45 protein-coding genes, 1 tRNA gene and 1 pseudogene (1 of these 47 running past the window's edge) are annotated in these 57,671 nt (G+C 65.0%); 26 read left to right on the top strand and 21 right to left on the bottom strand.

Annotated features, from left to right (window positions below):
* The 4 genes in view from FG95_RS05020 to FG95_RS05005 are tightly spaced (at most 3 nt apart) and all read left to right on the top strand, a layout consistent with a single transcriptional unit that may run on beyond the window.
* Positions 1 to 67: the end of a vWA domain-containing protein gene (locus tag FG95_RS05020; RefSeq protein ID WP_037554356.1), read on the top strand. Its footprint begins 1,112 nt before the window's first position; the window shows 67 of its 1,179 coding nt (coding positions 1,113–1,179); its start codon lies beyond the left edge, outside the window; the stop codon is at positions 65 to 67.
* A 3-nt stretch (positions 68 to 70) separates the two neighbouring features.
* Positions 71 to 1,570 (top strand): amidohydrolase family protein, encoded by a 1,500-nt coding sequence (locus FG95_RS05015; protein ID WP_037554355.1) that lies wholly within the window; start codon positions 71 to 73, stop codon positions 1,568 to 1,570.
* 2 nt (positions 1,571 to 1,572) lie between these two features.
* Positions 1,573 to 2,379: a lipid II flippase Amj family protein gene (locus tag FG95_RS05010; protein ID WP_037554354.1), complete on the top strand. Its 807-nt coding sequence runs from the start codon at positions 1,573 to 1,575 to the stop codon at positions 2,377 to 2,379.
* Positions 2,372 to 3,238, top strand: a complete 867-nt coding sequence (locus FG95_RS05005) for a DUF817 domain-containing protein (RefSeq protein WP_037554353.1) — start codon at positions 2,372 to 2,374, stop codon at positions 3,236 to 3,238. The genes FG95_RS05010 and FG95_RS05005 overlap by 8 nt, the downstream gene beginning before the upstream one ends.
* A gap of 94 nt (positions 3,239 to 3,332) precedes the next feature.
* Here FG95_RS05005 and FG95_RS05000 read toward each other — a convergent pair whose 3' ends face one another.
* From FG95_RS05000 to FG95_RS04990, 3 genes are read right to left on the bottom strand one after another with little or no spacing between them, the layout of a single operon-like run.
* Positions 3,333 to 4,577: a M24 family metallopeptidase gene (locus tag FG95_RS05000; RefSeq protein WP_081933021.1), complete on the bottom strand. Its 1,245-nt coding sequence runs from the start codon at positions 4,575 to 4,577 to the stop codon at positions 3,333 to 3,335.
* 11 nt (positions 4,578 to 4,588) lie between these two features.
* On the bottom strand, positions 4,589 to 5,797 hold the full coding sequence (locus FG95_RS04995; protein ID WP_037554349.1) for an exo-beta-N-acetylmuramidase NamZ family protein: 1,209 nt from the start codon (positions 5,795 to 5,797) through the stop codon (positions 4,589 to 4,591).
* Positions 5,794 to 6,342 carry a DOMON-like domain-containing protein gene (locus FG95_RS04990; RefSeq protein WP_037554347.1) on the bottom strand — a complete coding sequence of 183 codons (549 nt, stop codon included), beginning with the start codon at positions 6,340 to 6,342 and terminating at the stop codon, positions 5,794 to 5,796. Before FG95_RS04990 ends, FG95_RS04995 begins: the two co-directional genes overlap by 4 nt.
* A gap of 41 nt (positions 6,343 to 6,383) precedes the next feature.
* Here FG95_RS04990 and tyrS point away from each other — a divergent pair, with 41 nt between their 5' ends.
* Positions 6,384 to 7,610: a tyrosine--tRNA ligase gene (gene tyrS / locus FG95_RS04985; protein WP_037554346.1), complete on the top strand. Its 1,227-nt coding sequence runs from the start codon at positions 6,384 to 6,386 to the stop codon at positions 7,608 to 7,610.
* A 75-nt stretch (positions 7,611 to 7,685) separates the two neighbouring features.
* The gene (locus FG95_RS04980; protein ID WP_037554343.1) at positions 7,686 to 8,027 is read left to right on the top strand and encodes a PilZ domain-containing protein; all 342 of its coding nucleotides are present in this window, start codon (positions 7,686 to 7,688) and stop codon (positions 8,025 to 8,027) included.
* Here FG95_RS04980 and recG read toward each other — a convergent pair.
* A complete protein-coding gene (gene recG / locus FG95_RS04975) occupies positions 8,024 to 10,090 on the bottom strand; it encodes an ATP-dependent DNA helicase RecG (protein WP_037554341.1) in 2,067 nt (688 codons plus the stop codon). The two genes, FG95_RS04980 and recG, sit on opposite strands and share 4 nt — an antisense overlap.
* Before the next feature lie 231 nt (positions 10,091 to 10,321).
* On the opposite strand from recG, the gene FG95_RS04970 reads away from it, so the two are divergent.
* Positions 10,322 to 10,582 carry a succinate dehydrogenase assembly factor 2 gene (locus tag FG95_RS04970; protein ID WP_037554340.1) on the top strand — a complete coding sequence of 87 codons (261 nt, stop codon included), beginning with the start codon at positions 10,322 to 10,324 and terminating at the stop codon, positions 10,580 to 10,582.
* Positions 10,579 to 14,073 carry a transcription-repair coupling factor gene (gene mfd / locus FG95_RS04965; protein WP_052182108.1) on the top strand — a complete coding sequence of 1,165 codons (3,495 nt, stop codon included), beginning with the start codon at positions 10,579 to 10,581 and terminating at the stop codon, positions 14,071 to 14,073. The genes FG95_RS04970 and mfd overlap by 4 nt, the downstream gene beginning before the upstream one ends.
* 23 nt (positions 14,074 to 14,096) lie before the next feature.
* Here the strand turns inward: mfd and FG95_RS04960 are convergent, their stop codons facing one another.
* Positions 14,097 to 15,293, bottom strand: a complete 1,197-nt coding sequence (locus FG95_RS04960) for a GGDEF domain-containing phosphodiesterase (protein WP_037554339.1) — start codon at positions 15,291 to 15,293, stop codon at positions 14,097 to 14,099.
* Between the two features lie 53 nt (positions 15,294 to 15,346).
* Between FG95_RS04960 and moaA the strand changes: the two genes are divergently transcribed.
* The 5 genes from moaA to FG95_RS04935 all read left to right on the top strand — a co-directional run bounded on the left by moaA (position 15,347) and on the right by FG95_RS04935 (position 19,028).
* Entirely contained in the window at positions 15,347 to 16,369 is a 1,023-nt protein-coding gene (moaA, locus tag FG95_RS04955) for a GTP 3',8-cyclase MoaA (RefSeq protein WP_052182107.1), read from the top strand.
* A gap of 43 nt (positions 16,370 to 16,412) precedes the next feature.
* Positions 16,413 to 17,183, top strand: coding sequence for an NAD kinase (locus FG95_RS04950; protein ID WP_037554338.1), 771 nt, complete (start codon positions 16,413 to 16,415; stop codon positions 17,181 to 17,183).
* Between the two features lie 82 nt (positions 17,184 to 17,265).
* Positions 17,266 to 17,340, top strand: a tRNA-Asn gene (locus FG95_RS04945).
* 38 nt (positions 17,341 to 17,378) lie between these two features.
* A complete protein-coding gene (locus tag FG95_RS04940; RefSeq protein ID WP_052182106.1) occupies positions 17,379 to 18,155 on the top strand; it encodes a hypothetical protein in 777 nt (258 codons plus the stop codon).
* A 90-nt stretch (positions 18,156 to 18,245) separates the two neighbouring features.
* Complete coding sequence (locus FG95_RS04935) at positions 18,246 to 19,028, top strand: hypothetical protein (protein WP_200880150.1); 783 nt, start codon at positions 18,246 to 18,248, stop codon at positions 19,026 to 19,028.
* A gap of 63 nt (positions 19,029 to 19,091) precedes the next feature.
* Here FG95_RS04935 and FG95_RS04930 read toward each other — a convergent pair whose 3' ends face one another.
* Positions 19,092 to 21,182, bottom strand: coding sequence for a TonB-dependent receptor domain-containing protein (locus FG95_RS04930; RefSeq protein ID WP_235211466.1), 2,091 nt, complete (start codon positions 21,180 to 21,182; stop codon positions 19,092 to 19,094).
* A 114-nt stretch (positions 21,183 to 21,296) separates the two neighbouring features.
* Between FG95_RS04930 and FG95_RS04925 the strand changes: the two genes are divergently transcribed.
* From FG95_RS04925 to FG95_RS04905, 5 genes are all read left to right on the top strand, one after another.
* Entirely contained in the window at positions 21,297 to 21,665 is a 369-nt protein-coding gene (locus tag FG95_RS04925) for a MerC domain-containing protein (protein ID WP_052182105.1), read from the top strand.
* Between the two features lie 100 nt (positions 21,666 to 21,765).
* Positions 21,766 to 22,098 carry a hypothetical protein gene (locus tag FG95_RS04920; protein ID WP_052182104.1) on the top strand — a complete coding sequence of 111 codons (333 nt, stop codon included), beginning with the start codon at positions 21,766 to 21,768 and terminating at the stop codon, positions 22,096 to 22,098.
* 127 nt (positions 22,099 to 22,225) lie between these two features.
* Positions 22,226 to 22,894 carry a trehalose-phosphatase gene (gene otsB / locus FG95_RS04915; protein ID WP_161786532.1) on the top strand — a complete coding sequence of 223 codons (669 nt, stop codon included), beginning with the start codon at positions 22,226 to 22,228 and terminating at the stop codon, positions 22,892 to 22,894.
* Entirely contained in the window at positions 22,891 to 24,672 is a 1,782-nt protein-coding gene (locus FG95_RS04910) for a glycoside hydrolase family 15 protein (RefSeq protein WP_037554334.1), read from the top strand. Before otsB ends, FG95_RS04910 begins: the two co-directional genes overlap by 4 nt.
* Complete coding sequence (locus tag FG95_RS04905) at positions 24,669 to 26,066, top strand: alpha,alpha-trehalose-phosphate synthase (UDP-forming) (protein ID WP_037554386.1); 1,398 nt, start codon at positions 24,669 to 24,671, stop codon at positions 26,064 to 26,066. Before FG95_RS04910 ends, FG95_RS04905 begins: the two co-directional genes overlap by 4 nt.
* Before the next feature lie 30 nt (positions 26,067 to 26,096).
* Here the strand turns inward: FG95_RS04905 and FG95_RS04900 are convergent, their stop codons facing one another.
* Entirely contained in the window at positions 26,097 to 27,815 is a 1,719-nt protein-coding gene (locus tag FG95_RS04900) for an arylsulfatase (protein WP_152567579.1), read from the bottom strand.
* Positions 27,816 to 28,032: 217 nt separating this feature from the next.
* Here FG95_RS04900 and FG95_RS04895 point away from each other — a divergent pair, with 217 nt between their 5' ends.
* Positions 28,033 to 30,861, top strand: a complete 2,829-nt coding sequence (locus FG95_RS04895; RefSeq protein ID WP_037554332.1) for a TonB-dependent receptor — start codon at positions 28,033 to 28,035, stop codon at positions 30,859 to 30,861.
* Between the two features lie 84 nt (positions 30,862 to 30,945).
* On the opposite strand, the gene FG95_RS04890 is transcribed toward FG95_RS04895, so the two are convergent.
* The 3 genes from FG95_RS04890 to FG95_RS04880 are packed head-to-tail and all read right to left on the bottom strand — an operon-like array spanning position 30,946 to position 35,757.
* Positions 30,946 to 32,400 (bottom strand): sulfatase-like hydrolase/transferase, encoded by a 1,455-nt coding sequence (locus FG95_RS04890; RefSeq protein WP_052182103.1) that lies wholly within the window; start codon positions 32,398 to 32,400, stop codon positions 30,946 to 30,948.
* A 16-nt stretch (positions 32,401 to 32,416) separates the two neighbouring features.
* Positions 32,417 to 34,420 carry a glycoside hydrolase family 2 protein gene (locus FG95_RS04885; RefSeq protein ID WP_200880149.1) on the bottom strand — a complete coding sequence of 668 codons (2,004 nt, stop codon included), beginning with the start codon at positions 34,418 to 34,420 and terminating at the stop codon, positions 32,417 to 32,419.
* Between the two features lie 32 nt (positions 34,421 to 34,452).
* Entirely contained in the window at positions 34,453 to 35,757 is a 1,305-nt protein-coding gene (locus FG95_RS04880; protein WP_052182102.1) for an MFS transporter, read from the bottom strand.
* A gap of 177 nt (positions 35,758 to 35,934) precedes the next feature.
* Between FG95_RS04880 and FG95_RS04875 the strand changes: the two genes are divergently transcribed.
* Together FG95_RS04875 and FG95_RS04870 are read left to right on the top strand one after the other, a co-directional pair.
* Entirely contained in the window at positions 35,935 to 37,089 is a 1,155-nt protein-coding gene (locus FG95_RS04875) for an endo-1,4-beta-xylanase (protein ID WP_037554331.1), read from the top strand.
* On the top strand, positions 37,086 to 38,030 hold the full coding sequence (locus tag FG95_RS04870; protein ID WP_052182101.1) for a family 43 glycosylhydrolase: 945 nt from the start codon (positions 37,086 to 37,088) through the stop codon (positions 38,028 to 38,030). Before FG95_RS04875 ends, FG95_RS04870 begins: the two co-directional genes overlap by 4 nt.
* A gap of 1 nt (position 38,031) precedes the next feature.
* On the opposite strand, the gene FG95_RS04865 is transcribed toward FG95_RS04870, so the two are convergent.
* On the bottom strand, positions 38,032 to 38,763 hold the full coding sequence (locus FG95_RS04865; RefSeq protein ID WP_235211465.1) for a FadR/GntR family transcriptional regulator: 732 nt from the start codon (positions 38,761 to 38,763) through the stop codon (positions 38,032 to 38,034).
* A gap of 132 nt (positions 38,764 to 38,895) precedes the next feature.
* Between FG95_RS04865 and FG95_RS04860 the strand changes: the two genes are divergently transcribed.
* The 3 genes from FG95_RS04860 (at position 38,896) to FG95_RS04850 (ending at position 43,021) form a co-directional block, all read left to right on the top strand.
* On the top strand, positions 38,896 to 40,425 hold the full coding sequence (locus FG95_RS04860; RefSeq protein ID WP_235211464.1) for a sulfatase-like hydrolase/transferase: 1,530 nt from the start codon (positions 38,896 to 38,898) through the stop codon (positions 40,423 to 40,425).
* Positions 40,426 to 40,532: 107 nt separating this feature from the next.
* Positions 40,533 to 41,453, top strand: a complete 921-nt coding sequence (locus tag FG95_RS04855) for a formylglycine-generating enzyme family protein (RefSeq protein WP_037554375.1) — start codon at positions 40,533 to 40,535, stop codon at positions 41,451 to 41,453.
* Between the two features lie 2 nt (positions 41,454 to 41,455).
* Complete coding sequence (locus FG95_RS04850) at positions 41,456 to 43,021, top strand: sulfatase (protein ID WP_235211463.1); 1,566 nt, start codon at positions 41,456 to 41,458, stop codon at positions 43,019 to 43,021.
* Between the two features lie 67 nt (positions 43,022 to 43,088).
* Here FG95_RS04850 and FG95_RS04845 read toward each other — a convergent pair whose 3' ends face one another.
* From FG95_RS04845 to FG95_RS04820, 6 genes are all read right to left on the bottom strand, one after another.
* Positions 43,089 to 44,171 carry a glycoside hydrolase family 43 protein gene (locus tag FG95_RS04845; RefSeq protein ID WP_081933016.1) on the bottom strand — a complete coding sequence of 361 codons (1,083 nt, stop codon included), beginning with the start codon at positions 44,169 to 44,171 and terminating at the stop codon, positions 43,089 to 43,091.
* 16 nt (positions 44,172 to 44,187) lie between these two features.
* Entirely contained in the window at positions 44,188 to 46,986 is a 2,799-nt protein-coding gene (locus FG95_RS04840; protein ID WP_052182100.1) for a TonB-dependent receptor, read from the bottom strand.
* A gap of 186 nt (positions 46,987 to 47,172) precedes the next feature.
* Complete coding sequence (locus tag FG95_RS04835; RefSeq protein ID WP_081933015.1) at positions 47,173 to 48,594, bottom strand: sulfatase family protein; 1,422 nt, start codon at positions 48,592 to 48,594, stop codon at positions 47,173 to 47,175.
* Between the two features lie 26 nt (positions 48,595 to 48,620).
* Complete coding sequence (locus tag FG95_RS04830; protein WP_037554326.1) at positions 48,621 to 49,250, bottom strand: 2-dehydro-3-deoxy-6-phosphogalactonate aldolase; 630 nt, start codon at positions 49,248 to 49,250, stop codon at positions 48,621 to 48,623.
* On the bottom strand, positions 49,247 to 50,122 hold the full coding sequence (locus FG95_RS04825; RefSeq protein ID WP_037554325.1) for a 2-dehydro-3-deoxygalactonokinase: 876 nt from the start codon (positions 50,120 to 50,122) through the stop codon (positions 49,247 to 49,249). Before FG95_RS04825 ends, FG95_RS04830 begins: the two co-directional genes overlap by 4 nt.
* Complete coding sequence (locus tag FG95_RS04820; RefSeq protein WP_037554324.1) at positions 50,116 to 51,711, bottom strand: sodium/sugar symporter; 1,596 nt, start codon at positions 51,709 to 51,711, stop codon at positions 50,116 to 50,118. The genes FG95_RS04825 and FG95_RS04820 overlap by 7 nt, the downstream gene beginning before the upstream one ends.
* A 125-nt stretch (positions 51,712 to 51,836) precedes the next feature.
* On the opposite strand from FG95_RS04820, the gene FG95_RS04815 reads away from it, so the two are divergent.
* A complete protein-coding gene (locus FG95_RS04815) occupies positions 51,837 to 52,577 on the top strand; it encodes a FadR/GntR family transcriptional regulator (protein ID WP_052182112.1) in 741 nt (246 codons plus the stop codon).
* Positions 52,578 to 52,592: 15 nt separating this feature from the next.
* Here the strand turns inward: FG95_RS04815 and FG95_RS04810 are convergent, their stop codons facing one another.
* The 3 genes from FG95_RS04810 to FG95_RS04800 are packed head-to-tail and all read right to left on the bottom strand — an operon-like array spanning position 52,593 to position 56,417.
* On the bottom strand, positions 52,593 to 53,738 hold the full coding sequence (locus FG95_RS04810; RefSeq protein WP_152567578.1) for an aldose epimerase family protein: 1,146 nt from the start codon (positions 53,736 to 53,738) through the stop codon (positions 52,593 to 52,595).
* A gap of 13 nt (positions 53,739 to 53,751) precedes the next feature.
* Positions 53,752 to 54,606: an SMP-30/gluconolactonase/LRE family protein gene (locus tag FG95_RS04805; protein WP_037554319.1), complete on the bottom strand. Its 855-nt coding sequence runs from the start codon at positions 54,604 to 54,606 to the stop codon at positions 53,752 to 53,754.
* Entirely contained in the window at positions 54,606 to 56,417 is a 1,812-nt protein-coding gene (locus tag FG95_RS04800) for an IlvD/Edd family dehydratase (RefSeq protein ID WP_037554318.1), read from the bottom strand. The genes FG95_RS04805 and FG95_RS04800 overlap by 1 nt, the downstream gene beginning before the upstream one ends.
* 112 nt (positions 56,418 to 56,529) lie before the next feature.
* Here FG95_RS04800 and FG95_RS04795 point away from each other — a divergent pair, with 112 nt between their 5' ends.
* On the top strand, positions 56,530 to 57,447 hold the full coding sequence (locus FG95_RS04795) for a Gfo/Idh/MocA family protein (RefSeq protein WP_037554317.1): 918 nt from the start codon (positions 56,530 to 56,532) through the stop codon (positions 57,445 to 57,447).
* A 97-nt stretch (positions 57,448 to 57,544) separates the two neighbouring features.
* On the opposite strand, the pseudogene FG95_RS20130 reads toward FG95_RS04795, so the two are convergent.
* Positions 57,545 to 57,671, bottom strand: a pseudogene (locus FG95_RS20130) (IS5/IS1182 family transposase); the annotation flags it as partial.

Raw genomic sequence — 57,671 nt, 5'->3', positions numbered from 1 at the left:
CCGCATGTATCCGCTGACCCTCGCGGGCCTCGACGATGCGATGCGCGAATTGACGCGCAAGCATTGATCCATGGTCCGGCGCTGGTCGCTTCGCCTGATCAAGACGATCGGCGCGCTGTTGGCGCTGTCGCTGCTTGCCTTCGCCGTTGCGCTCGCCTGGCCGCGCGCCGCCGCGCCGCGACCCGACCACGCACCGCTGCTGCTGATCGAGGGCGCGCGTATCGTCGATGTCGAAAGCAGCACCGCGGGCGAACCCACGCGCTTGCTGGTTCGCGACGGGCGGATCGCAGCGATCGGCTCCGCCATAACGGCACCGGCGGGCGCACGGCGGATCGATGGACGCGGCAAGTGGTTGATCCCCGGCCTTTGGGACATGCACAGTCACAGCTTCCAGATATCGCCGCAATTGCATCTGCCATTACAGGTCGCAAACGGCATCACCGCGGTGCGCGACATGATGGGCTGCCCGGAAGCGAGCGACCCGCTGCTCGCCTGCCACGACGACAAGCTGCGCTGGTCGCGCGCAGCCGTGGCGGGCACGATGGCGAGTCCGCGCTTCATCGGCGACGCGAGCTTCTATTATGAAGATCCGAACCTCACCGCCGCTGCGGTCGCCGCGCGCGCTGCCACCGACAAGGCCCGCGGTGTCACGCTCCTCAAAAGCTATAACCGCCTTTCGTTGCCGGCCTGGCGCGCGCTGATCGCAGCCAGCGCCCGTCACGGCCTGCCCGTCGTCGGCCATGTCCCAAAGGCCGTTCCACTGGACGAGGCCGTTACCGGCGGTCAGCGCAGCTTCGAGCATGGTCGCATTTTCATTGAAGGCTGCGCCGCCGAGGCGCCCGCATGGCGCGCCGGGCGGCTCGACGGACTGCCGTCGCCCGCACGCCTGCGTCGCTTGCTCGCCAAGCGTGACGAGCCGGCCTGCGCCGCGATCATGATGCAGATGGCCGCACGTAAACTGGCCTTCGTCCCGACGCTCGTGACGCGCGAGGAAGATGCGCGAGCGCATGATTCCGCCCTTACCGAAGATCCGCGTCTTCGCTTCGCCGATCCGCTGTCGCGCTGGGCCTATCGCGACGATGCCGGCGCGACCGCCACCAGCTATGCGGCAGCTGCCGACCGGGCGCTACTCACGCAGGCGCTGCGGCGAGCGCAAGCCGATGCGCTCGCGGCCCATCGCGCTGGCGTCTCCGTGCTGGTCGGCAGCGACACGATCATCGCCGGGCTGCGTTACCATGACGAGTTGGCGCAGCTCGCGGCGGCAGGACTGACACCGGCCGAGGTGTTGCGAGCCGCGACGATCGACGCCGCGCGCTTTGTCGGGCACGATCGCGAGCTTGGTTCGATCGCGGTCGGGAAACGCGCCGACCTCGTCCTGCTTGACGCCGATCCGCTCACTGACGTAGCAGCGAGCCGCCGTATCGCTGCGGTGCTGCTCAACGGCCATGTCTATGACCGTTCGCGGCTCGCCGCTCTCCATGATTATGTCGCGCGACAGGCCAATCATCCCGCCAACTGGGCGCGCATGATCTGGGGCTTTGCGACGAGTCCCGCGAGTTCCAGCCTGTAACGATGTTCGACCTTCCCCTCCTCACCATCTTAGCCCTCACCGGCTTCATCAACCTGATCGGCGCGCTCGCCTATGCCGCGCGTATCGCCGGCGTCCGCACGCGGCGCATCGCGATGTCGTTTGCGCTGTTCAACATCCTCGTGCTCTTCTCGCGCACCTCGAACAGCTTCCTTGGCCCCTTCCTCGCCAAGCGCATCGAGACGCGCATCCACGACGGCAGCGGTGGACAGCTCTTCTTCGACATGCAGATGGTGCTCGCCGCGGCGAGCGTCGCGACGCTGGTGGGCATATTGCTCGTCCCCACCGGCCAGCGCATGTTCGCCGCCGCGATCGGCTGGTATCAGGACAATCGTTCGACGACGAAGCTCGCACTGAAGGCGATCAGCCCGAGTGGCGTGCGCACACTCGGCCGGTCGCTTACCCTTCCCCGCCTGTCGCACCTCAGGAGCTGGAAGATGCCGAAGGGGATCGGCTGGGGGGTGCTGATCGCCAACTGCCTTGCGCAGTCGTTGCTCGCTGTCGGCGTCGTGGCGTCGCTCTACGCTGGCTATCTCGCCCCCGAATTCCGCGTCACGGCCTCGCAGCTCTCGGCGCTGATCAACGGCTTTGCGACGATCCTGCTGTTTGCCTTCATCGACCCGCAACTGTCGGTGATGACCGACGACGCGGTCGAGGGAAAGGTCGACGAGGCCGATTTCCGCCGCGCGATCACCTTCATTTCGTTGAGCCGCCTCGCCGGTACGGTGCTTGCGCAGGCGCTACTGCTTCCCGCCGCGGCGCTGATCGCATGGGTCGCCGTATATGTCTGATGCAGACAGCGGCGCGCGCAACCACAGCCGCTTTCACGCGGTCCGCGCGCAACTGGAAACGATGGCGGTCACGCCGGGACCGCGTGGCTGGTTTCTCGAATTCTGTGTCTTCGGCTTCAAGCAGGGCTGGGCGTGCCTATTCGGCGGACTGATGCTCGCGCTCTTACTCGGCACGCACCTCTTCTGGCCCGACGACGCGCCGCTGCACCGCTATGATGCGATCACGATCGGCGCGGTGCTGATCCAGCTCGGGATGCTCGCCTTCCGGCTCGAAACGCCGAAGGAAGCGCTCGTCATCCTGATCTTCCACATCGTCGGCACGGTGATGGAGCTGTTCAAGACCGCCGCGGGATCGTGGCAATATCCCGAAGCGAGCCTCCTCCACATCGGCGCGGTGCCGCTCTTCTCGGGCTTCATGTACGCCGCGGTCGGCAGCTATATCGCGCGCGTCTGGCGCATCTTCGACTTTCGTTACACGGGCTATCCGCCGGTGTGGACGAGCTATGCACTGGCAGCGGCGATCTATGTCAATTTCTTCGCGCACCACTGGACTTACGACATCCGCTGGTTCCTGTTCGCGGCGACGGCGCTGCTCTTCTGGCGTTGTCAGGTGTGGTTCCGCCCACTGCACGTCCGCCGCCGCATGCCGCTACTCGTCGGCTGGGGACTCGTCGCGCTGTTCATCTGGTTTGCGGAAAATATCGGCACCTTCGCACGCGCCTGGACCTACCCGAGCCAGAACGACGGCTGGCACATGGTCGGGGTCGAGAAGCTTGGCAGCTGGTATCTGCTGATGATCATCTCGTTCGTGCTGGTCAGTCTGGTGCAGCGGCCGAAGGGGCCGGACACCAGCTCCTAACCCGTTCGTGCTGAGCTTGTCGAAGCACCGCCCTTCTTCTTGCGACGCAAAAAACAAGAACGGCCCTTCGACAAGCTCAGGCAAACGGAGTTTTTTAGGCAAATGGCCGGTCGATCGACGGCGGCGGCTCGCTGAACCATTTCGGCCCGCTGTCGGTCATGTAGAAACAATCCTCGAGCCTGATACCGAACTCGCCGGGGATATAGATGCCGGGTTCGTTCGAGAAACACATGCCCGGTGCGAGCTTCGTCATCTCGCCGCGCACGAGGTTGACCGGCTCGTGCCCGTCGAGCCCGATGCCGTGACCGGTGCGGTGCGAGGTGCCGGGGAGCTTGTAACCGGGGCCCCAACCGAGGCTCTCATAATAAGCGCGCACCGCGTCATCGACCTTGCCCGCAGGCGTGCCGAGCTTCGCCGCGGCGAAAGCGACGTCCTGTCCCTTGCGCATCTGGTCCCACACTTGCCGCTGGCGCGGCGTCGCCTTGCCGTAAACGAAGCTGCGCGAAATATCCGACTGATAGCCATGGACCGTCGCGCCGCAGTCCATCAGCACGACCTCGCCGTCCCTCACCGCCTGCGGCTTGCCCGACCCGTGCGGATAGGCGCTCGCTTCGCCGAGCAGGATCAGCTCAAACTCGCTGCGCCCGCCGAGCGCGATGGTCGCGGCCCTCATGATCGCGCCGATGTCGGCCGGGGTCATCCCCGCTTCCACCCGCGGCGCGGTGTGGCGATAGGCGGCGAGCGTGATGTCGGCGGCGACCTGCATCAGCGCAATTTCGGCGAGTGACTTGTGCATGCGGCACCCGCGCACGACGGGCGCGCCATTGACGACGGTCGCCTCCGGCATCGCCTTTTCGAGCCCGTCGACCGCGAAATAGCGCACCGTCTCCTCGACGCCGATCCGGCCCTTCGCCAATCCGCGCTTGCCGAGCCATGCGGCGACGGCGGCGAGCGGATTCTCGTCCTCGTTCCAGGTCAGCACCTCGGCGTCGATCGCGAGGCTTTCGCGCACCGACGGCTCTTCGAAGAAGGGCGTAACGACCGCGATCTCGCCTTCGCGCGTCAGCACCGCGGCGGTCAGCCGCTCGCTGCGCGACCAGCGCACGCCGGTGAAATAGATGAGGCTCGAGCCGGGCTCGATCAGCAGCGCGCCGATGTCGTTCGCGCGCATCAACTCCTTCGCTTTCGCGATGCGCGCCATGCGCTCGGCCTTGCCGATGGGGACGGCTTTGGCGGCGAGGTTCGGCAGACCCGCCGTGTCCGCTGCAAGCGCCGATACCGGCAAGCTCGCAGCCAGCCCAGTCAGCGCCGCGGTTCCCAGAAATTGCCGCCGGTGCATCGTCATTCCCCTCACTTGTAAATCAGCAGGTCGGCGATTTCCTCGCGCCACCCCGCCTCGTCGGGCAGCGCGAGCGCGTCGAGATCGCCCGGCGCCGCGCCCGCATCGTCGACCCACTCGCGCAGGCCCGGACCGCCGTTGATCACGTCGATCGCGAGCACATCGTCGGTATACTCGTATTGGAAATCCTTGCCGCGCCAGATCGGGTAGTCGGGGTAGAGCGAACGGATCGCCTTGAAGCCCAGCGCCTGCACGCGCCACGGGCGGAAGGCGGCGTGGTCGTACCAAGCACCCTCGGCATGGATATGCACGCCGCTGTTGAGCTGCTTCATATGCTTGTGGAAGGTCGGCTCGAACCAGATGTCGCGCAGCTTGCATCCCGACAGCCATTCGGGCGCGAGGCGCTGCATTTCGGCGATCACCGCGCGCGCATCGATGTCGGGCGCGCCGAACAGTTCGAGCGGGCGCGTCGTGCCGCGGCCCTCGCTCAAGGTCGCGCCCTCGACCATCACCGTGCCGGCATAGGCGCGCGCCATGTTGAGGTTCGCAGCGTTGGGGCTGGGGTTGATCCAGACGCGCGTCGTGGGCCAGCCGAAGCCGGGGCCTTTCGGGTCCCAGCCCTCCATTTCGATCACGCGATAATCGACGTCGAGCCCGAAGTGGCGGATGAACCAGTGCCCCATCTCGCCCATCGTGAGGCCGTGGCGCATCACCATCGGCCCCGCGCCGACGAAGCTTTCCCACCGGAGCAGAAGCCGCGTGCCCTCGACAGGGCGACCCGCGGGGTTCGGACGATCGAGCACCCACACCGCCTTGCCATGCTGCGCCGCGGCTTCGAGGATGTAGAGCAGGGTCGTCACATAGGTGTAGATGCGGCAGCCGAGATCCTGCAGATCGACGAGCATCACGTCGAAGGTGTGCATCGACTGTCCCGACGGCCGCCGCACTTCGCCATAAAGGCTGAACACCGGCATGCCATAAGTCGGATCGGTGAAGTCGGGCGACTCCATCATATTGTCCTGCAGGTCGCCGCGTACGCCATGCTGCGGCCCGAACACCGCCGTGATGTCGATCCCGGCCGCGACGAGCGCATCGAGGCTGTGGGTCAGGTCGGCGGTGACCGAGGCGGGATGCGCGAGCAGCGCGACGCGCTTTCCCTGAAGCGGCGTGCGAAGCGCGGGGTCGGCGAGCAGGCGGTCGATACCGAAAAGGGTCGTCATGCCCGTCCGCGTGCCTCAAGCGTCAGCGCAAAGCAATCGGGATGATGGAAGTCGGGCTTGCCCGGCGGATGCGCGAGCGCCCAATAGCTTTTAGTGCCGTCGAGCTCCTCGATCACCGCCGACAGCGCGAGCTTCGCACCGATGTCGGGAAAGATGCCAGGTTCGACGCGCAGCGCATAGCTTTGCTCGCCGCGCTCGGCGACCATTTCCCACGGCGCGAGTTCGTCGGAGCGCAGCAGCGAGCGATAATCGTCAAACTGGTAACAGGCCCAGCGCCCATCGGGACCATAGTTGAATTCGGTATAGTCGGGCTGGCCCTCCTCCGTCAGGAAGGCCTCGAAACAGGTGCTTTCCCACAGGCAATCGGTCGCGCTGTCGGCGATGACCAGTTCGCCCTCACCGTGGGGCAGCACGAGGTCGGCGATCGATCCGTCGACGACGTAGCGCAGCGCGAAACCGTCCTCGAACGACAGGCTGACCTCGACCGCGACCGACCGCACCGCCTTGGCCGGCGTATCGGGGTGACAGATCAGCTCCTTGCGCATGCTATCCAAATATCAAACCCCATGTTATGCGCCCGCCCGCTATGACGAACTATAAATCCGACCTGCTGCGCCTTCTCGACGAGCGAGGCTATATCCATCAGACGACCGACGCGGAAGGGCTCGATGCGCTCGCGGCGAAACAGGTCGTCCCCGGATATATCGGCTTCGACGCAACCGCGCCGTCGCTGCACGTCGGCAGCCTCGTCCAGATCATGATGCTGCGCCGCCTGCAACAGACGGGCCACAAGCCCGTCGTGCTGATGGGCGGCGGGACGACGCGGATCGGCGACCCGACCGGGCGCGACGAAAGCCGCAAGATGCTGTCGGACGAGACGATCGCCGCGAACATCGCCTCGATCTTCAGCATTTTCCAGCAATTCCTCACCTTCGGCGACGGTCCGACCGACGCGGTGATGGTCGACAATCAGGACTGGCTCGGCCAGCTCGGCTATATCGAGCTGCTGCAGGAAGTCGGCACCCACTTCACGATCAACCGCATGATGACCTTCGATTCGGTCAAGTTGCGGCTCGAACGCGAGCAGCCGATGACCTTCCTCGAATTCAACTACATGATCCTGCAGGGTTATGATTTCCGCCATCTGTCCAAGAATATGGGCGTTCGGCTCCAGATGGGCGGGTCGGATCAGTGGGGCAATATCGTCAACGGCATGGAGCTGGGCCGCCGCATGGACGGCGCCGACCTCTTTGGCCTGACGACTCCGCTGCTGACCACCGCGGCGGGGGCAAAAATGGGCAAAACCGCCGGGGGCGCGGTGTGGCTCAATCCCGAACAACTGTCCCATTTTGACTATTGGCAATATTGGCGCAACTGCGACGACCGCGACGTCGGCAAATTCCTGAAGCTGTTCACCGACCTGCCGCTGGGCGAGATCGCACGGCTCGAAGCGCTCGAAGGCGCCGAGATCAACGAGGCGAAGAAGATCCTCGCCAACGAAGCGACCGCGATGTGCCGCGGCGAAGAGGCCGCGAAGGCCGCTTCGGACACCGCGGCGCAAACCTTTGAAAAGGGGCAGATCGGCGGCGACCTTCCGCAAGCCGTCGCGCCCGCCGCAGGGATCGGCGTCGTCGATGCGCTGCGCGAACTCGGCTTTGCCGCGTCGAACAAGGAGGCCCGCCGCAAGCTCGACGAGGGCGCGGTCAAGGTCGACGGGACCGTCGTTCGCGACCCGCAACATTTGATCCAGCCGGGCGAAACGCCGGTTCCGCTGAGCCTCGGGTCAAAAAAACATGGCCTTGTGGTGCGGTAACGCGCACAAAAGCGTTTACCACTTCTTCAGCAATCGGATGGATCGTCCATGGCAAAATCAACAAGGTCCACGAACATGCGCAAGATCGACACGAGCAAGGCCCATTATATCGGGCTCGACCAGCGGATCGCTCCGCGTAGCGACGTCTATTGCCGTCTGCCCTTCGTGATGCCCGACGGACGGCAGGAAATGTGCACCTGTGTCAACATCAGCGCCGACGGCATGCTGATGCGCTTCGAACGCGGGCTGGAGATCGGCGACCTCGTCATATTCCGCATGCCGATCATCGGGCGCACCGCCGCGAAGGTCGTCTGGTCGCTCGGCGGCAAGACCGGCGTGCAGTTCGACAAGTCGATCTCGGTCGAGGATTATCTGCCGATGATCCGCGCCATGGGCGCCAGAGGCGACGTAAACTAACCGCTTCTGAGCAGTGGCACCGCCGCATCGCGTTCGAACAGGTAAAGGCAGAGCCGCACCGCCTCGGCCCGCGCGCCCTCCATCCCGCCGTCGCGCTCGACGAACAGCCGCGCGTCGTCGTGCGCGACCGGTAGCAGTCGCACCAGCTGTTCGGGCGTCGCGAGCCGGTAATCGGCATCGCCAGATTGCTTGAGCCCGAGCAGTTCGCCGCCGCCGCGCAATTCCAGATCCTTCTCGGCAATCACGAAGCCGTCGTTGGTATCGCGCATCAGCGCCAGCCGCTCGCGCGCGGTCTCCGACAGATTTTGTGAGCGGAGCAGCAGGCACACCGATTTCGCGGCGCCACGCCCCACGCGGCCGCGCAGTTGGTGCAGCTGCGCCAGCCCGAAATTTTCGGCATGTTCGACGATCATCAGGCTCGCGGCGGGGACATCGACGCCGACCTCGATCACCGTGGTCGCGACGAGCACCCCGATTTCGCCTGCCTGGAAGCGCGCCATGACCTCGTCCTTCTCGGGGCCCTTCATCCGGCCGTGGACAAGCCCGACGCGCGCATCGCCCAGCCGCTCGCGAAGCAACGCTGCCCGATCCTCGGCCGCCGCCAGTTCGCTCCCTTCGCTTTCGGCAACGAGCGGGCACACCCAATAGGCCTGCGCGCCCGTGGCGAGGTGGCGGTCGAGCGAGTCCACGACATCGTCGAGCCGGTCGAGCGAGATGACGCGCGTATCGACGGGGGTGCGGCCGGGGGGCATTTCGTCGATCTGCGACACGTCCATCTCGCCATGGTTGGCGAGTTGCAGCGTGCGCGGGATCGGCGTCGCGGTCATCACGAGCAGATGCGGCGGACGCGCCGCCTTTTGGGTCAGCATCAACCGCTGCGCGACGCCGAAGCGATGCTGTTCGTCGACGACGACAAGCGCGAGGTCCCGGTAATTCACCGCCTGCTGGAAGATCGCGTGGGTGCCCACGAGAATGTCGATGCTGCCGTCGGCGAGCCCCATCAGCGTCGATTCGCGCGCCTTGCCCTTGTCGCGCCCGGTCAGGATCGCGAGATTGACGGGCAGGCCGGACAGCATGCGCTGCAAGGTCGCAAAATGCTGGCGCGCGAGGATTTCGGTCGGCGCGAGCAGCGCCGCTTGCGTCCCCGCCTCGACCGCCGACAGCATCGCGCGCAAGGCGACGAGCGTTTTGCCCGACCCGACGTCGCCCTGCAGCATCCGCAGCATCGGCGTGTCCTGCGCCATGTCGCCCGCAATCTCGCGCCCGACGCGTTCTTGCGCGCCGGTCAGCCCAAACGGCAGCTTGAGCGCAGCGGTGAGCCGCCCGTCGCCGACGATCGGCCGCCCCTTGCGCGTGCGGAGCCCCTGCCGGATCAGCATGAGCGCGACCTGGCTCGCGAAAATCTCGTCATAGGCGAGCCGGTCGCGCGCCGCCTCGTCGCGCGGGCTGGCGTGGGCGCGCTCCATCGCCTCGTTCCACGCGGGCCATCCGCGCGTCGCGAGCAAGGGGGCGTCGATCCACTCGGCCAGCTCGGGACGGCGTTCGAGCGCGACCTGACCCAGCTGCGATAGCCGCGCGTTGGTCAGGCCCTCGGTCAGCGGATAGACGGGCTCATGCTCGGCGATTCCCGCTTCGTCGCCCGGCTCGGCGACATGGTCGGGATGCACAATCTGGCGCATGTCGCCGTAGAGGTCGAGTCGGCCCGACACACGGCGTTTTTCGCCGAGCGGAAAAAGCTTGCGCGCCAGCCCCGATGTCCGCCCGAAATAGACGAGCCGGACATGATCGCCCGCGCTGTCGAACGCCTCGACCCCAAAGGGCGCGCGCGGGGACCGGCCCGGCCGGTAATCCTGCGCGGTCAGTTCGACGATGATCGTCTGCCCCGCCTGCGCCTGATCGAGCCGGTCGACCGGGAAGCGCGAGATCAGCCCCGTCGGCAGGTGAAACAGCACATCGACCACGCGCTCGAGCCCCAGCCGCGTCAGCGGCTTGGCAAGCTGCGGCCCGACGCCTTTGAGGTCGGTGAGCGCGGCAAAGAGCGGATTGAGGATTTCGGGTCGCATGGATCATCATGTCTAACGCTGACAGCGCAAAGTTGCACCCCCTCTCCCCTTGCGGGAGAGGGCAGCGACACTTACGAGCTTGCTCGTTAGTCGCAGCGGGTGAGGGGTAGCGCTTGCAAAGCAAGCGCGCGCTCGCCATGCGAGCGCTCACCCTCATCCAACTTCGCCTAGGCGCTTTGCGCCAAGGCTTCGTATCCTTCTCCCGTCAAGGGAGAAGGGAAAGAGAAATAGATGACCGACCGCCTCAAACGCCTGAAATTCCGCGCCTGGCACCGCGGCACGCGCGAGGCCGATTATATGATCGGAGGCTTCTTCGACCGCTATTCGGCCGGCTGGAGCGAGGAGGAGATCGCTTGGTTCGAAATCGTCGTCGAGGAAGACGACGTCGACATCATGGCATGGGCGCTCGGCACCGGCCATCCGCCGACGCATCTCGACCGCCCCGATATGATCGCGGCGATGCGCCGGCTGGACTATATCCCGCTGCCATGACCCGGAGTGCCGCCGACATATTCGCCGCCATCGCGTCGGCCCCGGCGCCGCTGACGCTGGCGCGCACCGCCGACGGTTTCCTGCCGCTGCTGCTTGCCGACCTTGCGCGCGCCAGCGACAAGCGCCTCGTCTATGTCGCGACCGACGATGGGGCGATGCAGGCGGTCGCCGATGCCGCCCCCTTCTTCGCGCCCGACCTGATCGTCCACCGCTTCCCCGCATGGGACTGCCTGCCCTATGACCGCGCGGGGCCGTCGATGCGCGTCAGCGCCGACCGGCTTGCGACGCTCTCGGCGCTGCAACTTCCCGCGAAGCGCGGCGAGTTGATCCTCACGACCGTCGCTGCAATCACCCAGCGCACGCTCACCCCGTTCCGCATCCGCCAGCTCGCGACGACGCTTGCCCCGGGACAGCGGATCGACCGCGACGCGCTCGCCGAGCTACTCGTATCGAACGGCTTCAGCCGCGTCGACACCGTCGCCGATCAGGGCGAGTTCGCGGTGCGCGGCGGCATTCTCGACCTGTTCCCGGCGGGCGAGGAAAATGGCCTGCGCGTCGATTTCTTCGGCGACGAGATCGAGAGCATCCGCCGCTTCGACCCCGCCGACCAGCGCAGCCTCGGCCCCGCAAAGGCGCTGCAACTGCTCCCCGCCAGCGAAACCTTGCTCGACGAAGCGACGATCAAGCGTTTCCGCTCCGGCTATCGCGACCTGTTCGGCGCACAGGCGACTGGCGACCCGCTCTATCAGGCCGTCAGCGACGGCCGGCGGCAGGCGGGCATGGACCATTGGCTGCCCTTGTTCGAGGAACGGCTGGCGACGCTGTTCGACCATATCGATCCCGCGGCGCCGGTGCTGCGCGGCCATCGCACCGAAGCGACCGCCGAGACGCGCTTTGCCGCGATCGCCGACTATCATGCCAACCGCGTCGCCGCCGAGCGCGAGTCGCCGGGAAGCTATCGCCCGCTCGCGCCCGAAACGCTCTATCTGACCGAGGCCGAATGGGTCGGGGCGGCCCGCGAGCGTCCGATCCATGTCGTGACCCCCTTCGACGTGCCCCCGTCGGCAACGGTCGTCGATCTCGAAACCTTCGCCGCGCGCGATTTCACGCCCGAGCGCACCGCCGACGAAAATGTCTACACAAAGGTCGCCGACCATCTGTCGGACGAGCGTCGCAAGGGCCGCAAGACGATCATCGCCAGCTATTCGGGCGGCGCGCGCGAGCGATTGTCGGGCTTGCTGCGGGACCACGGCGTCACCTCTCTCGCCCCCGTGGACAGCTGGCAGGATGCGCTCGGCACAGCTTCGTCCGAAAGCGGCGGCGCGACCGCGATGGTCGTCCTGCCGCTCGACCATGGCTTTGCGAGCGACGCGGTCAGCCTGCTCACCGAGCAGGATATCCTCGGCGAGCGCCTCGTTCGGCGTCAGAAGCGCCGCAAGAGCGCCGACGCCTTCCTCGCCGAACTCGCGACGCTCAGCGTCGGCGACCTCGTCGTCCACCTCGATCATGGTATCGGGCGTTACGAGGGCCTGACGCAAATCCCGGTCGGGAGCAGCCCGCACGATTGCGTCGCGCTCACTTATTCGGGCGGCGACAAGCTCTACGTCCCCGTCGAGAATCTCGATGTCCTCTCGCGCTACGGCGGCGAGAGCGACGGGGTCGCGCTCGACAAGCTCGGCGGCGAAGCCTGGCAGCGCCGCAAGGCGCGGATGAAGGAACGCATCCGCGAGATCGCGGGCGAACTGCTCGCGACCGCGGCGCAGCGCGCGCTGCGTTCGGGCGAATTGCTCGCGCAGGATGCTGCCTATCCCGCCTTCGCCGACCGTTTTCCCTATCAGGAGACCGACGATCAGGACCGCGCGATCGGCGACGTGCTCGCCGACATGGCGTCGGGGCGCCCGATGGACCGGCTCGTGTGCGGCGATGTCGGCTTCGGCAAGACCGAGGTGGCGCTGCGCGCGGCTTTCGTCGCCGCGATGGCGGGGGTGCAAGTCGCGGTCGTTGTCCCGACAACGTTGCTTGCGCGCCAGCATTACACCAATTTCGTCGAGCGCTTCAAAGGCTTCCCGGTCAACATCGGGCGCCTGTCGCGTCTCGTTCCCGCGAGCGAAGCGCAAAAGACGCGCGACGGCCTCGCGAGCGGTCAGATCGATATCGTCGTCGGCACCCATGCGGTGATCGCCAAGGCGGTCGAGTTCAAGAATCTCGGCCTCGTCATCGTCGACGAGGAGCAGCGTTTCGGCGTCGTCCACAAGGAGCGGCTGAAGCAGCTCAAGGCCGACGTCCACGTCCTGACGCTGACCGCAACGCCGATCCCGCGCACGCTCCAGATGGCGATGTCGGGCCTCCGCGAACTCAGCGTGATCCAGACGCCGCCGGTCGACCGGCTTGCGGTGCGGACTTACGTCGCGCCGTGGGATCCGGTCGTGATCCGCGAGGCACTGCTCCGCGAGCACGACCGCGGCGGGCAGAGTTTCTTCGTTACCCCGCGGATCAAGGACCTTCCCGACATCGAGGAGTTCCTGCGCACGCGCGTGCCCGAGATCAAATATGTCGTCGCGCACGGCCAGATGGGCGCGCAAGAGGTCGAGGAGCGGATGAGCGCTTTCTACGACCGCAAATATGACGTGCTCGTATCGACGACGATCGTCGAAAGCGGGCTCGACATTCCGAGCGCGAACACGCTGATCGTCCACCGAGCCGACCGTTTCGGGCTCGCGCAACTCTATCAGCTGCGCGGCCGCGTCGGGCGCTCGAAGACGCGGGCCTATGCCTATCTCACGACGCTCGAAGGCGGCGCGATCACCGACACCGCCGAGAAGCGGCTGAAATTGCTCGGCGATCTCGACACGCTCGGCGCGGGCTTCCAGCTCGCGAGCCACGACCTCGACATTCGCGGCGCGGGCAACCTCGTCGGCGACGAGCAGTCGGGGCATATCCGCGAGGTCGGATTCGAGCTGTACCAGTCGATGCTCGAGGAGGCCATTTTGGTGGCCAAGGCCGAGGGCATGGGCGCCGCGCCGCCGCGCGAGGCGCTGTCGCCGGTCATCACCGTCGACGCGCCGATCCTGATCCCCGAGGATTATGTCCCCGACCTGCCGCTGCGCATGGCACTCTATCGCCGCCTCAACGAAGCGAGCGACCGGCCGGCGCTCGATGCCTTCGCCGCCGAGATGATCGACCGCTTCGGCCCGCTGCCGCCCGAGACCGCGAACCTCATTCAGCTGATGGAGATCAAGGCGAACGCCAAGCTCGCGGGCATCGCCAAGCTCGACGTGGGGACCAAGGGCGCGCTGATCAGCTTCCACGGCGACCAGTTCGCCAACGTCCCCGGCCTGATCGCCTATGTCGAACGGCTGAAGGGCCGCGCGCGCATCCGCCCCGACAACAAGCTGTCGATCAGCGGCGACTGGGTGAGCACCGGTGCGCGGCTCAACGGTGCGCTGCAATTGTCGAAAGGATTGGGCAAGCTGGCGAAGCAGACTTCATAACGTCGCCTTCGCGGGGGCGACGGCTATTCCATCAACCCAAGCAGTTGATCCCCCGGCACTGGCCCCGATTTCAGGAATCCCTGCCAGGTCGCAACGCCGAGTTCCTTCAGCCGTTCCAGCTGGCGCTCCTTCTCGATCCCCTCGGCAACCACGAGTAGCCCGAGAGCGCGCGCGAGATCGACGATCGCGCGCACGACGATGCGGTCGCGGTCGCTGCCGTCGATCGTGCGGGTAAAGCCGCTGTCGATCTTGAGATAATCGATCGGCAGCCGCGCGAGCAGCGACAGGCTGGAATAGCCGGTGCCGAAATCGTCGATAGCGATCGCGACGCCGAGCGCGCGAATCTGCGCCAGCTGGTCGGCGGCACTCGCCGGATCGCTGAGCATCGCCTGTTCGGTCAGTTCGAGCGTCAGCCGGTCGGGATCCACCCTCGCCGCCTTTGCCATCGCCGCGAAGCGCCCGGCGAATTCGGGGTCACCAAGGTCGGCGGCGGTGATGTTGAGCGAGACGCGCAGCTTCGCGAGCGCCTTTGGCCAGGTCGCCATTTCGGCGAGCGCGACGCGGTGCGCATGTTCGGTGAGCTCGCATTCGAGGCGTGCCGCACGCGCCGCGGTCACCAGCGGCCCGGCCCCAAGCAGCCCGAGTTCGGGATGCTGCCAGCGCAGCAGCGCCTCAACGCCCGTCATCGCGCCGGTCGCCACATCATATTGCGGCTGGTAATGGATCGCGACCTCATTTCGCGACAGCGCGGCATGGACCATCACTCCGTCGCGTGCCGACGCGGGCCGCGCGAGCTGGTCACACGCTGCACCAAGTTGCTCGGCGACCGATTCGCCCTGCGTGATCAGTGCAGCGGCGATGCGGATCGACAGGCGACCGTGCGGATCGCCGACGATTGGTTCGGCAAGCGCAACGTGCAGCGCGCGCTCCTGTGCGCGAAGCGCCCCGAGCGACAGCGGCGTTGCAGGAACGATCAGGAAGCGCGGCCCGTCGAGCCGGTCGACGCACGACCCTTGGCCGAACTCGTCGCTCGCAAAATTTTCCAGCCGTCGCCCGATTTCGTCGAGCACCGAATCGCCTGCTGCTGTTCCAGCGCTGTTGTTAATGCGCGCCATCTGATCGACCTGAACCAGGATGACACCGACGTCGGCGTCGTGCCGAGCGTGCAGGATTTCGAGTTTGTGGGCGCAGGCGGAAAGGGTTTCGGACAGGCGATTCATTGCCCCTTCCTAACAGGCTTTCCTTGCCAAGCTCCTGCCTTTTGCACCACAATATGTCCGTGGCTGTCTCATTATCCCACCACGCCGCGTCGTCGGCACCGTTAATCGACGGACTTGGTCGCCGGATCAGTTACTTGCGCCTGTCGGTCACCGACCGCTGCGACCTGCGCTGCCGTTATTGCATGGCCGAAGACATGACCTTCCTGCCCAGGTCGGCGGTGCTCAGCATCGAGGAAATGGCCGAACTTGCCGAGCGTTTCGTCGCACGCGGCATCCGCCGCATCCGCCTGACCGGCGGCGAGCCGCTCGTGCGGCGCGGTATCGACACGCTCGCGATGCGATTGGGGGCGCTGATCGGCCACGGCCTCGACGAGCTCACGCTGACGACCAACGCGATGCGGCTTGCCGAACATGCGTCGATGCTGGCGGCGGCAGGGGTGCGCCGTATCAACGTGAGCCTCGACACCCTCGATCCGGCGGCGTTCCGGCATATCACGCGCGTCGGCGACCTCGATGTCGCGCTGCGCGGGATCGAGGCGGCGCGCGCGGCCGGGCTGGCGATCAAGATCAACATGGTCGCGCTTGCTGGACTCAACGAGGATCAACTGCTCCCCATGCTCGATTATTGCGCGGAGACCGGCTGCGACCTCACGCTCATCGAGACGATGCCGCTCGGCGAGATCGCGGACGATCGCAGCGATCATTATATCCCGCTCCATCATTTCATCGCGCCGCTGCGCGATGCGCATGCCATCTATCCCGTCGACAAACGCACCGGCGGTCCCGCGCGCTATTTCGCGGTCGAGGACAGCCCGGTCACGCTCGGCCTGATCACGCCGCTCAGCGACAATTTCTGCGCGACGTGCAACCGCATCCGTCTGACCGTCGAAGGCCGCGTCTATATGTGCCTCGGCCAGGACGATCATGTCGACCTGCGCGCAGCCTTGCGCGAAGACGGCGACGTCGACGGCTTGATTGACGCCGCATTGGCTGGCAAACCCCGCGCGCATGACTTTCATATCGAACGAGAGTCCAAACCGGCGGTCGCGCGTCATATGAGTGCAACGGGCGGCTAACAGGCCGTTCCGATATTCGAAGGCACGGGGGAACCGGACCAATATGCAACGCAAGATCGCGCTTGTCGCATCGAATGCGCCCGCGGCCATGGAAGCGGAGGCCGAACTTCGCCCGCTCTACGATTTCGTCGATCTGGCGGAGGCCGACCTCTTGATCGTGCTCGGCGGCGACGGTTTCCTGCTGCACATGCTGCATCAGTTGCTCGACCAGCGCCGCAGCCTGCCCGTCTTCGGAATGAACCGCGGCACGATCGGCTTTCTGATGAACGAGTTTCGCGTCGAAGGGCTGCTCGACCGCATCGCCGCGGCGCGCCCCTATCTGATCCATCCGCTGTCGGGCGACATCACGACGATCAGTGGCGAGCGGCACATTTTGCCGGCGATCAACGAAATCTCGCTGCTTCGCGAAACGCGCCAGGCCGCGAAGCTCGAAGTGATGATCAACGAAAAGACGATGCTAGAGGAACTGGCGTGCGACGGCGTGCTCGTCTCTACCCCTGCCGGATCGACCGCTTATAATCTCAGCGCGAACGGCCCGATCCTGCCGCTCGATTCGGCGATGCTCGCGCTTACGCCGATCAGCCCCTTCCGCCCGCGGCGCTGGCGCGGCGCGCTCGTCCCCGAATCGACGAGCATCCGCTTCAACGTCCGCGAGGCCGCCAAACGCCCGGTCAGCGCGGTCGCCGACCAGCGCGAGATCCGCGACGTGAAGACCGTGCTCGTGACGACCGACCGCAGCCGGCCGCTGACTTTGCTGTTCGATCCCGACCAGGGCCTCGACGAACGCATCGCAATGGAACAATTTATCGCCTGAGAGTCACAAAGCCGCCAAAACCCTCTTGATAATTATATCGGTTGGCGGCAAAGGGGCCGCCTTGTCCGCATCGGCGGCGTGTTCCTCGGTAGCTCAGCGGTAGAGCAATCGACTGTTAATCGATCGGTCGTAGGTTCGAATCCTACCCGGGGAGCCATATCTTTCCAGACTTGTGCAGGGCTACGCTGAAACACCTTGCTTCGACTGAACCCTGTTCCGGCCACGCCCTACGTCGCACAGCTCAACATCGGGGTAGGTCGCCGCACGCTTGCCATCAGCCTGGCCGTGGCGATTGCCGGACTTCTGCTGCTCATGCTCCTCTCGTGGGGGCCCGGAACGCAGCCTGACGCTGAGGAAGAGTCGATCAGCGTGGTGAGCCTCGAGGCCGCCGAGACCGCGAAAGATGCGCCCGAGCCGGACAGCCCGGAACGCCAGCAGACCGAGGAACGGACCACCTCGCCGCAGCCGGAACCCGACGAACCGCAGCCGTTGACACCGCTGCCGCCGCAAGTCCCCGAACCGCCGGCCGCGCCCCCAATGCCAGCGCCCGTCCAGCGGCCAATGCCGGCGAGTCCCCCGAAGGCCGCGCGTCCACAGGGCGGGCCGGTTTACGGGCCACCCGATACAGGCCGATCATCCTCTTCGCGCGACACCGAACGCGTGGGAACGGCACCCAACGGCGAGCCGCTCTATGCGGCCGCCTGGTACCGCGAGCCGAGCGATGGCGAGTTGCGCGGCTATCTGTCCACCGCCAGCGGGCCCGGCTGGGGATTGATCGCCTGCCGCACGGCGCCCGATTACCGGGTCGAGGATTGCGTCGGGCTCGACGAATATCCGTATGGATCGCAGATCAATCGCGCGGTGCTCGCCGCGGCGTGGCAGTTTCAGGTGCGGCCTCCGCGGCTTGGCGGGCGGCCGATGGTGGGTAGCTGGGTCCGAATCCGGATCGATTACGGCACCAGGCGGCGTTGATCGTCGCTTGCGCAAGGCCGATGCGCCGCTGATTTGCCATCGGCGGGTTCGGTGTTTGATAAAGCGTCGATGATACTCTATATCATGTTAATGATATTTGATGGTGAACAGGGACAGTCGGTTTCGGGACTTTTTCAGGAAATCGAAGCCCTTCAGGACGGGCAGCCATGGGGCAAATTCCTCGATGCCGGGACGGGAACCCACTCGATCGGCTGGATCGGTTCGCTCGCCACCGAATGCTGGACCGCGGTGAGCGGCGCCGAAGCCCACGCCGCGCAGGTCGCCGATGCGATCGCGGCGAAGCGCCGCACCGCCGACCGCATCATCGTCGGCAACTGGGCCGACCCCGCGCTGCTGGCGGGCGAGCGATATGACACGGTGCTGGCGGATTACCTTCTCGGCGCAATCGACGGTTTCGCGCCCTATTTCCAGCATCGCCTGTTCGCGCGGCTGCGTCCGTTCGTCGGACGACGGCTCTATGTCGTCGGGCTGGAGCCTTATGTGACCGGCGCGCCAGATACCGAAGCGGGGCGGCTGATCTGGGAGATCGGACGCTTCCGCGATGCCTGCCTGCTCCACGCGGGCGAACAGCCCTATCGCGAATATCCGGCGCAATGGACGGTCGATCATCTCGAAGCGTCGGGCTACCGCGTCATCGCCGCCAAGCGGTTCGCGAACCGCTACAAGGAGCGTTTCGTCAACAGCCAGATCGACATGTGTGCGCCGCGGCTCGCAAGGATCGCCGACCGCGGCCTAGCGGGCGCCCTCGCTGCGCGCGGCGAGGCGTTGCGGGCCGAAGCCCTCGCGCATGTCGTACGCGAGGACGGGCTTCGCCACGGCTTCGACTATGTCCTGGCGGCCGAGCCCGTCTGAAAAGATCGGCGGAAGGAGGGGCGCGGGACCATATGCCCCTCCTTCCGGTCGCCCCCTTTGGCCCTATAAGCTCGTCCGCAACCCGAAGACGAAATTCCGTCCGCGCAGCGGCGACGCATTTTTGATGAAGGACGCGTGGTTATAGGCGAGTTCGTTGGTCAAATTCGTCGCGCGCACGAACAATTCGGCGTCGGCCTTCGGCCCGAGTGCGAGCTTGTAGGCGAGCGTCGCGTTGAGCATGTCATAGCCTGATGTGCGCGTTTCGAACGCCGCGATCCGGTCCTGTTCGAAGATGTGATAATATTCGACGTCGCCCGACAGCGGCCCCCATCGCCCGTCGGCGCGGGCGCCAAGACGGCCGGCAGGAATGCGCGGCAGGTTGCCGAGATCCCCCTTGAACTTGGCCCGCACATAATCGCCGAACAGCGACACGCCGACGGTGCCGAAATCATGCCGCACCTCACCGTCGACGCCGGTGAAGGTCGCGTCGGCGGCGGTGTAGCGGATGAGCCGGAAATCCTCGAACCGGTCGAGCGTGTTGGCGAAGATATAGTTGTCGAAATCCTGATGATAGGCCGCGATCGTAAAGGTGGTCGCGCCTTTTATCTTGCGGAAGGTCAGGTCGATCGATTTGCCGGTTTCCTTGCCGAGCGTCGCGGTGCCGAGTTCATAGGTGTTCGTGGCAAGATGGATGCCGCGCGCATAAAGCTCCTGCACATTCGGCGCGCGCTGCGAGCGCGCGAGCGACAGCGCGAGCGAATAATCGCCGCCGATGTCCCAGATCGCCGCGCCCGAAATCGAGAAGGGCTTGTGGCTGACCTCACGGTTCAGCGTCGTCTCGATCCTCTGCCATTCCTGCCGCGCCGCGAGTTCGAAGCGGGCTGGACCGGCATCGAGCGTTTCCATCAGAAAAAGCGCGGTGTTGCGCGTCTCGCTTTCGGGCAGGAACGCCTCCTCGCCGACCGCGCTGAACTTGCTTTCCGAATGCTGCACCCCGAATGCCCCACGCAGAGGGCCGATCGGCTTGTGCGCCAGTTCGAAGCGGAGCTCGTGCGCCTTGTTGCTGAAGGTCGTCGCGACCTCGTCATGCTCGATCTCGTCATGCTCATAATCGGTGAACGACAGGCGGAAGCGCACCTTTTCGAACCCGGGCAGCGGATCCTCATATTCGCTGCGGATGTCGAACCGCTCGCTGCGCAGTTTGACGAACGGCACTTCCTCATGCTCGTGGTCGTGATCATGGTCGTGATCATGATCCTCGTCGTCGTGCCCGTGCCCGCCGCAATGGAGGCTGCTGCCGTGCGGATGGCAGCCTTCATAATCGTGGCTGTGCCCGGGCAGGCCATATTCGCTCCGCTGGCGGGTGTAAGCGACCCCCAGATAGCCGCCGCTGCCAACCCATGAGCCGCCGACGGTGAAGGTCGAGGTGTCGTTGTACGATCCGTCGACATGGCGCTCGCCGAAGCCCTTCGGCACGCGATAGTCGTTCGACGAGCGATGGACGCCCTCGACGCGCAGCGCGAGCCCCTGCCCGCCGATCGTGATCCCGCCCACGAGCGACCGTTCGTCGTCCGCGGTACCGAAGCGCCCCTCGACCGTGCCCGCGATGCCGCCTTCGGGTATCGAGGTCGGCACCTTTTCGTCGAGAAGGTTAATCGCGCCGCCGATCGCGCTGCCGCCGTAAAGCAGCGCCGATGGGCCGCGCAGCACCTCGATTCCGCGCAGCAGCAAAGGTTCGGTCGTCACCGCATGGTCGGGCGAGATCGCCGACGCGTCGTGGATGCTCGCGCCGTCGGAGAGCGCCTGAACGCGCGGCGCCGTCTGGCCGCGGATCACCGGACGGCTCGCGCCGCCGCCGAAATTGTCGAAATTTATTCCCGGCTGCCCGGCGAGCGTGTCGCCGAGCGTCGCCTGACGGCGGTGAACCAGTTCCTCACCAGTCAGCGTGATCACCGGCGTTGCGGTCTCGTCGGCGCGGAGGCCGAGGACATTGGCCGAGACGACGATCTCGGGATCGGCGGTGCTGCCGGCCTGCATGAAGCCGGCGTCGGGCCCTGCAGCGGATTTGACCGCCGGCACCGTTTCGCCCGCAAAGGCGATGTGCGGAACGACCGCCGGAACCGCGGCGGACAGGAGGAGAACTCGAAACTTCACAAAAACCCCTTTCTTATCTGGACGCCGGCCGTATATGATACGTTATCTCATATCACAACCCCTCAAGGCTTTTCTTGCATGTGCGCTCTCCCCTCGCGCCCCTCGCGGCGCCAAATGACGACGAACCTCGTCGAAGGAACGGCGGTGTCGGCCTCGCTTCTCTGCCTCGGACATTGTCTGGCATTGCCGCTGATCCTGCTCGCCTTGCCGATGCTCGCCGGTACCTTTTTCGAATCGGAGGTCTTCCACATCGTGGCGGCGGTGCTGGTCGTCCCCGCGGCCGCCCTCGCGTTCCTTCTCGGCTACCGCCGGCACCGCGCCCTTCTTCCGGCACAGCTTGGGGCGGCCGGGGTCGCCTGCATCGTGGCCGCGCTCTTCCCCGTCTGGGGCGAGCCGGCGTCGGCGGCGATAACGGCGATCGGCAGCCTGTTCCTGATCGGCGGGCATCTCATCAACTGGCGGCTACGCCGGGCCCTTGGCTGAGCATGACAAGCAGCCCCCCCCGCCCCGCCCCGGCGCAGGTCACAAAAATACGCGACGCGAAAGCGCCAAGCGGACACCTGCTGAGCTTGAGGAAATCGTCATGGCAATCGTGCGTGCGAGTCCACGGCCGCTCGGAGCCTACAGGATCGCGCGCCAAAGCCGGGTGCTCGGTGTGCCGCTGGCGCCCAACCAGGTTTATCGGATCCTCGATCGGTTGGGCGGGCGCGTCCATCGGGTCGAAACGCTGCATGCCTATTTCGAGGCCGGCGGCCAGCCCGGAGCGATAACAATTTGTCGCGGCTGCGGCCGCACCCGCACGCTCGACGCCGGATGCGAGCCCGAAGTCGACCGCTTGTGCCGAGCGGCAGGCTTCCACCCGAACCGCGTCATCGTGGAAGTCATGGGTCTCTGCGCCGATTGCCGAGGCAAATAGCGGCCGCCTCCGCCCGGCCGGTCGATGGTTGACCCCCGCGTCCCCGGCCTCTAGCCTTGCTGCGATGCACAAAAGGGACAATCTCCCGCTTCCGCCACCGCTTACGGAATGGGCGGCGCAGCAGCCGGTGGCGCTCTTTCTGGATTTCGACGGCACGCTCGTCGACATCGCGGAAACGCCGGACGCTATCCTGGTCCCTGCCGATCTTTTACGACGGCTCGAAGCCTTGGCGGCGCGCGTGGATGGCCGCCTCGCGCTGATCACCGGGCGGTCGCTTTCGGACATAGGCGGGCATCTCGGGCGCGGGGCGATCAGGATCGTGGGTTCGCACGGCGCCGAACAAGGCGATGTCACTGTGCCGGCGGTCACGCTATCCGGCGATACAACCATGGCAATCGCGTCGCTCGCGGCGCGGTGGCCCCACCTGCTTGTCGAAACCAAGCCGCACGGCATGGCAATCCATTACCGGCAGGAACCACATGCCGAGGCAGCCGTCTTTAGCGTCATGGACGATATTGCAGAGCGCGAAGGTCTGGCCGTGCGGCGAGGCAAGATGGTTGTCGAACTGGGACCGGCCCAAGCCAATAAGGGACGGGCGGTGGCGCGGCTTCTGGACCAGTCGCCCTATGCCGGCGCCACGCCGGTTTTCATCGGAGACGACATTACCGACGAAGACGGGTTTGCCGCCGCCGCCGCTGCGGGCGGACACGGCATCCTCGTCGGCGCGCCGCGTCCGACCATCGCCCATTACCGGCTTCCCGGCACCCGCGAGGTCTATAATTGGCTGGGCCTGTGAGCGATCTGTCGCTCTGGCCGATCGGCAATTGCCAGGTCAGCGCCCTCGTCGACAGCGCGGCGGGGCTCGTATGGGGATGCGTTCCGCGGGTCGACGGCGATCCCGTCTTCTGCGCCCTGATGAACGGCGAGCGGCAGGACGAGGGGGTGTGGCGTTTCGCGCTCGAGGGACAGGTCCGCGCCACCCCGCGATACAGCCGCAACACGCCAATCCTCGTGACGCGCCTCGAAGCCGCCGATGGCAGCGCGGTGGATATTATCGACTTTTGCCCGCGCGCAGAACGCTCGGGACGCATGTACCGGCCGGTCGCCTACACGCGCATCGTCCGCCCCGTTGCCGGCAGCCCGCGCGTTCGCATGAACCTGTCGCCGATGCGCGGCCATGGCGCGGAAACCGCCCCGACGACGCGTGGTACCAACCATATCCGCTATCTAATCGGCAATCAGCCGCTCCGCCTGACCACCGATGCGCCGGTCGGCTATCTTATGCAGGAGCTCGCATTCCGCGTCGAATCCGACCTCCATTTCTTTCTCGGCCCCGACGAGCCCTTTACCGGCAACGTTCGCGAATCGGTGCGCGGGATGGAAGAAGCGACGGGCCAATATTGGCGCAGCTGGGTGCGGGGGCTGGCGACGCCGATGGACTGGCAGGATGCGGTGATCCGCGCAGCGATCACCCTCAAGCTCTGCCAGCATGAGGAAACCGGCGCGATCGTCGCCGCGCTGACGACCTCGATTCCCGAAGCCCCGCACAGCGAGCGCAACTGGGACTATCGCTATTGCTGGATACGCGACGCCTATTACACGGTGCAGGCGCTCAATCGACTCGGCGCGCTCGACGTGCTCGAAAAATATCTCGCTTACCTCCGCAACATCGTCGATCGCGCCGCAGGCGGGCAGATCCAGCCGCTCTATTCGGTGATGGGCATCGCCGAACTCGACGAGGGGGTTGCCGAACATCTCGCCGGTTATCGCGGCATGGGGCCGGTGCGCATCGGCAACGCCGCCTATCAGCAGGTCCAGCACGACGCCTATGGCCAAATCGTGCTGCCGACCGTGCAGGGTTTCTTTGACCAGCGCCTGTTCCGCATGGCCGACGAGCGCGATTTCGAAAGCCTCGAAAGCGTCGGCGAGGTCGCATGGGCGATGCACGACCAGCCCGATGCCGGACTGTGGGAATTCCGCACCAAACAGCTCGTCCACACCTATTCGGCGGTGATGAGCTGGGCGGCGTGCGACCGGCTCGGCAACGTTGCGGCGCGGATCGGCAAGCCCGACCGCGAAGCCTATTGGAACGACCGCGCTGCGAAGATCCGCGAAACGATCGAACGCGAGGCGTGGGATGAGGCTGCCGGCCATTATGGCGCCGCCTTCGGCCATGCCCACCTCGACGCCAGCCTGCTCCAGATGGTCGAGCTGCGCTATATCCGCGCCGACAACCCCCGTTTTCAGGCGACGTTCGCCGCGATCGAGAAGGCACTGCGCCGCGGCGAACATATGCTGCGATACGACAGCGAGGATGATTTCGGCCTGCCCGAGACCGCTTTCAACTTCTGCACCTTCTGGCTGATCGAGGCGCTGCACCTGTGCGGGCGAAGCGACGAGGCGCGCGAACTGTTCGAAAAGATGCTCGCGCACCGCACCCCTTCGGGCTTGCTCTCCGAAGATCTCGATTTCGAGAATGGCGAGCTCTGGGGCAATTTCCCGCAAACCTATTCGCTCGTCGGCATCATCCATTGCGCCGGGCTGCTGTCGCGCGGCTGGGACACGGTGCGATGAGCCGGCTGATCGTCGTCTCGAACCGCGTGTCGGTCGCGAAGGGCCGCGGCGCGGCGGGAGCGCAGGGCGGGCTTGCGGTCGCGATGAGCGCGGCGCTGCACAAACGCGGCGGGATATGGTTCGGCTGGTCGGGAAACGAGGTCGAACAATTCACCGGCCAGCTCACGATGGAACGCGTCGACGGCTTCACCACCGCAACGGTCGACCTCGAACCCCATGATGTCGAGGAATATTACAACGGCTATGCCAACCGCACGCTGTGGCCGCTCTTTCACTACCGCATCGACCTTGCCGAATATGAGAATGAATTCGGTCGCGGCTATGAACGCGTCAACGAGCAATTCGCGAACAGCCTCTTTCCGCTGATCGAGAAGGACGACGTCGTCTGGGTGCAGGATTATCACTTCCTGCCGCTCGGCGAACGGCTGCGCGCGCACGGCGTGCAAAACCGCATCGGCTTATTCCTGCATATCCCCTGGCCGCCGACCCGCCTGCTCGTTTCGCTCCCGCATCACGAGCGGCTCGTCGCCGCGATGCTTCGCTATGACGTCATCGGCTTCCAGTCGGTCGAATGGCTCGAAAGCTTCCTCCATTATTGCCGCAAGGAGCATGGCGCCGAGGTCGACGAGGACAGCGGCGCGGTCCGCATCGGCAACCAAAGCACCATCGCACGCGCCTTTCCCATCGGTATCGACCATGCCGAATTCATGGCGCTCGGCGAAACCGAGATCGCCCGGCGATCGCAGCAGCGGCTCGGCGGCAGCGCGCGCAAACGCACGATCGCGATCGGCGTCGACCGGCTCGATTACAGCAAGGGGTTGCCCGAACGGATCGACGCGCTCGAACGGCTGTTCTCCAGCCACGACGACATGGTCAACCAGCTGCTTTTCGTCCAGATCGCCCCGCCCTCGCGCGAAGACGTCCGTTCGTATCAGCAAATCCGCGCGACGCTCGAGCAGAAAACCGGCCAGTTCAACGGCGCGCATTCGGACGTCGACCTCGTCCCGATCCGATACGTCAACCGCGGTTTCGGGCGGGCGGAGCTGTTCGGCTTCTATCGCGCGGCGAAGATCGGCCTCGTCACCCCGCTTCGCGACGGGATGAACCTCGTCGCGAAGGAATATGTCGCCGCGCAGGATCCCGAAGATCCGGGCGTACTCATTCTCTCGCGTTTCGCGGGCGCGGCCGAACAGCTGACCGATGCGCTGCTTGTCAATCCGCACGACGGCGGCGAGGTCGCCCGCGCGATCTGGACCGCGATGCAAATGCCGCTCGCCGAGCGCAAGGCGCGCTGGGAAAAGCTCTACGCCGTCGTCCGCGACGCCGATGTCATCGACTGGGCGGATGATTTCCTGTCGGCGCTCGTGCAGGACCCGACGCAGCCGGAAACATGAAGCGCGCGCGCGTCGTGCGCGCAGCCGCCCCTATTCCCCGACCAGCGCCTGCGGCAGCTGCGGAACGTCCGCACCGCCCCAGATCTGGCGTCCCTTCCCTTTGAGATGCGGATCGTAAGCCTCGCTCCACGCATCGACATAGCTGCGCGCCGCCCAGGCGTCCCATTGGCCCGCCATCGTGCGAACCCGATCGGGCTCCTGCGCAGCAAGGTCGTGCATCTCCGTACGGTCGGCCGCCATGTTGAAAAGCTGCCAAGGCTTCTCGAAGCCCGCGACGAGTTTCCACTTGCCGTCGCGGACGGCACGGTTGCCCTCATGCTCCCAGAAAATCGGCTTGCCGCGCGTCAGCGCCTCGCCGCGGAAGGCGGGGACCATCGAACGCCCCTCCAACGGCAGGATCGCATGGCCATTGAAGGATTTGGGATAGGTGGCGCCGGCGAGCTCGACGAGCGTCGGCATGACGTCGATCAGATGCCCCGGCTCGCGCACCAGCGTGCCGCGCGCCTTCGCCGCGATCCCGCGCGGCCAGTGCGCGATCAGCGGCGTCGCGATCCCGCCCTCATAGGTGTGGTGTTTGTAATATTGGAAGGGCGCGTTCTGCAGCGTCGCCCAGTTCATTCCGGTCCAGACCACCGACTGCGCGCTGCCCGGCAGACCTTCGCCCTTAAGACGGCCGTCGGGGCCGCTTTCGGCGGTGCCGCCATTGTCGCTCATCAGGAGGATCAGCGTATTGTCGAGCTCGCCCGATTGCCGCAGACGATCGACGAGCGTGCCGATCGAGCGGTCGACGCGGTGGATCACCGCGGCATAGACCGCCATCATCGTGTCGAAGCGATCCTTCTCCGCCGGTGACAGCTTGTTCCAGTCGTAGCTGCCCGGCAGCGCGGCGGGCAGTTCGGCGTCAGCGGCGATGATGCCGAGCTGCTTTTGCCGCTCGAAGCGATCGCGGCGCACCGCCTCCCAGCCCTGCATGTACCGGCCCTTGAATTTCGCGACATCCTCGGGCGGGGCCATCAGCGGGAAATGCGCCCCGACGAAGGGCATGTAGAGAAAGAAGGGTTTGCGCTGTTCGCGCGCCTCGCCGATGAACTTCACCTGCCAGTCGACGAACATGTCCGACGAATACCAATAGCCCTGCCCGACGCGCGGCGAACTGGCGGGCACGCGCTCGCCGTCGATATAGACCGATTTTGCCAGGGGTTGGGGCTGGTCGCGGTAATATAGCTCGCCCGAAGGCGAGGTCAGCGAGCGGTTGAAGCCGCGCTGCCACGGGCCGACGCCGCGCGAGATGCCGAGATGCCATTTGCCCGCCATCGCGGTGAAATAGCCCGCCGATTGCAGCACCTCGGCCAAAGTGACGACGCGATCGGACAGTTTGCTGTGCAACCCCTTCGAGCCCGGCACATGGACCGATTCGAGATGCCCCAGCCCCGCCTGATGCGGATAGGTGCCGGTCAGCAGCGACGCCCGCGACGGGCTGCACCGCGCATTATTGTAGAATTGCGTGAAAGCGAGACCGTTTTTTGTCAGCGCATCAATGTTCGGCGTCGGAATTTCGCCGCCGAAGCTGCCCATGTCGGAAAAGCCGACATCGTCGAGAAGGATCACCACGACGTTCGGACGAGTCGGTTGCGGACGGGCCGGCGCCGCCTCGGCCGCGATCGCGACCGACGGCAAGGCGGCGGTTGCGATCGCCGCGGCGGCGCAGCCCGCACGGGCCAAAAGGCGGGCAGCAAATCTGATATTCACCGAGCACTCTCCCTATTCACCGATTTATCATATATATATTGACTTTGTTTGGCCCGTTGGTCAACGTCCGCGGCGAAGCGTCGACGAAAAGGGTGCGGAAGAGCTGGGTAGAGTCGGGTTTGCGGCCGGGGTGCCCCCGCCGAATCATCCACGGCCCGCCTCCTGTTTGCCGGCGCCAAGGGCAAAAATGCCTGCGCACGGAACTGGGAGAGGGAAGATGAAGAAGCAGACAGGTTTTGCGGCCGCCGTGTCGGTCATTGCACTCGTCGCGAGTGTACCGGCGTGGGGCCAGTCGACCGACGCGGGCGGCACCGTCGCCAGCGACACGCTGGTCGACGCGCTGCAGGAAAACACCGGGGATGCGATCGTCGTCACCGGCATCCGCCGCTCGCTCGAGCGCGCCGCCGATATCAAGCGCGAGTCGGTGCAGGTCGTCGATGCGATCGTCGCGCAGGACATCGGCAAGCTTCCCGATCCCACCACTGCCGCCGCGCTCCAGCGCGTACCCGGCGTCCAGGTGTCGGTAAACCGCAACAACGAACTCGGCGATGTGCGCGTCCGCGGCCTTCCCGACGTGCTCACCACGGTCAATGGCCGCGAGGTGTTTTCGACGATCGGCCGCAACTTCGACCTGCAGGACATGCCTGCCGAAGCGCTGTCGCGCGTCAATGTTTTCAAGTCGCAGACCGCCGAGCTGACCGAAGGCGGGCTTGCCGGGGTCATCGACCTTCAGCTCAACCGTCCGTTCAATTTCAGGGATCCGACCGTCGTCCTTGGCGGCCGCGCCAATTACGGCGACCGCGTCGACAAGATCAATCCGCAGTTCAGCCTGCTGGCGACCGACCGCTGGGACACCGGCATCGGAGAGATCGGGGCGCTGATCAACGGCACCTATTCGAAGTCCGACTATTATCGCGCGACGACCGTATTGTTCCAGCGGCGCAGCACCAACACCGCGCCGTTCAACACGCCGGGCTATGTCATCCCCGGCATCCTCCAGAATTTCCCGCAACAAGGCTTTATCGAGCGGCACCAGTTCAACGGCGCGCTGCAATGGCAAGCCTCGCCGTCGCTCGAAGTCTATGCCGAGGGCTTCTATACCTATTTCCGCGACCGCGGCAGCCGCAACGGTGCAAATATCCAGCCCTTTACCAACGGTACGACGATCACCGACGTCACCCCCGGCACGAGCTGCATCAACACCTATGTCCGTTCGAACGGCAACAACCCGGTCATCCAGACCGACGCCGAGGGCAACAAGTCGTGGACGCTGACCCAGGCACAATTGGATAACCCGGTCGAGCTGTGCCAGCCCGAAAGCATGACCTTCGCCAACCTCGTGTCGAACCAGACCACACAGGCGCGCGACCTCAACCAGCGTAACAAGCAGTTCGCCGGCGGGCTGAAATATGAAGAGGGCCGACTGAACGCGGTGCTCGACGTCGCATACCAGACCTCGAAATACGAGCTGCAGAATATCACCTCAGACATCGGCCAGCGGCTGCCCAGCCTGACCGTGACGATGGATAACGACGGCCACGCCGAATATACGGTGCCCGGCGATGCCCTGCTCAGCCGCGACAATCTTTATATCCGCAACGCGCTGATCCAGAATTTCACCGAGAACCGCGGCAAGCTGTTCCAGGCCAAGGGCGACGTCGATTATGATCTCGACGGCTTCCTGTCGAATATCGCGGTCGGTGTTCGCTACGCACATCGTTCGGCCGAAGAGCAGGCGGTCAATCTCAACACGGCGACGCCCGGCGGAAATATCGGGACGGGGAGCGAGGCGACCGCGGTGCTCGTCTCCGATACCGGACTGCCCGACGATTTCCTGGTGCTCGGCTCGCGCGCACCCGACCTCAACAATGGTTCGCGCTTCTACATCCCCAACCCTGATTTCCTCCTCTCGGAAGACGGGCTCGACGCCGCGCGCGCCTATTTCGGATTGCCGGCGGGCCGGCCCGACTTCGATCCGGGCCGTGCGTTCGACGCGAAGGAGGATACGCTCGCCGCCTATGTGCAGGGCAAATATGAAACCGACCTGTCGAACAGCATCACATTGGATGGCGTCGTCGGGGTGCGCTATATCCGCACGAGCCGCACGATCGGCACGTTCGTGGAGGCGGAGGGCGGCGAATATGACCGGCTGACCGCCGACTCGGTCGATCACGACTGGCTGCCCAACGCGACGGCGCGCTTCCGGATCGGCGACAATATCCAGATCCGCTTCGGCTATGCCAAGTCGCTGCGCCGCCCGAACTTCGAAGCGCTCAACCCGGCGATCACGCTCAACCAGTCGAACAACCCGCTGGTTCAGAGCACCGGCAATGCGGGCAACCCCGACCTCAAGGCGCAGAAGTCCGAAAGCCTCGACGCGACCTTCGAATATTATTTCCCCAGCGGCTATGTGGCGATCGCCGGCTATTACCGCGACATCACCGATCGCGTCATCACGAGCGGCGCGGTCGAGATGATCGATGGCGTCGATTATTCGGTGGCGCGCCCGCGCAACGTCGGCCAGGCGACGCTGAAGGGCATCGAACTCAGCACCCAATATTTCTTCGACTTCCTGCCCGGCGCGCTGTCGGGGCTGGGGGCGCAGGGAGCCTTCACGCTGGCCGATTCCAAGGTCGGGGGCGACGATCCGCTGGCAGGCTATCCGCTTCAGGGCGTGTCGAAATACAACTACACCGTCGGCCTGCTGTACGAAAAGAGCGGGATCAACGCGCGACTGGTCTATACCTATCGCTCAAAATATCTCTCGCTCGACGCCACCGGCCAACCGACGCTGCGGCCCATGACCGAAGAGACGATCGCTTCGCTCGAAGTGCCAGCGCTCGTCACCTACGCGCGCGGGGGTGGACGGCTCGATTTCAACATCGGCTATGACATCACCGACCAGATCCGCGTCGATGTCGGCGGCACCAACATCCTCGGGAACAACACGTCGACCTATTACGACTATCCCGGATATACGAATATCAACAACGAGATGGCGTATGACGAAACGACCTATTCGGTGGGCGTGCGCATCAAATTCTAGAGGAAATGCGCGGCGGCAGCGATCTGCCGCCGCGCGCTCCTGTCATTCGGTCGGCCCCGCGCTCCATGCGACGGGGCCGCTTTCTTATCGGCGCAGCGTCGCCATCCACGCCTTGAGCTTGGCGAGCAGGCGGTCGCGGACCGCGGGTTCGCTTGCTGCGACATCGTTCGCCTCGCCAGGGTCGCGTGCCAGATCGAAGAGCTGCGGGCTCGCCCCGCCCGCCTCGGCAAGCAGCTTCCAATCGCCTTCGCGGATCGCGAAGGGCGGCGCCTGATCGCGCTCGAGCTCCGGCTGCGGCGGCTCTTTCGCCGCGCCTTCCTTGCCATAGGCCCAATAGAGATCGGGCCGCTGCGCGATCGCGCGGCCCTGGATCACCGGCGACAGGTCGACCCCGTCGACTCCCGCCGGTGCCCGCGCGCCGACGATGCGCGCGAGCGTCGGCAAGAGGTCGACACCCTGCCCCACCGTCCGCTCGTCGCGATACCCCGCCTTGGTATGGCCGCGCCAATAGAGGATTAGCGGCTGACGAATGCCGCCTTCGTAAAGGCTCCATTTGCGACCGCGCAGATTTCCAGTGCTGCCCGGCGCGACTTGGCCGTCCTTATAATAGCGCGGCGACGACGACGGGCCATTGTCGCTGGTGACGATGACGAGCGTATTATCCATCTCGCCCATCTGGTCGAGGCGGTCGAACAGGCGCCCAAGCGTCTTGTCCATCTTGACCAGCGAGGCGAGCATCCGGTCGTCATCGGAAGACGTGCCCTTGCCCATGACGTCCGCAAGGCTTTCGTCGTCGGGCGCCCAGGGATCGTGCATATCGTTGAGCCAGAGGTTCACGAACCACGGCCTCTCTGCATGCTGCGCGACGAAGTTGACGGTCATGTCGGCGTAGAGGCCGGTGAGATTGGTCTTCAATTCCCAAAAACGCGGCCCTTCGCCGAGTTTGTCCGACTGCTCGGCGAGGAAGCGTTCTTCGTCGGACACCAGCACGCGGGGCCCGAGCCCTTCGAAGGTCGTGAAACTATGGTCGAAGCCATAGGCCGTCGGCCAGGGCGCATCACCGATGTCGCGCCCGCCGCCAAGATGCCATTTGCCGATATGCGCGGTGTCATAGCCGGCGCCCTTCAGCAACCGCGCGATATTGGGCAGCTTGGGGTCGAGCCAGTCGGCCTGACCGACCGATCTATTATAGGCGCGGTCGCTGACATAGTTGACGAAGCCGACCTCGGCGGGAAAACGCCCGGTCAGAAAGCCCGCGCGCGAGGGGGAACAGATCGGCGCCGCGTCATAGAATTGCGTCATCAGCACGCCTTCGCGCGCGAGACGGTCGAGGTTCGGGGTCTGGACCTTTTGGTTCCCCATCACCGACAGGTCGCCGAAGCCCATGTCGTCGACGAGCACGAACAAGATATTGGGCTTGCCCGCTGCGGGCGGAGCGGACCTGTCGGCAGCGGAAGCCGTCGCTGGCGCCGCGACGCCCATCAGCGCCGCGAGCATGGTGGTCGCGGCCCAGTGGGCCATCGTGGTGCGTCGTGCCATCGGCGTTTCCCCTGCCTTATTTATCCTCGAACAGCGGCTTTGCGATCTCGGCGAAATCCTCGACCGGCAGCTTCGACACCGCGCGGTCATAGGTGAGGAGACCGTTGAGTTCGCCCTCGACGTCGCTCGTTTCGGTATAGACCGACGCCGCGAGCCCCAGCTCCTTCGCTTGGCGGATGATCTCGTCGAACTTGATCTTGTAGCGGCGGCGATAATCTTCCTTGTCGGTCGCGAACTGATAGATGCGCGCGTCGCGGTCGGTGAACCACAGATGCCCCGGAATCGGCAGCCCGACGCCGCCGAATTCGCCGGTCACGATCGGGCGGTCGGCCTGCGGCGCGGGTTCGACGGGCACCTCGTCATAGGTGTGGATGTCGTAGACGTCCGACCCGCTTCCGGGCACGTCGAACCAGCCGCTCGCATTGTTGACGAGGCGGCTCGGGTCCATGTTCTTGGCGATGCTGCCGACGGTCTTGACATCGTACTGGCCCCAGCCCTCGTTGTTGGTCACCCACATCACGATCGAGGGGAAGGCGCGGAGCGCGCCGATCATCCGCGCTAGTTCGGCCTGATATTGCGCCATGCCCGCCGAGGTAAAGGTCGCCTCGCGGTCGCTCGGCCGCCGCACCGCCTGATCGCCGAACGCGCCCGAGGGCATGTCCTGCCAGATCAGGATGCCGAGCCGGTCGGCGTCGTGATAATATTGCGCGGGCTCGACCTTGATATGCTTGCGGAGCATATTGAAGCCGGCTTTCTTGAGGAAGATGATGTCGCTGCGCGCGGCTTCCTCCGACGGCGGGGTGAGCAGGCTTTCGGGCCACCAGCCTTGATCGAGCGTGCCATTGTGGAAGAGCGGCTTGTTGTTGAGCAGCAGCGCCATCTTGCCGGTCTTGGGATCGATACCGGTCGAAATCTTGCGCATCCCGAAATAGCTTTTGACGCTGTCGCTGGGCGCGCCGGTGACAGTTGCCGCGGCATAGGCTTGAACCTCGCGCTCGGTCATCGGCGGCAGCCCCGTCCGGTCGTTACCCGCCCCCTTCGGTGGAGTCACTTTCACGAGTTCGGCGGTCAGATCATAGAGGTAGGGATCAACGGGCGACCAGAGGCGCGCATTTGGAATCTTGAGCACGCCCTGCCGGTTGCCGCGGATGATCGTGCTCGCGATCACCTTGCCCTTGTCGCGCGCAGTGATGCGCACGGCGTCGCTGGGCGTCGCGGTGTTGCTGAGCGCGACGTCGACCGCCAGCTCGCCCTTGTCGATGTCGGGCACCGCGCGCAGGTCGGCGATATGGAGGTCGGCGACGGGTTCGAGCCATACCGTCTGCCAGATCCCGCTGACCGCCGTGTACCAGATGCCGCGCGGTTCGAGCGTCTGCTTGCCGCGCGGCTGGTCGCCGGTCGAGGTCGGGTCGGTCACCTGTACGACGAGTTCGTTCACGCCGGACCGCAGGTAGCGGGTGACGTCAAAACTGAACGGGTCGGAGCCCCCCTTGTGGCTGCCGACGACGACGCCGTTGACGAGCACCGTCGATTCGAAATCGACCGCGCCAAAGTGGAGCAAGGTGCGCTGGCCCGGCCATTTGGCGGGCAGCGTGAAGCTGCGCTTATACCAGAGCCGGTCGTCGGGCATCAGCTTGCGCGCGACGCCCGACAGTTTCGATTCGACCGCGAAGGGCACGAGGATCTTGCCGTCCATCGCCGCGGGCTGCGGTTCGTTCGCCGGGCGGATCGCATAATCCCAATGCCCGTTGAGATTCATCCAGGTGTCGCGTTCCATCTGCGGGCGCGGATAGCTGCGCCACGCATTTTCGGGGGTCACCTTGCGGCCCCATTCGGTCATGATCGGGCCGACATAGGCGGGTCCGCTCTCGGTCGTGCCGGGCGCTGTGTAGCCCGCGGTATTGATCGTCGAATTGGCGGGCTTTTTCGGCGGCGGCGCTGCGGTCTGCGCCAAGGCGGCAACGCTGGCGCTGCTTGCCAAAACGGTGGCAACCACGAGCAGCTTCGATACGGACTTCATCGGACCCTCCCAATTTATATGATCAATGTGTTTTATAAAGAGTCACCCGCCGTGGCAACCGGAAATCGGTCACGGTCGCCGCGCGGAATGCGCCGTTCGATCAGGAAGATCGCCGTCGTCGAAAAAGCGAGCATCGCCGCGAGGAAGATCATCGGCGCCAGGTCGCTGCCCGTCGCATCGCGGATTTTCGGCACGACCGCTTGCGCAACGAAGCCGCCGAGATTGCCGACCGAATTGATCGCCGCGAACCCCGCCGCCGCCGCCGCACCCGTCAGGAAACGGCCCGGCAAGACCCAGAAAAAGGGCTGGCCGGCAAAGATCGCCGCAGCGGCGATGCACAGCGCGGCGAACTGAAGCACCGGCCACGGCAGGACGACCGCGAGCACAAGGCTCAGCGCTCCGACGAGGGCGGGCCCGACCATGAAGCGACGCGAGCCGGTGCTCTGCGCCGCCCGACGCGGAAGCCACCACAAGGCGGCCGCGACCACTAGCCAGGGAATGACGTTGAGCAAGCCGTTCACGGCATCGCTCACCCCGAAGCCGCGAACAATCGTCGGGAGCCAATAGCTGAGGCCGTAAGCCGAAAGCGGAAAGCCGAGAAAGGCGATGCAAAGCAGGATGACGCGGAAGTCGCCGAGCGCGCGCAGCGGGTTGGCCTGTTCGCGCACGCCGCCTTCCGCGGTAAGCGTCTCGGCAAGCCACGCCTTTTGCACGTCGGTGAGCCACCGGGCTTCGGCGGGGCCGCGCGGCAGGCGCGCGAGGACGACGGGTACGAGGAGCACCGCCGGGATCGCGGTGACGATGAACACCCATTGCCATCCGCGCAGGCCGGCCACGCCGTCGAGCTCCAGCAGCAGCCCGCCGAGCGCCGCACCGACCGCGTTGGCGAAGGCACTTGCGATCAGGAACAGCCCGATCGCCCGCGCGCGCTCGGCCTGCGGAAACCAGAGGGTCAGCAGGTAGAGCACCCCTGGGAAGAAACCCGCCTCGGCCACCCCGAGCAGAAAGCGGAGAATGTAGAAGCTCGTCGGCGTCCAGGCGAACCCCAGCGCGAGCGTTACGAGGCCCCACGCCCCGATGATCCGCGCGAACCAGATTCGCGGGCCGACGCGTTCGAGAATCAGATTGCTCGGAATCTCGAAGATGCAATAGCCGAGAAAGAACAGCGCCGACCCCAGGCCATAGGCGGCCTCGCTGAGCCCGAGATCGCCGACCATCTGGAGCTTGGCATAGGCGACATTCTGCCGGTCGATATAGGCGACGAGGTAAAGCAGGCACAGCAGCGGCATCAGCCGCCAGGTGATGCGCCGTACGGTCGCCGCGCCGATATCGTCCATCTCCGCCTCTCCCTGCCGGCGCCTTTTCGCGCTTTCTGGCGGTCGCGCCGCCCTACCCTCTATTTATACGATATATATGCTTCCTATCGACGCAAATCGAATCTATCAATGGGGCATCGGTTGTGATGCGGGGGCGAACCGGCCCTCGCCAAAGACACCACAAGAGGGAGAAGAGACATGATCCACCGGAGTTTCCTGCTCACCGCCGCCGCCGCGTTCACCATCGCCGCCACTGCCGCCCAGCCTGCCGCCGCGCGCGAGCAATGGACGAAGGAACAGGCGAACAGCTGGTACGACAAGCAGCCGTGGCTGATCGGCTCCAATTACAACCCCGGCTCGGCGGTCAACGAGCTCGAGATGTGGCACGAACCCACTTTCGATCCGGCGACGATCGACAAGGAACTCGGCTGGGCGTCCAGCATCGGCATGAACACGATGCGCGTCTTCCTGCACAACCTGCTCTGGGAAAACGACCCCGAAGGCCTCAAAAAGCGGATGAACGAATTTCTGGTCATCGCCGACAAGCACAAGATCAAGATCATGTTCGTGCTGTTCGACAGCGTGTGGGATCCGAACCCGGTCTATGGCCTGCAGAGCCCGCCGATCCCCGGCGTCCACAATTCGCGCTGGGTGCAGGCGCCGGGCGAGCCGCGGCTGAAGGACGCAAGCCAATATCACAAGCTCGAAGGTTATGTGAAAGACATCGTCGGCACCTTTGCCGGCGACAAGCGCATCATCGCCTGGGACGTGTGGAACGAGCCGAACAACAAGGGCGGCGGCAATTACGAGCACATCCCCGACAAGAATAAATATGTCGCGCTGCTGCTGCCGCAGGTCTTCGAATGGGCGCGCAGCGCCAACCCCAGCCAGCCGCTGACCTCGGGCGTCTGGATCGGCGAGAATTGGGACAATATGGACAAGGTCGACGCGGTCGAGCGCACGCAGCTCACCCAGTCGGACATCAACAGCTTCCACGATTACAGCTGGCCCGAAAAGTTCGAAAAGCGCGCGAAGCAGATGCTGAGCTATGGCCGGCCGGTGCTCTGCACCGAATATATGGCGCGCGGCAACGGCTCGACCTTCGACGGATCGCTGCCGATCGGCAAGAAATACAATATCGGCATGTATAACTGGGGCTTCGCCGACGGGAAGACGCAGACGCGCCTGCCGTGGGATAGCTGGAAAAAGCCCTATACCTATGACGAGCCTACGATCTGGTTCCACGAGGTCTTCCGCGCCGACGGCAAGCCTTATCGCCAGGCCGAGGTCGACCTGATCAAGCGCCTCGCCGCCGCACCCAAGGGCGTGGTCCCGATGGCGAACGCCAAATGATCCGGCGGCCGGTGCTCCGCCGCGCCCTGCTCGCCGCGCTGCTTGCCGGTTCGGCAGCGGCCGTGGCGGCGGATGCGCCGGCCCCGCTCTCGTTCGACGGCGCCGACCCCGATTTCGAAGCCGCGGACGGGCGTTATTATATCTATCCGACCAATTCGGGCGGGACCGGGCGGCTGCACGTCTGGACCTCGCCCGACCGTCGTCACTGGAAAAAGGGCGCCGAGTTGATCGCGCTCGACCGAATCGGCTGGATCGGCGACGACGGCGCGCCGCGTCACGCGCTGTGGGCGCCCGACATGATCGCCGCGAACGGCCGCCATTATCTCTATTATTCGGTCGGACCGCAGAATCCGACGCCAAGCCGGATCGGCGTCGCGACCTGCGCCGGCCTAGAAGGCCCCTGCACCGACAGCGGCAAGCCGCTGATCACCGGCGGCAAGGGGTTCGAGGCGATCGACCCTGCGGTCTTCGTCGATCCCGCAAGCAAGACACCCTACCTCTATGCCGGTGGCAGCGCGGGCGCGAAGCTGCGCGTCTGGACGCTCAAGCCCGATATGGTGACGATCGACCGCGAGATCGCCGTCGAAACGCCGCCGCATTTCACCGAAGGCGCGTTCATGCACGAACGCGGCGGCACCTATTATCTCTCCTATTCGTCGGGCAGCTATCGTCACGACAGCTATCAGGTCCACTATGCGACCGCGCCCTCGCCGACGGGCCCCTGGACCTGGCGCGGCAAGATCGTCGAGAGCGACGATCGCTTCAAGGGCCCCGGCCACCATGCTTTCCTGCACGACCCCGCCGATGGCCGCTGGTATATCGCTTATCACCGCTGGGAAGGGCAGACCGGCCCCGGCCCGTATAAGGGTAGCCGCAAATTCATCGTGCAGCCGATCGCCTATCGCGCCGATGGCACGATTGTGCCGCTGGAAATGCGCTAGGCTATTTCTCCGCGTCGTCAATCAATGTCAGAACGTCGCCGATCAGGTGGCGCATCGCGCTGCGCGCCGCGTCGGGATCGTGCGCCGCGATCGCATCGCGAACCGCGGCATGGTCGGCAACGCTGGCGGTGCGGCCCTTGATCCGGTTGGTAAAGCGGATCGAGGTGCGCAATGCCGTGCTCACCACATCGCGGAACTGGGCGTAGAAGGGATTGTTCGACGCGCGCAGCACGGCGACGTGAAAGGCGATGTCGGCCTCCAGCGTATCATCCTCGCCGCGTTCGGCCGCCGCCATACGATCGAGGCCGTCGCCGATCCGCTTGAGCTCTTCGTCGCGTCCGAACTGGGCCGCGAGCGCCGCCGCCTCGGGCTCGATCGCGACACGCAGTTGGTTGAACTGTTTGAGCAGCTCGATCGAAAATTGCCGCTCGAGCAGCCAGCGCAGCACATCGGTGTCGAACAGGTTCCACGACGAGGTCGGCTGCACCACGGTACCCTGCCGCGGCCGTGCGCTGAGCAGCCCTTTGGCGGTCAGCATCTTCACCGCCTCCCGCGTCACCGACCGGCTGACGCCATGGCGCTTGGTCAGTTCGGCTTCGGTCGGAAAGGCTTCGTCGTCGAACTGACCGGTAACGATCGCGCGCCCCAGATTGTCGAGCAGCCCATAAGTCAGATTGCGCCCGAGCGAAGCGGGGGCATCATCCTGCCCCAGTCCCGATTGTTCCCACGACACGGCGTTCGACTCCTTTCGAGAAGCCGCGAAGCGGCCTTGCGCCAATGTTTAGGCCCAACAGAAAAGTAGACAAGCTTAATTAATACGATAAATATGTATTCACCCGACAGAATCGGGAGGTTGGGAGAAAATATGTTCAATCGGTCGCTCACCGCTGCCCTCCCCGCCGCCGGAAAGGCCCGCGGCCGGCACCGCATTTTCGCCGGTGGACGTTTTTTCGCGACGGCGGCGATGAGCCTGGCGGCGATCGCGGCCGTGCCTACCGCGGCGGCCTTGGCGCAGAGTGCACCCCCGGCGCGCGCCGCCGAAGCCGGCAAGCAAGCCGAACGCCGGCCTAATATCCTGTTCATTCTCGTCGACGACATGGGCTTCGGCGATCTGTCGGTGATGGGGAACAAGAAGGTCTGGACGCCGAACCTCGACCGCCTCGCGCGCGAAGGCGTGCTGCTCACTAAATTCTATGACGCCGCGCCGATCTGTTCATCGTCGCGCGCGGGTTTCCTGACCGGGCGCTTCCCCGCCGACGTCGGCTTTGTCGGCATTACCGGCGCGCGTGCGCGCAACGCCGAAATCGGGCAAGCCGACTGGCTCGATCCGAAACTGCCGACGATCGCGCGGCTGCTCCAGCAGAACGGCTACAAGACCGCGCATATCGGCAAGTGGCATCTCGGCGGCGGACGGGATATCGGCGATGCGCCTTGGCCGACCGCCTATGGCTTCGACAAGAGTTTCACGACCTTCGAAGGGCTCGGTCCGCGCGTGCTCGTGTCCGACGAAGAGCGTTTTCTCGCCCAGCAGTCGGACAAACTCGGCGAAGGGCCACGTTTCTGGGAGATCAAGACCAACCTCACCGGGCTTTACGCCGACATGACGGTCGATTTTGTCGCGCAGAGTTCGCAGAAACCCTGGTTCGTGAACCTGTGGCTCAACGACATCCATGATCCGTGGGCGCCCGACGACGAAAGCCTGTCCGACGTCATGGGCAAGGGGGAGTCGTCGGACGACGACCGGATGCTCGCCTCGCTGGTCAAGATGGACAATACGCTCGGGCGCCTGTTCGACCGCCTCGACCAGATGGGCGAGATGGACAATACGCTGATCCTCTTCACGTCGGACAATGGGCCCTCCCCGCTCGCGCGCTATTATGAGCGCGGCGAGACCGCGCCGGGAAGCACCGAGGGGCTGCGCGGCCGCAAGTTCAGCCTTTATGAAGGCGGCATCCGCCAGCCGCTGATCCTTTATTGGCGCGGCCATATGAAGGCGGGAACGCGCGACGAGCTGACGGTGGCGCAGGGCGTCGACCTGCTACCGACCTTCGCGAGCATCCTCGGCGTCGAGAAACCCGCGGGCAGCGTCGGCATCGATCTGTCGCCGGCGCTGCGCGGTCAGCCGGTCACGCAGCGGCCCGACCTGTTCTGGGCCTATGGCAAGGAAGGGCGCCCCCTGTTGGGCAAGCCCAGCCAGCCGATCGACGTGTCGCCGCGCTTTGCGGTGCGCGAGGGCGACTGGAAACTTCTCGCGAACGATGGCGGCACCGACGTCGAGCTCTATAACCTCGTGCGCGATCCCAGGGAAAAACAGGATCTCGCGGCAGGTGAGCCCGAAGTGCGCGGACGCTTGCTGGCGAAACTGAAGAAATGGCTTGCCCAGCTGCCCAAATAGGCGCGCAGCCAAACAAACAAGCCAAACCCGAGAATCGAAATGATCGCCCGACCATGAAAGCCGCATCGCGCCGTGCCGCCCCCGCCCCCGCCCCGTCGCTCGACGGTATGCGTTTCATCGAGGGCGGCGCCTTCACCATGGGGTCGGACCGCTTCTACCCCGAAGAACGGCCGCTGCGCCGCGTCAAGGTCGACAGCTTCTGGATCGACGAGACGCCGGTAACCAACGCCGCTTTCGCCGAATTCGTCGCCACCACCGGCTATCGCACCCTTGCCGAACTGCCGCCCGATCCCAAGCTGTACCCCGGCGCCGATCTCGAGGGCGTCGAGCCCGGATCGCTGCTGTTCCAGAAAGCCGACGGACTTATCCCGCTCGACGATCCGTCGGGATGGTGGGCCTTCGTTCCCCGCGCCGACTGGCGGCATCCGACCGGCCCCGAAAGCTCGATCCAAGGCATGGAGGACCATCCGGTCGTCCATGTCGCGCACTGCGATGCCGAGGCTTATGCGAAATGGACGGGCAAGGCGCTGCCGACCGAGGCAGAATGGGAATATGCCGCGCGCGGCGGCGTCGACGGGCGGGAATTTGCGTGGGGCGACGAACTGGCGCCGGGCGGCGCTATCCTTGCCAATTATTGGCTCGGCCTCTTCCCCGTCTCGACGACCAAGCCCGACGGTAATTACCGCACGACGCCGGTCGGCAGCTTTCCCGCCAATGGCTACGGCCTTTTCGACATGATCGGCAACGTCTGGGAATGGACGCGCGACTGGTATGCGGCGCCGCAGGCGGCAAAGAGCAAATCGCCGTGCTGCGCTATCGCCAATCCGCGCGGCGCGACGCTCGCGCAAAGCTATGACGATGCGACACCCGGCGCGCGCATCGGTCGCAAGGTCATGAAGGGCGGATCGCACCTCTGCGCCGTCAACTATTGCCAACGCTACCGCCCGGCGGCGCGGCATCCGCAACATGTCGATAGCGCGACGAGCCACATCGGCTTTCGCTGCGTGTCGCGACGAAAGGGAGAATGAAGATGCGACGGACCGCCCACTGGAGCCGCCGGGCGATGCTCGCCCTGCTGATCACGGCAACCTCGGCGTGCAGCCAGACGCCTGCGCCGCGGGCGGGGCTGACGCCTGCGCCGGCACCCGCGAGTGCGCAGCGCCCCAATGTTCTCCTGATCCTCGTCGACGATCTCAAGCCCGCGCTCGGCACCTATGGCGACCGCACCGCGATCACGCCGAACATGGACCGGCTCGCGCAGCGCGGCCTGAAGTTCAATCTTGCTTACGCCAATGAAGCCGTCTGCGGGCCGAGCCGCATCAATTTGATGACCGGCGCGCGCTCGACGAGCAGCGGCATCTATAATTTCGGAATGAACCTGCGCGATTATATGCCGGGCGCAGTGACGCTTCCCGAGCATTTCATGCGCGCGGGCTATCACACCGAAAGCATGGGCAAGGTCTATCACATCGGCCACGGCACCGTCGGCGACACCGCCGGCTGGTCGGTCCCACATCACAAAGAAAAGGTGATCGAATATGTCGATCCCGCGAGCACTGGCGGCAAGCCGACGCAGGAAGAGGCGCTGTTCGAAGAGGTTCCGGTGCCCGAGGGCAATCCCTTTGCCTATGCGCGCACGTTAGCGCGCGGCGCCGCGTGGGAAATGCCCGACGTCGCCGACGATGCCTATGCCGACGGTCGTACCGCCAAGCGCGCCGGGGAGCGGCTGAAGGCGCTGAAACAGGGCAACCGGCCCTTCTTCCTCGCGGTCGGATTTGCGCGCCCGCACCTGCCCTTCTCGGTGCCGAAGCGCTATTGGGACTTGTATGATCCGGCAAAGCTGCCGATGCCCGATTTCGAGCGACTGCCCGCTGGCGCGCCCGCCTATACCGACAAGCAAGGCGGCGAGATAACGGCCTATCGCGAGCCGCCGGAGGATGTTCGCGGCGACAAATTCCCCGCCGAGCTGAAACGCACGCTGCTGCACGGCTATTATGCCGGGGTCTCCTACGTCGACGTCCAGATCGGCAAGGTGCTAAAAGCGCTCGAACGCGAAGGGCTTGCCGATAACACGATCGTCGTCCTGTGGGGCGACCATGGCTATCACCTGGGCGATCATGGTATTTGGACCAAGCACACAAACATGGAGCAGGCGACGCGCATCCCGCTGATCTTCGCCGGCCCCGGCGTCGTCAAGGGACGCGCGACCGACCAGCTTGCCGAAACCGTCGATATCTATCCGACGCTCGCCGCGCTCGCCGCCCTGCCCGCCCCGACCGGGCCGCAGCCGATCGACGGCACCTCGCTCGCGCCGGTACTGCACGACCCGGCGGCGCGCGTGCGCAGTTACGCCTATCACGCCTATCCGCGCCCGGGACGGCTCGGGCAGGCGATCCGCACCGACCGCTATCGCCTCGTCCGCTGGACTGAAGAAAAGACCGGCGCGCGCGACTATGAACTCTACGACCTCGTCGCCGATCCCGAAGAGACGCGCAACCAGGCGAACGATCTCCCCAAGATACGCGCCGAGCTCGACGCGATCCTCGACAGCCAGCCCGCGGCGCGACCGATCAACGGAAAGCCTCGCCGGAACTGAGGGATTCGGGGAATAACGAAAAGGCCGCGGTACCCGCGGCCTTTTCTTTGTCACAAGCGCAGAGCGGTCAGCGCCCTCGCGACGGAACCGGAAGCGGCGTGTCGCTGGCGACGGGCTCGCCGAACTGCGGCCACCCCGCATCGCTCCACCCGAAACGCTGGATATGCGGTGCGCGCGCGGACGTGCACTTCATCCCTGCCCCCGGATTGGCGTGATAGATGATCCAGCTTTCCCTGCCGTCGGGCGAGGTGAAAAAGCCGTTGTGCCCCGTCGCGTAGACGCCGTTCGCGCTCTTGAAGACCGGCTCGGCGGTTTTCGTCCAGACCTTCACATCGAGCCCATCCGATCCCGCGGGCGCGTGGAGCAATCCCAGCGCATAATCGTCGGACCAGCAGGCGCTCGCCGAATAGGTCAGGAACAGGTCGCCCTTCGGCCCTCGCAAGAATTCGGGACCTTCGAGGATATGGCGCCCCCCCTGCTTTTCCCATACCTTGTCGGGCATCGCGATCACGCTTTCGGGTCCGGTGAGCGTCCAGGGGTTGCTCATCGCGGCAATCGCCAGCCCGCTGTCGGAACCGATATAGGGCGAGTACGCAAAATAGCGTTTGCCGCCATGTTCGAAGACCGTGCCGTCGATCCCGGCATGCGCGGTATTCACGCGTCCCCTGTCGACCCATTCGCCCTGCATCGGATCGGCGCCGCTGTTCTCGAGGACGAAGACCGCGCGGTGCTTGTCGTCCTTGAAGCCGCTCGCGGTCGCCGAATAATAGAGATACCATTTCCCGTCGAGCCGGTGCAATTCGGGCGCCCAGATGCTGTGCGCGTTCGGTCCCTTGGCGGGCGGCGTCCACACGACGCGCTTCTCCGCTTTGGCAAGGTCGGCGATATTGCCCGTTCGCCACAGCATGATGCGGTTGCCCAGCGTGTGGGTGTAATAATAGACGCCGTCTAACTGCGTGATCCACGGATCGGGGCCCGAGGTGAGCACGGGGTTGGTAAAAGTCGCCGCTGATGACGTCTCCGCACCGCCCGGCCCGGTCGGCACCGTCACCGACATCAGCACCGCGAGCAACGCCGCTGGGCGCCGAACGAGTCCGTTTTTGGGGCGGCGGATCGAACCTGCCGTCCCCTTCTTATATGCGACCTTCATCCATTTCCTCGTCAGCTCAGAATTTCACGCGGGCGCCGATGCTATAAACCGTCTCATCGCCTTGCAGCGCAAACACGACCCGCTTGTCGCCCCAATATGTCGATGTCTTGTTGCGAAGGATATTGGTACCGCCGATGTCGAGCCGCAGCGCGTCGGTCACATCATAGCCGATGCTGAAGTCGAGACGGCCGGCGGGGCGGACATAGGACAGGAACACCGGGATATAGGGATCCTGAACCGGCCGGCTCTCATCATAAGGCCGGACCGCGACGCCGCCGGTGTTGTCACCGTTGATATATTTGGAGCGGAAGGTCCAGATCAGGCGTCCGCTTAGGCCTTTTTTATCGTAGAGAAGCCCGGCGGTGTAATTATATTTGGACACGCCCACCAGCGGGTTGCCCGCGAGCGGATCGTCACCCTTGACCTTCGAATCCGCCAGCGTGAACGCCCCCTGCACGCCGAAGCCCGAAAGAGCGCCCGGCAGGAAGTCGAAGAAATATTGCGCGCTGACCTCGATACCTTTGAGGTCGACCGACCCGACGTTGCGCGGGGTGGAGATCAGGTAATTTTCGCCCCCGATCTCCTCCTGCCGGTTTGCCGTGACGACGCGGTCCTTGATCGAACGATAATAGCCGGTGACCGCGACATAGCCGCTGTCGAAATAATATTCGGCGGTCAGATCGATGCTGTCCGATTTCTGCGGACGCAAATCGGGATTGCCGCGCGTGCCGTTGTTGATCAGGAACACATTGCCGACGACGGTGAGCGATTCCGCGGGGTTGAGCGAGCCGAAATCGGGGCGCCGCATCGACCGCGAATAGGTCAGGCGCGTCTGGAACGAGCCCGGGAACTTCAGGCGTGCGGTCGCCGACGGCAGGATGTCGACGTCCGACCGTTTGGCGACGATCGGACTGAAGGTGTCGCTGTCCCCGACGCGCTCGAAACCCGAGATGGTGCGGTCGGTCTTGACGACGCGGGTGCCGACCACCCCGTCGAGCGTGAGCGCACCGATCGGGATTTCATAGCTGCCTTCCATATAGGCGGCGTAAGTCGCCTCGTTGGCGTTGAATTCCTTGGTCGGATCGTACGCCGGTGCCGCGAGCGGCAGGCCGAATAGATCGCGCAGTTCGTTGCGCCCGCGTTCGGACCGCAGATAGGCGGGGTTCACGCCCAGAAACGCCTGCCCGCCATTGAGCCGCGGCGCGACGCCGATCACGCCCAGGAAATCGGGTGACAGGGGCAAAGAGGAAATTAGCCGCGCATTCGCTTCCGACGGCGTGCCGATATTGCCGAAACCGATCGACTGCACGGTGTTCGTCTGGCGCACTTGCTGGAACAGCGCCTCGCGCTTGGCATAACGCAAGCCGCCGCGAAGCTTGGTCAGGATGCCGTCGAATTCATATTCGCTGTCGAGCCGCGCCTGAAACAGGCTGCCCTCGCCGGCCGAGAAATTCTGGTTGATCGAATTGCGCAGCGAGACATTTTCCGAGCTGAGCGGGATCGACGGGTCGATGGTGAACGAAGGACCGTTGTTGTCGTTGAATTCGACGAACACTGTTGGCACGCGCTGCCCGATCTCGGCATTGAAATTCTCGGTCACCGAGCGCGACGTCTGATAAGCGACATCGACCTTGAGCACTCCGCGATCCTGTTCGAAGATCAGGCCGCCAGCGATCATCTTGTTGCGCTGCGTCACCTCTTCGGACGAGCTGTTCTGGTTGATCACGACATTGTTGAAACGCGCGCTCGTCGGCTCGCACATCGTTCTGACGGTCGCGGGCTGAAGCGTCTGCGTACCGTCGGCATTGTTGACGATCTGCGGGTTGGTCCCGGCGCCGTTGACGCGCGCGTCGATGCAGTAATCGCTGAGGGTCACCTCCGAAATCTGCGAACCATTTGTGAAAGGCTGGGGGTTGAAGCCGGCGAAGCCCGTGGTGCTGTTGAAATAGGTATAAAGGCCGTCGGCATAGAATTGCAGCGACGGGGTCGCCTGCCATTGCAGCGCGGCATTGGCCTGGAACCGTTTGATGTCGCCGACGTCGGGCATGTTGCGCAGCACCTGCGGCATCATGATGTCGGCCGTACCGAACGGCGCGCCCGAGACGAAACGGCGTTCACCCAGATTGGTGACGCTGCGGATATTCTCGGCCTGCGACCAGGTCACATTGACCAGCGCGCCGATCTCGCCGATCGAGGAATCGGTCTTGGCGGCCGCGAGCGCCCCGAGCTGCGGATTGCTCGCGTCGGCGATCGTCGCGTAATTCTGGCGCGCGGTCAGGACGAACGTCGGATCGCGGAAGTCGAAGGGACGATTGAGCCGCAGGTCCAGTGCGCCGGCTACCCCGCCCTCGATCTGGTCAGCCGTCTGCGATTTGAATGCGTCGATCCGGGCCAAGGCTTCCGCGGGCACATCCTGCAAATCGAAACCGCGCCCGGTGGTGGTCACGACCTCGCGCCCGTTCACCGTGGTCAAAATGTCGGTGAGGCCGCGGATGCGGACGGTCGACAGCTCATTATTGCGGTCGTTCTGAACCTGAATGCCGGGAACGCGCTGCAGCGCGGCGGCGACGGTTGGGTCGGGCAATTTGCCGATGTCGGTCGCGACGATCGAATCGACGACCTGCGTCGCGTTGCGCTTCACTTCCGCGGCGCGTTCGAGCGACTGGCGCACGCCGGTGACGACGATATCGCCATCGGTGCTTTCGGCTTGCGGGACCGGGTCTTGCGCCGCGGGAGGCGGTGCGTCCTGAGCGACAGCCGGCATCGACACAAACACCGCCGTCGCCGAAACGGCGCCCAACAAAATCTTACGCATAACCCTCTCCCTGTTCGACGCGTTTCGCGCGTTCATCACCAACTCCGATCTCGGAGCGATTCTTAGACGATAAATAATATAAAACGGAAAATATGGCAACGCGCGATCGCGGAGGTGGCATCACCAGAAAAAATGCGCCGGAGGTGGTTCCGGCGCATCATGTGTCGGATTGAACGGCGACCGCTCTCAGTCGCCCTCGCCGTCCATCGCGCCGCGTTCGAAGCGGGGTTTGACGGGAACCGCCCCGCTGTCGCCCTGCGCCTTGCGCCATGCGGCAAGCCGACCGCGAAGGTCCGACAATGTCTTGGCATAGCGCGGGTCGCCGGCCAGGTTCACCTTCTCGTCGGGGTCCGCCTTCAGGTCATAAAGTTCCTCGGCGGGCCGCTTGTAATAGCTGTCGACGATCGCCTTGGCGGCGGGATCCTTGTCCGCCGCGTCGCGCCACGAAGGGAAATAGGCGCCCGAATCGGTGCGCTTCACCTTCAGGTCGATGTGCGTCGTATAGGTCCAGTCGGGGTGCAGATTCTCGATATATTTCCAGCGGTCGGTGCGGATGCTGCGCATCGGATAGACGTTCACGCGGCCGTCATTGTTATGCGTCGTGAAGATTTCCTTCCGGCCGCCACGTCCCTGCCCGACGCCGAACAGGTTTGCGAAGGAAAGGCCGTCGATGCCCTCGGGTTTCTTGCCGCCGGCGAGCTCGACCAAAGTCGGCAGGACATCGACCCAACTGACCATCGCGTCGGTGCGCGTCCCCGCCTTCACATGGCCGTTCCAGCGCACGACCATCGGCACGCGGGTGCCGGTGTCATAAAGGTTCCATTTGCCGAACGGCCACTGCGTGCCATGGTCGGTCGAATAAAGGACGAACGTGTCCTTCCCCAGCACCGCGTCGACCGCGTCCATCGTCGAGGCGAGATCCTGGTCCATCCGCGTGACCGCGGCATAGAAGCGTGCGCGCGCATCGCGGGTAATTGGCGTATCGACCGTCTTCGGCGGCAGCTTCATCGCCGCGGGATCATAGCCCTCGGTCGTCCGCGGCCACGGCACATGCGGCCAGTTGCTGCCGACGAACAGCGCCAGCGGGCGCTTGTCCTTGCGCTCCTTCAGCCATTCGGCCGCAGCCGGAATGCCCTTGTGATCGTGGAAGGTGTCGTTCGCATAATAATCGAAGCCATAGGTTCCGGTGTGCTGATAGTGCGCGACCTTGCCGAAGGCGACGACCTGATACCCCTGTTCCTGCAGATAGGAAGGCAGCTTGCGGATCGCCGCGTTGGCGCGGTCGTGGTTCGCCTCCGCCCCGTTGCGCGCGGGCATCATCCCGGTCAACAGCGCGGCGCGGCTCGGCGCGCAGGCGGGCGAGGCGACGAAGGCGCGGTCGAACGACATGCCTTCGGCGGCGAGGCGCTGCAAGGCGGGGGTGCGGACGTTGCCGTCGCCATTGATCGACACGTCGGTATAGCTGAGGTCGTCAGCGAGGAAGATCACGATATTGGGTTTCGCCGGCGCCTTGGCGGCGCCCTGCGCATATCCGGGCGCTGCCGCGGCGAAGGAAAAGGCGAAGATGCTCGACGCGAGCACCAGATTGCGCCGGCTGAATTTGGTCATCGGAAATCTCCCGGATTATGAAGTTATTATCGGTCCAGCGCGGCGATGAAGGCGCGCGCGCGCTCACCGACCTCGCCCGCACGCATGCCCGGCCGGTAGAGCGCCGACCCGAGGCCAAAGCCCGCGGCGCCGGCCGCTATCCATGGCGCCATATTATCGGGCGCGATGCCGCCGACCGGTAGCAGGCGCGTTCCCGCCGGAACCACCGCACCCAGCGCCTTGAGCACCGCCGGGCTGGCGGCCTCGGCGGGAAAGAGCTTCAGCGCCGTCGCGCCCGCCGCCAGCGCAGCGAACGCCTCGCTGGGGGTCGCGAAGCCCGGAAGCGACACGAGCCCTGCCCCTGCCGCCGCCGCGACGACGTCGAGGTTGGTGTTGGGCGAAATGATCATCGTTCCGCCAACGTCGGCGACTGCCGCGACATCGGCCGCGGTGAGCACCGTGCCGGCGCCGACGACCGCGCGCCCCTTCAGCCCACGGGCAAGGCGGCCGATACTGTCCAGTGGGTCGGGCGAATTCAGCGGGACTTCGATCAGCGTGAAGCCCTCCTCGACCAAAGTTTCGCCAATCGCCTCGACCTCGTCCGGTTTCACCCCGCGCAGGATAGCGATCAGCGGACAGCGCGCGAAGGCGGCGTCGAAGGCGGCAATATGGGTCATAGGGCTTTGTCTCCGATGGCGAGGATGCCGCGCGCGAAGGCGCTGTGGCTGTCGACGATCACCGGCTCGCGGCCGGTCGCCGCGACGGCGGCGGCGTAAAGATTGCCGAGCCCAGGGTCGGCAAGAATATGAATTTGCTCGAACGCGCAGTCGTCCATGCGCGCGGCGACGTCGCTGCCGATCAGCACCCCGCTCGCGAAGGACGCCGCATCGGCATCGTCGCGAAGGCCGAGCACCGATGAAGCGCGGATGCCGAACAGCGATGCGGCGAGATCGCGCCGCGCGCCCTCGGCCAGACCTTCGCGGAAGGCATCGCCATCGGTCACGTCGGCGGTCAGCGCCCCCGCGAGCAGGCTGTGCCCGCGGAGCAGCGCGAATAGCTCGCCCGTCATCGCGGTCGTAAAGCCGCTGATCCGCCCGTCCGTCATCGTCGCCCATTTGCAATGGGTTCCGGGCTGCGCGAGCAGCGCGTCGGGCGGCACCATCCAGCCCGCGACCGCGCCGAGCAACTGCACCTCCTCGCCGCGCATCACGTCCGCGCGGCCGCCTGCGGAGCAGGATACGCCGGGGACGATCGCGGTGCGGTCATCGATCCAGTCGAGCCCCGCCGCCAGCTCGTCGATCCCCGCCGGCGCCGCGACATAGGGCACGACGCGCCAGCCGACGGTCGAGCCGACCATGCCCGCGAGCAACATTGGCAGGTCGCCGGAGCGCTCGCGGATCGCCGCGACCTCGCTGGCGAAGTCGGTGACCGACGCGGCGCCGCAGTCGTCACGCTCGGTATGCGCGACCGTGCCGTCCTCGAAACGGAACACGCGCCGGTTGGTCGTGCCCCAGTCGACGGCGAGAAAGGCGGACGACGTACTCACCACCAGGTTGCGTAGAGCGCGATGAGGATCAGGATGACGCCGACGCCCGCGATGTTGAAGGTCGTCGGGGTCGCGAAGCTGACACCCTGCATCGTGATGCGGTTGGCATCGCCGCGGCCCTTGAACATCAAGCTGATCCCCACCGCGAGCGCGAGGCTGATCAGGAAGACGAGACCCATGCGGTTCATGAAGGGGAAGTCGGGCATCCCGACCTTGAACACGTAGGATAGCACGACCGACGCGATGGCTGCGGCGATCGCACCTGCTTCGCTCGCCTTTTTCCAGAACAGACCGAGCAGGAAGATCACGGTGATGCCTGGCGTGAAAAAGCCCGAGAATTCCTGAATGAACTGGAAGGCCTGATCCGAATTGCCGAGCAGCGGACGCGCGGTAAACAGCGCGATGATCACGGCGACCGTAGCGGTGACACGGCCGACCAGCACCAGATGCTTTTCATGTCCGCCGCGCCGCTCATCCTCGGCCTCGTTCGCAATGCCGCGCGCCTTCGCATAGAGGTCGAGCGTGAAGATTGTGGCGATCGAATTGATCTTGCTCGCGGTCGACGCGATGATCGCGGCGATCAACGCGGCGAAGACGAGACCGAGCAAGCCCGGGGGCAGCAGCCGCATCATCGTCGGATAGGCCTCGTCGGGCTTGGCAAGGTCGGGCGCCAGCATGACCGCGGCGATGCCCGGCAGCACGATGATCACCGGCATAAGGAGCTTGAGGAAGGCCGCGAAGATGACGCCCTTCTGCGCCTCACCCAGATCCTTCGCGGCAAGCGCGCGCTGGATGATATATTGGTTGAAACCCCAATAGCTGAGGTTCGCGATCCACATGCCGCCAACGAGCACCGCGATGCCCGGCAGATCCTTGTAGAAGGGATGGTCGGGCGCGAGGATCATGTCGAAATGGCCCGGAACGCGCTCGGTCAGGATCGAGAAGCCCGCCATCACGCCCCGCCCGTCGCTGATCTCGTTGAGCGTCAGATAGGAGATGATCAGGCCGCCCATGACGAGCAAGGTCACCTGCACGATATCGGTGAGCGCGACCGCCTTGAGCCCGCCATAGAGCTGATAGAGCAGCGCGAAAGCGCCGAGCACGATCAGCGCGACATTCTGATCGACGCCCGCGACCTTGTTGACCGCGATCGAACCGAGCCAGATGATCGAGGTCAGATTCACGAAGATATAGAGCGCGAGCCAGAAGACCGCCATAATCACCGGCAGCGTCTTGCCGTACCGCTGCTCGAGGAACTGCGGCATCGTATAAATCTTGTTTTCGAGGAAGATCGGCAGAAAATATTTGCCCACGATCAGCAGCGTCAGCGCCGCCATCCATTCATAGGACGCGATCGCGAGACCGAGCGCATAGCCCGAACCCGACATGCCGACGATCTGCTCGGCCGAGATGTTCGCCGCGATCAGTGACGCGCCGATCGCCCACCAGGGAAGCGATTTCGACGCGAGGAAATAGTCCGACGTGTCCTTGGCATGGCCCGCCTTTTCGCGGCTGACCCATTGCGCGAGGCCGAAAATGCCGATGGCATATATGACGATGACGATGATATCGATTTGCGACAGGCCCGACATACGGACTCTCCCCTTGGCTGATTATTGAAATCACATTTATCTGATTTAAACGGCTTGTCTAGCTTCCTGTGCGGAATCGGTGATAAGGCCCGTCAAAATAGTGCGTGGAGACGAGCGTGGCGAACATGTCGGGATTGGGTATAGAAGATGCGGGGCCGCAGCTTGGCCGGAATTTGACCTATGGCATGCTCGATGCGATCGGGCGCGCGATCGTCGTCGGCGATTATGACGGGGCGATCTTTCCGACCGAAGCCGAACTTGCAAAGCAACATGGCGTCAGCCGTTCGGTAACGCGCGAAGCGGTAAAAATGCTCACCGCAAAAGGACTGCTGAGCGCGCGCCCGCGCCAGGGCACGATCGTCCAGCCGACGACATCGTGGAACCTCTTCGACACCGACGTCCTTCGCTGGCTGCTCGAGCGGCAATTTTCGATCGACCTGCTGCGGCAGTTCAACGAATTGCGCGTCGCGATCGAACCCGAGGCGGCGGCGCTCGCCGCGCGCGTCGCAACGGTGGACGATATCGAGCGCGTGAACGCGGGCCTGAAGCGAATGGAGCGCGCCGAGCGCGGCGAGGACGACACGCTGGAAAGCGACATCGCCTTCCACATCGCCGTGTTGCGCGCGTCGCGCAATCCGTTTTACGCCCAGTTCCGCGATGTCGTCAGCACGGCGCTGCGCACCTCGATCCGCTTCACCAACCGCGTCAAGGGCCGCACCGCCAATGTCGCCGACCATGCGGCGGTGCGCGACGCGATCGCGAACGGCAATCCCGACAAGGCGCGCAAGGCGATGCGCGCACTGATCAGCGACGTGCTCGAACTGATCGAGACGGCCAAGCCCGACGGTGCCGCCGCCGGGCGGTGACGGCACCGGCGGCGCCTATTTCTTCGCCTTCCCTCCCGCCATGAGGCGATAGGTCATCACGTTACGATAGGTTTCGCCCGGAGCGAGGCGCGCGTCCGGGAAATTCTTCTGGTTCGGCGCGTCGGGAAAAATCTGCGGTTCCATCACCAGCGCGTCGCCCATCCGGTAAATCTTCTTGTCCTTGCCGTGGCTCGTCGCGTCGAAGAAATTGCCCGAATACATCTGCAGCCCCGGCTGGTTCGACCAGAGTTCGAACCCGCGGCCCGACGCCGGATCCTCGACCCGCGCCATCAGATGCTGGTCGGCGGTGACCTTGCGCCCGATCACCCAATTATGATCGTAACCGCGGCCGAACACGATCTGCTCGTCGCTGGCGTCGCGCACGCGATCACCGATCGCGGTCGGCTTGCGGAAATCGAATACCGTGCCGGCCACCGGGCGATATTCGCCGGTCGGGATCGCGCCCGAATCGGTCGGCAGATAGCTTTCCGCCGGGATCGTCACGACATGCCCCATCGCGCCGTTCGCCGATCCTTCGCCCGACAGGTTCCAATAGGCATGGTTGGTGATGTTCGCGATCGTCGGCCGGTCGGTCGTCGCGACATATTCGATGCGGAGGTCGTTCTTATCATCGAGCGAATAGATCGCATCGACCGTCATCGTGCCGGGATAGCCCTGGTCGCCGTCGGGGCTGACATAGCGCAGCGTGACCGAGGCGGTCGGCCCGCTCTTGACCGAGGTCACTTCCCACAAGACCTTGTCGAAACCGAGCGTACCGCCGTGCAGCGCGTTCGCGCCATTGTTGACCGGCGTCTGCCACGTCTTGCCGTCGAGCTTGAAGCGCCCGCCCGCCAGCCGGTTGGCGAAGCGGCCGACGGTCGATCCGAAATATTGGGGCTTGTCGATATAGTCGGAGAGATTGTCATAGCCGAGCGCGACATCGGCCTTCTTGCCGTCGCGGTCGGGCATCACCACCGATTGCAGCGTCGCGCCGAGCGCGATGACCGTTGCCGAAATGCCGTTGCCGTTGGTCAACGTCACCGCGGGCACGCTGCGCCCGTCAGGCATCTTGCCAAAGGTCGATTGCGATGCCTCGGCACCCAGTCCCGGCGTTGCCGCAACCAAGGCGGCCGCGGCGGCTCCCCAAGCCAGTTTCGTCATCTTCTTCACTCCTCTAACCCTTATATTTCTGCGTCGGCAGGCCGCGGCACCCCGGATCGACTTCGAACAACGCGCCGCCATGCTCCTCGGTCACACCATCGGACGCCGAGGTGACGAACATGCGGTCGAGGCCGGGTCCGGCAAAAGTGCAGCTGGTGATTTGCGATGCCGGAAGCGGGATGTGCCGATCGGGCGTGCCGTCGGGCGCGAAGCGCATGACGCGCGAGGCGCCCCAGCAGGCGACCCACAAGCCGCCTTCGGCGTCGAAGGTCATTCCATCGGGATCGCCCCATGATTCCTCGAAGACGATGAAGGGCGCCGCATCGCCGAGCGTGCCGTCGTCGTGGATATCGAAACGAAAGATCGTCCCGCGCGCGGTGTCGGTATGGAGCAGGAAACTGTTGTCGGCGCCGATCGCCGGCCCGTTGGCGATCGTATAGGGCCTATCGACCTGCGCGAGCGTGCCGTCGGGATCGAGGCGGTAAAAGGCGCCCGAGGGACGGTCGCAGGTAACGGGCATCGTCCCCGCCCAGATCCGCCCCGTCGCATCGGCCTTGGCATCGTTCAGCCGGTTGCCGGCGTTGCGCGGATCGACCGAAACGATCGGTTCGCGAACATCAGCGTCGAGGTCGATACGGACGATATCGCGGCCGATCCCCGCGACGAAACCGCCGGTCTCGCGCTCGATGATCCAGGCCGCATAATGCGGCTGCTCAAAGCTGTCGATGTGTCCGTCGGCCAATGCCATGCGGTTGATCCGGCGGCCCAATATATCGACCCAGAACAGCGCGTCGTGCCGCGCCGACCACATTGGCCCTTCGCCCAGGCGGTCACGCCGCTCCCTGGCAATCACCCGCGCGTCAGACATCAGTGACTATCTCGCGGCAAGCCGCGCGTCTGCGCGACGCGCTGATATTTGACCGCCATTTCGAGCACCGCTCCGCCATCAAACTGCCCGGTCAGCGCGCGGTGGATCTCCTGCCACGGCGTCTGCGCCGGCGGCATATAGTCGGGGTCAGCCTTGAGCTCGGCGCGGCGGCGATCGAGCTCGGCGTCGTCGACGAGCATGTTCGCGGTGCGCTTCGCCAAGTCGATACGGATACGGTCGCCGGTCCGGACAAGAGCCAGCCCGCCGCCGACGACGGCTTCGGGCGCGGCGTTCAGAATGGACGGGCTGCCGCTCGTCCCCGATTGGCGTCCGTCGCCGATGCACGGCAGCGCGTGAACGCCCGTCTGGATCAGCGCGGCGGGCGGCCGCATGTTCACCACCTCGGCACCGCCGGGATAGCCGATCGGCCCTGCGCCGCGCATGATCAGGATCGAATTGGCATCGGCGCCGAGCGCCGGATCGTCGATGCGGCTGTGATAATCCTCGGGCCCGTCGAACACGATCGCAACGCCCTCGAACGCATCGGGATCGGCCGCATTGCTCAGATAACGTTCACGGAACTCGGGCGAAATGACGCTGAGCTTCATCACCGCATTGTCGAACAGGTTGCCGCGCAGCACGGTCAGCCCCGCCGCAGGCTTCAGCGGCGCGTCGAGCTTGCGGATGACGTCGACGTCCTGCGTGTCCGCCTCGCCGATATTCGCCGCAACCGTCTGCCCATTGGCGGTGAGCGCATCGCCGTCGATCAGTTCCGCACGAAGCAACTGCCCCATCACCGCGGGAACTCCGCCGGCGCGATAGAAATCCTCGGCCAGATAGCTGCCCGCCGGCTGCAGGTTGACGATCAGCGGCACATCGGCGCCCTGCGCCTCCCAGTCCTCCAGCGTCAGTTCGACCCCGATATGGCGCGCAATCGCGTTGAGGTGGATCGGCGCGTTGGTCGATCCACCGATCGCCGAATTGACGCGAATCGCGTTCAAAAAGGCGGTGCGCGTCAATATGTCGCTCGGCTTGCGGTCGGCGTGGACCATCTCGACGATCTGCATCCCGGTACGATAGGCGCATTCCTGCCGGTCGCGATAGGGCGCCGGGATCGCCGCCGAGCCGGGCAGCGACATCCCGAGCGCCTCGGTCAGCGAATTCATCGTCGTCGCGGTGCCCATCGTGTTGCACCAGCCGGTCGACGGCGCCGACGAAGCGACGAGTTCGAGGAACCCCTTATAATCGATCTCGCCCGCCGCGAGCATTTCGCGCGCGCGCCAGACGATCGTGCCCGATCCCGTGCGCTCGCCCTTGAACCAGCCGTTGAGCATAGGGCCGACCGACAGCGCGATCGCCGGGATATTCACCGTCGCCGCCGCCATCAGGCACGCCGGCGTCGTCTTGTCGCAGCCGACGGTCAGCACCACGCCGTCGAGCGGATAGCCGTGGATCGCTTCGACGAGGCTCAGATATTGGAGGTTGCGGTCGAGCCCTGCGGTCGGGCGCTTGCCGGTTTCCTGAATCGGATGCGTCGGAAATTCGATCGCGATGCCGCCCGCGTCGCGAATCCCGTCGCGCACCCGCTTCGCGAGTTCGAGATGGTGGCGGTTGCAAGGAGTCAGGTCGCTGCCGGTCTGGGCGATGCCGATGATCGGCCGCCCCGATTGCAGTTCGTCGATGCTGAAACCATAGTTCAGATAACGTTCGAGATAGAGCGCCGTCATGTCCGGGTTGTCAGGGTTATCGAACCAGGCACGCGACCGCAGCCCTCCCTTGCCTTCTGGCCGCGTTTTCGCCCCGTCTCCCATATATTTCCTTCTCGATGCACATTTTCAGCCCAAGGCCGGAATCGGTTGATAACCTGAACCGCCACGGATAGGAAGCATATATATCAGACAAATGAAGATGGGGTGAAGATTGATGATTCGCTTGGGATTGGTCGGAATTGGAAAAATCGCGCGCGACCAGCATCTTCCGGCCATTCATGCGGATGATCGATACGAGCTTGTCGCGACTGCCAGCCGCCATGCGCAGCTCGACGGCGTGCCAGGACATCCCGACATCGCCGCAATGATCGCGGGCGATCATGCACTCAACGCCGTGTCGATCTGCACCCCCCCAGTCGGCCGCCACGCGATTGCGGCCGCGGCAATCGACGCAGGATTACATGTCATGCTCGAAAAACCGCCGGCCGCGACGACGACCGAGATCACCGCGCTCGCCGATCACGCCCGCGCCCGCGGCGTCACCTTGTTCGCGACCTGGCATTCGCGCGAGGCCGCCGGGGTCGCGACGGCGCGCGACTGGCTCCGCGACAAGCGGATTCGCGCCGCACATATCCGGTGGAAGGAAGATATCCGCCGCTGGCACCCCGGGCAGGAATGGATTCTCGACGCGGGCGGATTTGGCGTCTTTGACCCCGGTATCAACGCGCTGTCAATCATGACCGCGATCCTACCCGCGCCGTTGCTGCTCGACGCGACGCGGATCGACATCCCCGACGGGCGTAGTTCGCCGATCGCTGCGACGATGACGATGCGGAGCGACGATGCCGCGGTGACCGCCGACCTCGACTTCCTGAAAACCGGCCCGCAAAGCTGGGATATCGAGGTCGAAACCGACGCGGGCACCCTGCGCCTGTCGATGGGCGGCAGCGTGCTCGAACTGCCGGGCGGCGAACCGGTCACGCGCGAAGACCGTGAATATCCCCGCCTCTACACGCGCTTCGCCGAGCTGGTCGCGGCGGGCAAGAGCGATGTCGATATCCGCCCGCTCCAGCTCGTCGCCGACGCTTTCCTCGTGGCTGAACGACGCACGGTCGCTCCCTTCCAGTTCTGACGAACAGGCGTCGCAACCGCTGAACCAAAAAGGGCCCGCCACCCCCAAGAGGATGGCGGGCATGTGGGAGAGCGGACGGAAAGGGTGAGGCGTGCGCCTAGGTTGTGGACACATAAGTTCTGATCCAGAGGCGTGTTGAAGCGAGAGCGACGGCGGCGAGGAAGTTTCTGGCGAGCTTGTCGAAGCGTGTTGCGCATCGTCGGAATTGTTTGAGTTTGCAGAAA

The organism is Sphingopyxis sp. LC363 (genome assembly GCF_000756385.1).
Lineage (GTDB): Bacteria > Pseudomonadota > Alphaproteobacteria > Sphingomonadales > Sphingomonadaceae > Sphingopyxis.
Note: the sequence above shows the minus strand (reverse complement) of the source record. Positions and strands in the feature narration are given on the sequence as shown.

Coding starts and splice junctions, on each gene's coding strand:
- FG95_RS04870 (WP_052182101.1), top strand. CDS start 37,086: ATGATCCGGCGGCCGGTGCTCCGCCGCGCCCTGCTCGCCGCGCTGCTT.
- FG95_RS04970 (WP_037554340.1), top strand. CDS start 10,322: ATGACCGACCGCCTCAAACGCCTGAAATTCCGCGCCTGGCACCGCGGC.
- FG95_RS04795 (WP_037554317.1), top strand. CDS start 56,530: ATGATTCGCTTGGGATTGGTCGGAATTGGAAAAATCGCGCGCGACCAG.
- FG95_RS04850 (WP_235211463.1), top strand. CDS start 41,456: ATGCGACGGACCGCCCACTGGAGCCGCCGGGCGATGCTCGCCCTGCTG.
- FG95_RS04855 (WP_037554375.1), top strand. CDS start 40,533: ATGCGTTTCATCGAGGGCGGCGCCTTCACCATGGGGTCGGACCGCTTC.
- FG95_RS04840 (WP_052182100.1), bottom strand. CDS start 46,986: ATGCGTAAGATTTTGTTGGGCGCCGTTTCGGCGACGGCGGTGTTTGTG.
- FG95_RS04815 (WP_052182112.1), top strand. CDS start 51,837: ATGTCGGGATTGGGTATAGAAGATGCGGGGCCGCAGCTTGGCCGGAAT.
- FG95_RS04880 (WP_052182102.1), bottom strand. CDS start 35,757: ATGGACGATATCGGCGCGGCGACCGTACGGCGCATCACCTGGCGGCTG.
- FG95_RS04805 (WP_037554319.1), bottom strand. CDS start 54,606: ATGTCTGACGCGCGGGTGATTGCCAGGGAGCGGCGTGACCGCCTGGGC.
- FG95_RS04920 (WP_052182104.1), top strand. CDS start 21,766: ATGGCAATCGTGCGTGCGAGTCCACGGCCGCTCGGAGCCTACAGGATC.
- FG95_RS04835 (WP_081933015.1), bottom strand. CDS start 48,594: ATGACCAAATTCAGCCGGCGCAATCTGGTGCTCGCGTCGAGCATCTTC.
- FG95_RS04950 (WP_037554338.1), top strand. CDS start 16,413: ATGCAACGCAAGATCGCGCTTGTCGCATCGAATGCGCCCGCGGCCATG.
- FG95_RS04860 (WP_235211464.1), top strand. CDS start 38,896: ATGTTCAATCGGTCGCTCACCGCTGCCCTCCCCGCCGCCGGAAAGGCC.
- FG95_RS04990 (WP_037554347.1), bottom strand. CDS start 6,342: ATGCGCAAGGAGCTGATCTGTCACCCCGATACGCCGGCCAAGGCGGTG.
- FG95_RS04905 (WP_037554386.1), top strand. CDS start 24,669: ATGAGCCGGCTGATCGTCGTCTCGAACCGCGTGTCGGTCGCGAAGGGC.
- FG95_RS04810 (WP_152567578.1), bottom strand. CDS start 53,738: ATGACGAAACTGGCTTGGGGAGCCGCCGCGGCCGCCTTGGTTGCGGCA.
- FG95_RS04980 (WP_037554343.1), top strand. CDS start 7,686: ATGCGCAAGATCGACACGAGCAAGGCCCATTATATCGGGCTCGACCAG.
- FG95_RS04885 (WP_200880149.1), bottom strand. CDS start 34,420: ATGAAGTCCGTATCGAAGCTGCTCGTGGTTGCCACCGTTTTGGCAAGC.
- FG95_RS04995 (WP_037554349.1), bottom strand. CDS start 5,797: ATGACGACCCTTTTCGGTATCGACCGCCTGCTCGCCGACCCCGCGCTT.
- tyrS (WP_037554346.1), top strand. CDS start 6,384: ATGACGAACTATAAATCCGACCTGCTGCGCCTTCTCGACGAGCGAGGC.
- recG (WP_037554341.1), bottom strand. CDS start 10,090: ATGCGACCCGAAATCCTCAATCCGCTCTTTGCCGCGCTCACCGACCTC.
- FG95_RS04830 (WP_037554326.1), bottom strand. CDS start 49,250: ATGACCCATATTGCCGCCTTCGACGCCGCCTTCGCGCGCTGTCCGCTG.
- FG95_RS04820 (WP_037554324.1), bottom strand. CDS start 51,711: ATGTCGGGCCTGTCGCAAATCGATATCATCGTCATCGTCATATATGCC.
- FG95_RS04895 (WP_037554332.1), top strand. CDS start 28,033: ATGAAGAAGCAGACAGGTTTTGCGGCCGCCGTGTCGGTCATTGCACTC.
- FG95_RS04845 (WP_081933016.1), bottom strand. CDS start 44,171: ATGAAGGTCGCATATAAGAAGGGGACGGCAGGTTCGATCCGCCGCCCC.
- FG95_RS04875 (WP_037554331.1), top strand. CDS start 35,935: ATGATCCACCGGAGTTTCCTGCTCACCGCCGCCGCCGCGTTCACCATC.
- FG95_RS04800 (WP_037554318.1), bottom strand. CDS start 56,417: ATGGGAGACGGGGCGAAAACGCGGCCAGAAGGCAAGGGAGGGCTGCGG.
- FG95_RS05005 (WP_037554353.1), top strand. CDS start 2,372: ATGTCTGATGCAGACAGCGGCGCGCGCAACCACAGCCGCTTTCACGCG.
- FG95_RS05000 (WP_081933021.1), bottom strand. CDS start 4,577: ATGCACCGGCGGCAATTTCTGGGAACCGCGGCGCTGACTGGGCTGGCT.
- moaA (WP_052182107.1), top strand. CDS start 15,347: ATGTCCGTGGCTGTCTCATTATCCCACCACGCCGCGTCGTCGGCACCG.
- FG95_RS05015 (WP_037554355.1), top strand. CDS start 71: ATGGTCCGGCGCTGGTCGCTTCGCCTGATCAAGACGATCGGCGCGCTG.
- FG95_RS04960 (WP_037554339.1), bottom strand. CDS start 15,293: ATGAATCGCCTGTCCGAAACCCTTTCCGCCTGCGCCCACAAACTCGAA.
- mfd (WP_052182108.1), top strand. CDS start 10,579: ATGACCCGGAGTGCCGCCGACATATTCGCCGCCATCGCGTCGGCCCCG.
- FG95_RS04935 (WP_200880150.1), top strand. CDS start 18,246: ATGATATTTGATGGTGAACAGGGACAGTCGGTTTCGGGACTTTTTCAG.
- FG95_RS04890 (WP_052182103.1), bottom strand. CDS start 32,400: ATGGCACGACGCACCACGATGGCCCACTGGGCCGCGACCACCATGCTC.
- FG95_RS05010 (WP_037554354.1), top strand. CDS start 1,573: ATGTTCGACCTTCCCCTCCTCACCATCTTAGCCCTCACCGGCTTCATC.
- FG95_RS04925 (WP_052182105.1), top strand. CDS start 21,297: ATGACGACGAACCTCGTCGAAGGAACGGCGGTGTCGGCCTCGCTTCTC.